Here is a 57,671-nt window from a genome sequence, read left to right as displayed (position 1 = left end):
CGACGACCAGCTCGTGCAGGTGGCACCGCTGTTTGCGGCTGAAACGGTTGCGGAAGGCGACATTGTTCGCAAGGCGACTGATGCGCTCAAGCAGTTGGCGCTTGGCTGGTTGTAAAGGCTAGCTGATTTCCGCTAAAGCTTGCCCGCTGTTTCACCCGGACGATTGAGCGCCATGCCCGAAGCGACCTCCTCCAAGCGCGCGCGCTTCATCACCTTTGAAGGTGGGGAAGGGGTCGGAAAGTCCACCCAGGTCAAGCGCCTGCTGGAGAACCTTGAGAAGCGCAACATCAAGACCGTGCGGACACGCGAGCCGGGTGGCACCTCCAAGGCCGAGGCTATCCGCTCCTTTATTCTACAGGGTCGTTCCGAAAGCTGGGGTCCTGGTGCCGAGGCGGTCCTCTTTGCAGCGGCGCGGCTCGACCATGTGAACGAGTTGATTGCGCCGAATCTGCGCCGTGGCACATGGGTGCTCTCCGACCGCTTTCATGATTCGACGCGCGCTTATCAGGGCCTGACGGGCGGCGTTGATGACAAGCTCATCGGTGCACTGGAGCGCCTGGCTCTCGACGGCCACAATCCCGATCTGACAATCATATTGGACATGGATCCCGAAGCCGCCTTTCAACGAGTCGCGGCGCGCGAGATCGAAGAAGGCCTAAGGCAGACCGGTGACCGGTTCGAGAAGGAAGAACTCGATTGGCATCGGCGGCTGCGGCAGGCCTTTCTCGAGATTGCGCGGGCCAATGCTGATCGGTGCGTGGTAATCTCTGCCGAGCAGCCCGAAGACGCTCTTGAGGCTATGATCTGGGACACGGTGTCGACCCGCTTTTCCGAGTTGAGCAGCGAAGTGTCGTGAGCGATCCTGACGCACTGCCCCATGTTCCCGCGCCCGAAGCGCGCCAGCGTGCGCTCGGGCACGATAAGGCACGCGCCGCCATTAACAGCCAGATCGCGGCCAAGCGCCTGCCGGGCGCCATCCTGCTGCACGGCCCGCAGGGGATAGGCAAGGCAAGTTTCGCGTTCGAGATGGCCGCAGCGATCCTGACCGCAACGGGCGACGAGCCCGCCGGGCGCGTATCCGAACAGGTCGCCGCCCTATCGCACCCGAATCTTTTCGTGCTGCGCCGCCGTCCAAAGGACGCCAAGGGCTTCTATACGGTGATCCGTGTAGAGGATGTGCGCGAGATCAGGGATTCTTTGCACCATACGCGCGGACGCGCCGGGTATCGCGTCGCAATTATTGATCCGATCGATGATTGCAATCCATCGGCGGCCAACGCCTTGCTCAAGACCCTTGAGGAACCGCCGGCGGATACGACGTTCCTGCTGATTTCCCATCGGCCTGGTCGCTTGCTGCCCACCATCAAGTCACGCTGCCACAACCTGGCGCTACGCCCGATTAAAGCCGGCGATGTCCGCACGATTTTGCTGGAGTATGATCCCGCCCTTGCGGCGGAGGATCTTGATCGCGCCGTCGCACTTTCCGGTGGCCGGCCGCGGCGGGCCTTTGAAACCCTGTCACTCGAGGCCGCCTCAGCTTTGGGTGCCCTGCAGGCGTGGCTTCAGAACCCCGTGCAGCATCCCTCGGGCGCTGCGCTGCAGCTCGCTGACGCCTTGGGTGCCAGTACCCAAAGCACGGAATTGTCTTTCGCCCGCGAGATGCTGGACGACTGGATTGCCGATGAAGCGCGCGCGGCGGCGATAAATGGCGAGAACCGGATGCGGCTTGCCTCTGCAAACGAGCTATGGGACAAGGCACACGCGCTTTTTGCCGACGCCGACGACATCAATCTCGACATGAAACAAACTCTTGTCGCCGTGTTCGACGCGATCCGGAAGCACGCCGCCCTGACGATCCAATCGCCCGCCGAGAACCCATGACCAAGCCCTTCTACGTCACAACAGCGATCTCCTATCCTAATGGCGCTCCCCATATCGGCCACGCCTATGAGATGATCGCGACCGACGCCATTGCCCGCTTCAAGCGGCTTGAGGGGCGCGAGGTTTATTTCCTGACCGGTACCGACGAGCACGGCATCAAGATGGTGCAAACGGCGGCCGCACAGGGCGTGAGCCCCCGCGAACTGGCCGATAAGAACTCGGCAGAGTTCCGTCGTCTCGCCGAAGTGCTCAACATCTCCAACGACGACTTTATTCGCACGACCGAAGAGCGCCACCACAAGTCGAGCCAGGCGATCTGGAGCAAGATGGCCGCCAGCAGCAATGGCGACATTTTCCAGTCTACCTACAAGGGCTGGTATTCCGTGCGCGACGAGGCTTATTTCGATGAGGAAGAACTCACCGAAAAGGACGGAAAACGCTTTGCGCCTTCAGGCGCCGAGGTGAACTGGGTGGAAGAGCCGACCTATTTCTTCCGCCTTTCGGCCTACCAGCAGAAGCTCCTCGACCTCTATGAAGCTAATCCCGACTTCATCGCTCCCAAGGAACGCCGCAACGAGATCATCTCGTTTGTGAAAGGCGGGCTGCAGGATCTTTCCATTTCTCGCACCACCTTCGACTGGGGCATACCCGTGCCGGACGCGCCGGGACATGTGATGTATGTGTGGGTCGATGCCTTGACCAACTACATCACGGGTCTGGGTTTCCCCGACGAAGAGAGCGAGCTGTTCCGCAAGTTCTGGCCGGCAGACCTGCATGTCATCGGCAAGGACATCATCCGGTTCCACACCGTATACTGGCCAGCCTTCCTTATGAGCGCGGGCCTGGATGTGCAGCACCGTGTCTTCGCCCACGGCTTCCTGACCGTGGACGGCCACAAGATGAGCAAGTCGCTCGGAAACGTCATCGACCCGTTCGAATTGGTCGAGGAATACGGCGCCGACCCGATCCGCTACTTCTTCCTGCGGGAGGTATCGTTCGGCCAGGACGGCGATTTCAGTCGCGATAAGCTGGCGACACGGGTAAACGCCGATCTGGCCAACAATCTCGGCAATCTCGCGCAACGCTCGCTCTCGATGATCAACAAGAACTGCGAGGGCAGGGTGCCCCAGTTCGGATCGGCAACGGCTGCCGATGAGGCGCTCGAGAATGAAGTGGGCGAAGCCTTGCAAGCAGCGCAGAAGGCCATGGACGAGCAGTTGGTGCACGAAGCCGCTGGCGCCATCATTGCGGCCCTTAGTTCGGCAAACAACTACTTCGCTGCCCAGGAGCCCTGGGCCCTCAAGAAGACTGATCCGGAGCGCATGGCAACGGTGTTGTATCGCACTGCCGACACCGTGCGGCGGCTGGCCATTCCGATGCTGGCTTTTGTCCCTGAATCTGCGGGCAAGCTGCTGGACCAGCTTGGTGTAGCCGAGGAGGATCGCCTCTTGCCTCTCGCAATTACACGCCATCGCCTTGTGCCCGGCACCGAATTGCCTGCGCCTCAGGGCGTGTTTGCACGCATCGAGCGCAAGGCCGAGTAGCATGCTGATCGACAGTCATTGCCACCTCGACTTCCCGGAGCTTGCTGCCGATCTGGACGGTGTCCTTGCGCGCGCCGCAGCGGCGGGGGTGACGGGCATGGTGACGATCTCCACACATGTGGATAAGTTTTCCACATATGCGGCACTGGCGGAACAGCACGCGAACATCTGGTGCTCGGTGGGAACGCATCCCCACCATGCTGATCAGGAATTGCACATCCAGGCCGATGACCTGGTGCGGCTAAGCAAGCACCCCCGTTGCGTTGCGATCGGTGAAGCTGGGCTGGATTACTTCTACGACAACGCGCCACGTGAAGCGCAAGCCACCAGCCTTCGCCGGCATATTGAGGCTGCGCGGATCACAGGTCTTCCACTGGTTATCCACAGCCGCAAGGCCGACGAGGACATGGCCGCGATCCTCAAAGAGGAGTCGGAAAAGGGCGCATTCCCGTTTGTGCTGCACTGTTTTACCGCAGGCATGCCGCTGGCACGGACCGCGCTAGTGCTTGGTGGCTACATTTCGTTTTCCGGCATCATCACCTTCAAGAATGCCCAAGAAATCCGAGACGTAGCGGCCATCGTTCCCGCGGACCGCTATCTGGTGGAAACCGATGCGCCATACCTTGCGCCCATTCCCCATCGCGGCGGCACCAATGAGCCAAGCTTTGTGCGCCACACGGCCGAAAAGCTGGCTGAGGTTCGCGGCGTCAGCCTCGAGCAGCTGGGCGCAGAAACGACGGCGAACTTTGCACGCCTGTTCAGCAAGACCGGGCTTGCTTAAGTCATGGCGCCTGCCCAAAGGATTGTTGCGACCATTCTTGGCTGCGGCTCGTCCGGCGGCGTTCCCCGCATCGGCAATGTCTGGGGCGCCTGCGACCCTGACGAGCCACGCAATCGCCGCCGCCGGTGCGCGCTGCTGATCGAAGGCTGGAGCGGGGAGGGCGGTGAACCCACGCGCGTGCTGATCGACACCGGGCCGGACATCCGCGAACAACTGCTGGATGCGCGCGTCGACCGCGTCGATGCGGTGCTCTACACCCATGCCCATGCCGACCATATCCATGGCATTGATGATTTGCGCGTCTTAGCGCTGCACAATCGCAAGCGCGTCGATGTGTATTTCGACATTGAGACCGGCGCACGGCTGCGGGAGGCTTTTGGCTATTGCTTCACAACACCACCTGGCAGCGACTATCCGCCCATCCTCAACGCGCATGAGATCACGGCGGGCGAGCGGCTCGTTGTCGACGGCCCTGGCGGCAGCATTGACGCTCTCGCATTCGAGCAGGAACACGGCAAAATCAGCTCGCTTGGCTTCCGAGTCGGCAAGTTTGCCTATTCGGTTGACCTTTCAGGTTTTCCCGAAGAGTCCCTATCGGCAATCAGCGGGCTCGATTTTTGGATTCTCGATGCATTGCGCCCAACCCCGCACCCAAGCCATCTAAGCCTGCCGGAAAGCCTGGATTGGATCGATCGCATGGCGCCCCGACAGGTGGTGCTGAGCGATTTGCACATCGATTTGGATTATGGGCAATTGGAGCGGGAAACGCCGGATCATGTGACGCCGGCGTTCGATGGCATGCGGATTGATGTGCTGAACGGGAAGATATTGAACCGATAGAGCCTACCGCTTTATTTCACACGACAGTTGTCGCCTATCGCTGGACCCTCTTGGCCTGTACTCTAGCATAAGAGCAATAGTAAAGAGCCCTCGGGTCGAGCCCGAGGGTGACAGCCGGATGTTGTGTGAAGATCCGGCCGCATTACAAGAAAGCTCCTCTCCCTTGCAGCGTGAGAAATCGACTTACGTTTAGAGCATTCTACCGGAATGCAGGGATTACGTGGCGGCCATAGCCGGCAATGATTTCTTCCTCATCGCCGCTATCGAGATATATGTTGAACTGCGTAACGCCTGCATCCTGTAGTGTGCGGATCTTGGCGATGTGTTCGTCTGGCTCACCAAGCACACAGAAGTTCTCGACTACATCGGGCGTGATGAAGTCGAGGAACGGATTATCCGCCTGTCCATGCCTGGAATAATCGTAGCCTCGGCGCTTTTCGATATAGCTCGTCAGACTCTTGGGGATTTGGTCGTTGTCTGCGCCATACTTTTCGACAATATCGGCGACATGGTTGCCTACCATGGCCGGGAACCACTTGGTCGCCTCGATGGCGCGGGCTTTGTCGCCAAAATACGCAGGCGCGGCCGCCATGGAGCGATAGTTCGACATATCGCGCCCGGCCGCCTTCCCGGCTTCCAAGCACTGGTCGGTGAACCATTTGCAAAGACCGGGATCAGCCAGCTGGAGCACAACGCCGTCGGCATGTTCGCCAGCGGTCTTGAGAGCCAATGGACCATAGGCGGCAATCCAGCTCGGCATGTCGTGGCCTACGGCCCACGGGAATTTCACCGGGGCGGGGATCTCACCATAGGACACCTCTTCGCCGCGCACCATGGCCTTGGTCTTGGCGATGAACTCCGCGACACGAGCGAGTGTCGCAGGCTTCTTGCCCATGACGCGCATGGAGGAGTCGCCCCGGCCAACCGCAAGGTCGAAGCGGCCGCCACTCTGCTTGGAGAGTGAGCCGAAGATGGACGCCGCGACAGACCAATCGCGCACGTCGGGATTGGTGACGAGTGGGCCGAAACGCATCGTGCTGGTATGCTCCATGCACATCGCGATAGCTGCATAGCAGTCCCGCCACAGAATATGGGAGTCATAGAACCAGCAGTAACTGAACCCGGCATACTCAGCGGCACGAACTAGATAGCGGGCGCGCTCCGCCTCGATGAACCCTTTGAAGGTAATGCCGAATTCCATGATGTCCCTCCGCGGTCAATTTTGACCAGTCAGTCAAATTTTTGGGTCAGCCTCTAGGGAATGTCAATCGTAATCAAAGCGGTGAATCGTAGGCGAGGAGCGGGCGACCCGTATGAGGATGTTGGAGCACGCTGGCATCGACCTGATAGACCTGCCTGAGCAGCTCGGGCGTAAGGACAGCTTGGGGCACCCCTTGGGCAAACACTTGCCCTTGCGAAAGAACCACGAGCGAGTCGCAGAACGCCGCAGCCATGTTCAGATCATGGAGCGAGACCAGCACCGTAGCGCCTGCGGCAGCTCGCTTTCGCAGCAGGGCAAGGATGTTCAATTGGGCATGGATGTCCAGATGATTGGTCGGCTCGTCGAGCACCAGCAAACGTGGTTGTTGCGCAACGGCACGCGCGATCTGCAGGCGCTGCTGCTCGCCACCCGAGAGCGTATGATAAAGCCGGCTGCCGAAATCAGCCATACCAACGACGTCGAGCGCTTCAGTCACAGCATGATCGTCATCCGATGAAGGCGATGTCTGCCAAACTGATTGAAACGGTATGCGGCCGAGCATCACGACGTCCCGGCCGGAGAGGTGGGTTTCGGTCGATCCTGATTGCTCGACATATGAGCAGACGCGGGCGCGTTCCCGACGTGGCATGGCGAGCAGGTCCATTCCCTCGAAAATGGCTGTTCCACCAGCCATCGGTTGCAGGCCGAGCACGGCCCGCATCAGGCTCGACTTCCCCGCGCCATTCGGACCAATCAGCCCCGTGACATGCCCCTGCAATGCCGTGAACTGCACATCCTGGACGATCGTCTTGCCACCTGCGACGACGCTTGCCTCCGAAACAACAAGCCCCTTCATGTCATGCGCCTGTAGCGGAGCAGCACCAGGATAAAAACGGGCGCGCCGATCAGGGCGGTAACGATGCCAACCGGCAATTCCCGTGGCGCGAACAGCGCACGTGCGGCTGTGTCAGACCACACCATGACGATCGCACCCAGCAACATCGAAACCGGCAGCAGAACGCGATGCCGTGACCCGCTGGCAAGGCGCGCGACATGCGGCACGATGAGCCCAATAAACCCAATTGCGCCACCAATGGACACCAGCACCCCGGTCAGCAGCGCTGTGGCGCCGAGCAGAGTCCAGCGCAGCCGCCCGACGTCTACGCCAAGGCTGGCTGCGGCATTGTCACCAAACGCAAAGGCATCCAGCGACCGGCCGGACAGAAGGACCGGGAGGCCGACGAACAGGATTGCCGCAAGGACGATCAGCGCTTCACTCCAGAGGGCGCCGCTAAGCGATCCCATCAACCAGCTTAGAATCTCGCGGTAAGAGTCACCGGTGGCAGACCAGAAGATCAGAAATGATGTGGCTGCTGAGGCCAATGCTGATACGGAAATGCCCGCCAAAACAGCGCGGACGGGTGTTGCGCCGCCCAGCGCTTGCGTGACGAACAGCGTAAGTGCCATGGCGATGCCCGAGCCAACAAAGGCTCCGATCGGCATGAGCAGAGCGGCGCCCAAGAGCAGGAACAAGACTGCACCAAGCGAAGCTCCGGCCGATAAGCCTAAAAGGTACGGATCAGCCAGGGGATTGCGCGTGAGCGCCTGCATGACCGAGCCGCAGAGCGCTAGCCCCGCGCCAATGCCGGCAGCCACAAGGACCCGTGGCACACGCAACTCCCAGATAATTGCGTCACGCAGGCGACTTACGGGCGTGTCCTGAACTATTCCCAGGTGGTGAAGAACAACCTGTAACACTTCGCTACCAGCAATGTCAGCCGGTCCAAACGTCACCGCCAAGATCATCGTGGCAAGCAGCAACAAGCCAAGGCTTGAGGCGAGCAGCAGCTTGCCGCTCATTGATAGTATTGGAGTGCAGCCAGTTGAGCCGCCATATCGACCACAGCGCCGACATTGCGCACGCCAGCTTCCGAAGCAGGGAAGGGGACCACAAGGTATCGCTGGTTCACAACGGCATCGAGCTGGCTGGTGATCGGGTTTTCGGCAAGCAACTTCTTTTTCTGCTCGGCAGAATTCCAGGCGGCGTCCACCAACACGATCACATCGGGATTGGCATCGACGACGGCTTCCCAGCTTGCCGAGATCCAGCCGTCATCCTGATCCTCCATGATGTTGCGAAGGCCCAATGCCTCCATGATCATGGCAGGCGCATTGCTGCCGGCGCCGACATAGGGCGCCTTTGTGCCAGACGAGTACCAAACAGCGCTCAAGCCGCGCGTGTCGGGTTCGATAGCTGCGAGTTGCGCTCTTTGCTCCTCGATCAGGTCATCCGCAGCAGCGCTCGTGTCGAAGATCGTGCCGAGCTCAGCGATTTCAGCAAACACGCGTTCGAATGTCAGCTTGGGTGGTTTAACGCTCCGGCACGCTGCCGGCGACACATAGGTCGCGATCCCCAATGCGTGCATCAAGGAGCGCTCGCCAACGCCGTCTGCAGCAAAATTGCTCTCCCAGCCGCCATAAACCAGATCCGGTTCGGTCTCGAGCACGACTTCCTGGGACGGCAGCTTGTCGGACAAGACTGGCAAGTTTGCATTGGTCCATTGCGGGGGCAGGGCGCCATCCTGAAAACCTACGCCAACAATGCGTTGCTCCAAGCCGAGCGCGAGTAACATTTCGATAGCGCTGGACTTGATGGCAACGACGCGCTGCGGTGCGGCGGCCATCTCCACCTGCATCCCGCAATTTTCGATCTTCAGAGGATAGGCTGTTTGCGCCAACGCAGTGCTGCTCGCAAGGCCGGCAAGGAGTATACCGGTAATCCATCCCGAGCCGCGCATGAGCCTCAATCCTGCCGCTGTTTCTGGCGACCGGGCTGAGCGGAACCGGCGCTACGCTGTTCAGCTAGGGCAGCATCGTAGCCGAGGCGGTAGGCTTCCGCTGATCCAAAGCGGAACATGTCGTCATCAACCGAACGCACCAGCGTACGAGCGCCCGGTACGGCGATGTCAGTCACAAGCCGACCGAGCCCGCGAACAACGGCAACGGGAATGTTGGTGGCCTTGCCCTTCACCAGATCAGCAGCGCCAGCGAGTTCATCGGCCAGCACGGTGATGGTGACCTGGAGCGGTCGACCATTGGCGTCCACGCCACCGCGAAGATCATCGGTGACCATGATCCCCGCAGCGCCAATCGCCACATCGGTTTGTCCCACACGCCAGGGACGCCCCAACGTGTCCGTGATGACGATGCCCAGGCGAACGCCAAAGCGTTCCCGCAAGCCTGCACAAAGCTGCCGCGCAGACGCATCAGGATCTTCCGGCAGGCGCAGGGCAATTCCGTCCGGAACATTGGACGTATCTATGCCCGCGGCGGCCATGATGAGCCCATGCCGGGTCTCGACAATCTGTGTTACGCCACCGGGATGAACCCGTTCGGCCACGACGCGCACCGTGTCCTCGGCAATGGCGCGCTCGCGATCGGCCACAGGTACCTGGCGGCCCTCGGCTTTCGAGACGATCTTGCTGGTCACCACGAGAATGTCGCCATCCGCAATGCCGTCGGACGGCTCAAGCAGGGCCTGACGGTGCAAGGCACTGCCGATCAGTTCGACCAGATCGTCGCCGGCGTTGATTTCCGGAATGCCTTCGATGCCCCAAACTGAATAGCGCGGTATGGCCATGATAGTCTCGCTAGGCTTGCCGCTCAGCTGCGATGCGGCGCAGCCGCGGCAGGATGTGTTCCGAATAAAGCGAAAGAAACCGGCTCTGATCGTCGCCCGGCGCATGGAACACGAGGTGATCAAAGCCGTAGTCAATATAGGTCTTGATGGCTGCGACATGCTCGTCGGGATCGCTCGAGACGATCCAACGCTTGGCGATGCGTTCGATCGGCAGCTGAGCAGCGAGGCGCTCCATTTCCTCAGGATCTTGCACCGAGTGTTTCTCCTCGGCACTCAGCGACAGCGCTGCCCAGCCGCGCGTGTCGTTCAGCGCACGATCGTGATCGGTATCGAACGACACCTTGACCTCGATCATCCGCTCGAACGACTTGTCCGGCGCGCCCGATTCCGCCAGCCCGGCAGCGACATTCGGCAGCAATTGGTCGACGTAAAGTTCAGTGCCCTTGCCTGATGTGCAGATGAACCCATCACCAGCACGACCAGCATATTTGGCGTTGAGCGGTCCACCGGCAGCCAGATAAATCGGCACCATTTTGCTCGGCTTGTCATAGATTGTCGCGTTCTGCGTGCGGTAGAACGCGCCTTCGAAGCTCACGCGATCCTCGCTCCACAAACGACGGATCAGCGCAACGGCTTCACGCAGACGCGCAGAGCGCTCTTTGAGCTCAGGCCATTCAATACCGGTGGACGGCACTTCGTTGAGCGACTCCCCAGTGCCAACGCCCAGGATAACCCGGCCCGGAAACATGGCGCCCATCGTCCCGAAAGCATGGGCTACAACAGACGGATGAAGGCGAAAGGTCGGCGTCAGCACCGATGTTCCAACGACGACGCGTTCGGTCTTTGCCAGCAGCGCCGACATCCACGAGAGAGCGAACGGCGCATGACCATCGGTGTGCTTCCAGGGTTGGAAATGGTCGCTGACCCAAACTGAGTCAAAACCTGCCTGTTCCGCCTCGATTCCAAAGCGCAGCAAGGTATTAGGCGCGAACTGCTCCGCTGAAGCCTTGTATCCGAAGCGCACATCACCCTCCCAGACGCTTGCGAAGAGTTTTGACCAGATGGTCAAATTTGTCCAATGGATTCTGGGGGCAGGGTGGACTACTAAAACTACCTAATCTCAACAGACCAACAAACACGAAAGGCCGGTTCATTGGCGAACAACCGTCTTATTCTGGATACCGATGGCGGCGTGGACGACGCGCAGGCCCTGCTGATGCTGATCGCCAATGGCCGCACGCCGGACGCGATCACCACCGTGTTCGGCAATGTCGGCCTTGAAGCTGCAACGCGGAACATCTTGTCGACGCTAGCTGTTGCCGGCGTAAATGTGCCTGTGCACAAAGGCGCCGATCGGCCGCTGACACAAAAGATCGTCGACGCCAAGTACATCCACGGCGAAGACGGATTGGGCGGCGCGCCGCGGCCGCTGGAACATGCAACTCCAGCAAGCGAGGATGCCGTCGGCTTCTTGCGCAAGACCTTCCGCGAAGCAGGTGGTCGCGGCGAAAAGATAGACTTCCTGATGATCGGGCCGCTGACCAATCTGGCGCTCGCCTTGCGACTCGAGCCGTCCATCATCAACGGCATCGGCCAACTCACCATCATGGGCGCCACGGTTTATGGGCGCGGCAACACGACGCCGGCGGCTGAGTTCAATATCTATGCCGATCCGGAAGCTGCATCGGTGGTGTTGTCGGCCGACATCGAAATCGTTGTGGTGCCCTGGGAGCCATGCATGAGCCATTACATGACTGGCGCTGAAATGGATGCGGCGTTCAAGGATCTGCCAGCAGGCCCCGAACAGGCGTTCTCCGAAGCGCTTGCGCATCATGCCCGCCGTACCACGGCCAGTTATGGAGGAGGCGATGTGTTCCGCTTCGTCGATCCATTGGCCGCTGCTGTCGTGATCGATCCGAGCATCGTCACGAAGTCGTTGCAGGCATCCATGGATGTGGCGCTCGCACCGGGTATCACACGCGGTATGACCGTGGTGGATCCATCAGGACGGTTGGGCACACCCATGGTGACCATCGTTGAGGAAGCCAGGCTCGACAAGCTGGTCGAGTTCTACAAGGCTTCGATAGCCTTCATCCCGGCAAAGGTTTGAAACCAGTGCTGAGAAGGATGCACCTAAGCCTCGCTTGAACCGACTAAATCCGCCAGTTCCATAATATATATTATGCGAACGCAACATGTGGGAAGAAGGCGGGCTCCCGGCCCGCCCTCTATCCCCTAATCAGACGAAATCCTGCCGCATTGGCGTGAACACGTCGACCAGCCGTCCAGCCTCGAGCGCAACTACGCCATGTTCGAGGCCGCTCGGCACGATGAAGCTGCCACCCTGTCCGATGATCTCCGTCTTGCCGTCGATCGTCACTTCGAACGAACCTTCGGCGACATAGCTGACCTGGATGTGTGGATGGCTATGCAGCGCACCCACGGCGCCTTTGTCGAAGCCGAACTCCACCTGCATCAATTCAGGCGTATGGATCAGCACCCGACGCCGATTGCCTGGCGCAAGCTCAATCCATTCACTCGCGCCTGGCTGCGCAAAAAACTGTTGTTCGCTCATTTCATCACCTCGCGAGCCAGCCGCCATCCACCGGGATGACGGCACCGTGCATGTAGTTGGAAGCGTTGGACAGCAAAAACACCGCCGCATCGCCGATGTCGGATGGCGCGCCCCAGCGTCCTGCCGGAATGCGCGCGAGAATGGACGCTGAACGATCGGGATCAGCGCGCAACGCTTCCGTGTTGTTGGTTTCGATATAGCCGGGCGCAATGGCATTGACGTTGATCGACCGAACCGCCCATTCGTTCGCCAAAAGCCTGGTGATGCCGAGCACGCCGCTTTTCGACGCCGTGTAGCTGGCAACGCGAATACCGCCCTGGAAGCTCAGCATGGAAGCAATGTTGACGATCTTGGCTGGCCTATCGCTTCCGATGGCTTTGCGACCCAGGGACTGCGCGAGAAAGAACATCGTTTTAAGATTGATGTCCATGACGCTGTCCCAGTCATCTTCGGTGAAGTCGACCGCATCCACGCGCTTGATGATGCCGGCATTGTTGACCAGGCCATCCACCGGACCATGCTCGCTCCAAACAGCTTCGAACATGTTCCTGGCTGCGGCGGTGTCGCCGAGATCCGCTTGAACAGGGATAAAATCGACGCCTTGCTCACGCACCGCAGCGGCGGTCTGATCCATGCTGGAGCGTCCAACGCCAATCACCCGGGCTCCGGCCCGCGCCACGGATAGGGCGATGCCCTGCCCTATGCCCGTATTGGCGCCGGTGATCATGATGGTCTTGCCAGCGAGGCTGAACGCACTCAGATCCATCAGCGCAGATCTTCCATCGCGACCTTGTCGACGTCGGTATAATCGACATTGTCCCCAGCCATGGCCCAGATAAAGGTGTAGGCACCCGTGCCTGCGCCCGAATGGATGGACCAGGGCGGTGAAATCACGGCCTGCTCGTTGCGCACGATCAGGTGGCGTGTTTCCTCGGGCTCGCCCATAAGGTGCACGACAAAAGCATCGGGCTTCAGGTCGAAGTAGAGATAGGCTTCCATCCTGCGATCATGCACATGGGCCGGCATGGTGTTCCAGACCGACCCAGGAGCAAAGCTGGTCAAACCGACTACCAGCTGGCAAGTCTGTACACTTTCGGGATTGACGAACTGGAAGATCGACCGCTCGTTGGCCGTTTCTGCACTGCCAAGATCCAGGCGCTTGGCATCGCTCTGGCGGATCAGCTTGGTGGGATAGCTTGCATGCGCCGGAGCGCTGAGCAGGTAGAACTTGGCCGGCTCGTCGCTCTGCGCAGATGCAAAAGAAACATGCTCACTGCCTTTGCCGACATAAAGCATATCACGCGGCTCCAGCGCATAATCTGCCCCGTCAACGGTGATGGTACCTGCGCCGCCGATATTCACGGCAATCATTTCGCGCCGATCCAGAAAATTGGCTGTGCCGGTGGGCTCGATGCCATCCAGATCCAGTGCCTTGGCGCCAGGCATGGCCCCGCCGACTGCCATGCGGTCATAATGCGTATAGGTCCAGTTCACGCCGCCAAGGGAGAACAGCTCCTCGATAAGGAAGTGCTCGCGCAACTCGTCCGTGTTCATCGTCGCCGCGCTCACCGGATCGATGGCGAAGCGAATTTCATAGTCGGTACTCATGGCGCATCCTGTCTTGTGGAGTGTTCTTGTCGTAGGCGCGCCCGATAGCGCTCCTGGCTAAGGGAAAGGTGCTGGCGCATTGCCTCGCGCGCGCCTGCGGCGTCCTGTGCAGAGATAGCCTGCAGGATGTTGTGGTGCTCGCGTTGCAAGCCCATCTGGTATTCAAAGGTGAGCACGCTTTCAGCGCTCCAAGGCGAGGCCACGTCGCACGGAATCGTGCGGCTCCCCAGACCGTGCAGCACCTCGATGTAGAAGGGATTGTTGGTGGCGGCAGCGACTGCACGATGGAACGCGAAATCTGCCTTGCCGGTCGCCAGGCCCAACTTCAACAAGCGATTGAACTCGTTCCAGGCTTCCTGGATGGCGGCATCCTGGCTGGCGCTGCGGCGCATGGCTGCAAGCCCTGCCGCTTCGATCTCGATGCCCATGCGCACTTCAAGCACATTGAGCGCGACGGAGATTTTGCTCGATTTTTCTAGCCCAATGGCATTGAAGGGACTTGCAGCGTTGGATGCAACAAACACCCCTGCCCCTTGTCGTGCCTGAACCATTCCATCGGCAGCAAGCGCCGCAATAGCCTCACGCACGACCGTCCGGCTGACCCCGAATATAGCGGTCATCTGTGATTCCGTCGGCAGCTTGCCCCCTGCCCTGTACTCACCCGAATTGATCCGCTGGCGCAGCGTGTCGATCACCAGATCGGCCAGCTTTGGGCGACGCGCCACAGTGTTGTCTAGCGCACTCACCGGCTAGCCTCGGAACAGCGCCGGCAGCCAGAGTGATAGCGCCGGGATATAGGTGACGAGGCCAAGCACGATGATGCCGGCGAGATAGAACGGCCACACTGATTTCATCGCTTCCATGACGCTGATCTTGCCCACGGCCGCTGCAACAAATTGCACCGGTCCAAGGGGTGGCGTGTTGAGGCCAATGCCCAGGTTCAGGATCATGATGACGCCGAAATGCACTGGATCGACGCCGAAGGCCTTGACCATGGGCAGGAAGATGGGCGTCGTGATGATGATCAGAGGCCCCATGTCCATGAACGTGCCTAGCAGAAGCAGGACGACGTTGATCATCAGGAGCACAAGCAAAGGGTCGGACGAGATCGTCGCCATGCCGGCAGTCAGGATGGTCGCGACCTTGAGGTAGGCCATGAGCCAGGCAAAGGAGGCAGCGGCGCCGATGATGAAGAGCACCATGGCTGTCGTGCGCACCGCTCCCAAAACCGCATGCACGAACTCGCTCCAGTTGAGCGAACGATAGATCAGCAAGGTCACCAGCAAGGCGTAGATAACGGCTATGCAGGAGCTTTCGGTGGCGGTGAACACGCCTGAGCGAACGCCACCGAAGATGATCGCAATCAGCATCAATCCGGGGATGGATACCAGGAAATAATAGCCAGCTTTGCGGAAACCAGGGAACGGTTCCGTAGGATAGCCGCGCTTCACCGCAACGATCCAGGCGGTCACGCTCAGCGCGGCTGCCAGCAGCAGGCCAGGAATAATGCCGGCGGTGAACAGATCGGCAATGGATATATTGCCGCCGCCTGAGAGCGAATAGATGATCATGTTGTGGCTGGGCGGCAGCAGCAGTGCGATCAGCGCCGCCATGGAGGTGACGTTGACGGCGTAATCGGCACCGTAACCGCGGGCCTTCATCTGCGGGATCATGATCCCGCCCACCGCCGCTGCTTCGGCAACAGCCGACCCGGAAATACCCCCAAACAAGGTTGAGGCTGCCACATTGACTTGCCCCAAGCCGCCGCGGACATGGCCGATCAGCGAACCGGCAAACGAGATGATGCGTGCGGCAATCCCGCCCCGCATCATCAAGTCACCAGCAAAGATAAAGAACGGCACAGCAAGAAGGCTGAAGGCCGACACGCCCGAATTGAGCTGCTGAAACACCACCACAGCTGGACGGCCGAGATAAACGATGGTGGCAAAGCTTGCGATGCCAAGGCAGTAGGCAATCGGCGTTCCGATCACCATCAAGACCGTAAAGACGCCGAACAGGATCCAGTATTCCATGCGCTCAGGCCTCTGTAATTGTGGGGTCGGCAGCGATCTCGTCGATGGGCTCGCCGCTCGCCCGCAGCACAAGGCGCTCCGCCGAGAACAGGCACATCAACACGCCCGAAACGACGATAGGGAAGTAGGTGAAGGAGGTCGGCAGCCCGAGGACTGGAATGCGTGTGGACCAATAGCGAGCCACCAGTTCACCCCCATAGAATACCATGGCGGTGGCGAATGCGAAGACGCACACATCGCTGATGGCACGCAGCCATGGCTTGGCATTGGGCGGCAGAACATAGAGCAGCACATCAAAGCCCATATGGAAGTTCTCGCGTACGCCGACCGCTGCGCCAAGGAAAACGAACCAGGTCATGATCATGATCGAGCCGGCCTCGGTCCACGCGGGAGAGGAATTGATCACGAAGCGCATGAACACCTGGTAGGCAACGATCGCCGTCATGGCCACAAGACCGATACCCGCCAACCAGAGGGCGAGCGTTGAGAGCCGCCCCAGCATGCGGCTGATCAACAGGAGCCTAGATTTCATGGAGTTCTCCGACCTAAGAGGCAGATGAGCCGGCGCAAGGCGCCGGCCCAACATATACTTTAGCCTTCAGTGGCCTGGATGCGGGCTACCAGGTCCTGCAGCGCTGGATCGGTGACATATTTGTCGTAGACAGGCTTCATCGCATCGATGAAGGGCTGCTTGTCGACCGTGTTGATAACGGCGCCCAGCGCTTCAACCGCAGCTTTGGACTCTACTTCCTTGGCAGCCCAAAGCTCACGCTGCTTAGCAACGGACTCCTTGGCCGCTTCGCGGAACAGCGCCTGGTCTTCAGGTGTCAGCCCATCCCACACGATTTTGGAGATGACCAGCACCTCAGGCACCATAAGATGCTCATCGAGCGAGTAGTACTTTGCCACTTCAGCATGACCAGCCGTGTCATAGCTGGGGTAGTTGTTCTCGGCGCCGTCGATGACGCCGGTCTGGATGCCGGAATAAACTTCGCCATAGGGCATGGGTGTTGCGTTACCGCCAAAGGCTGCCACCATATCAACGAAGATATCGGACTGCATGACGCGCATCTTCATGCCGGCCATGTCAGCTGGTGTGTTGATTGGCTTTTCGCTGTTGTAGAATGAGCGCGCGCCACCATCGTAGAACGCGAGGGCAACGACGTCGACCTTCTCGAAGGCTGCAAGGATTTCCTCACCGATCGGGCCATCCAGAACATTGTGGAAGTGATCCGCCGAGCGGAAGATATAAGGCAGCTGTGTTACGGTCGCTTCGGGCACCTGCGTGCCGAAAGCCCCGATGGAAATGCGGTTCATGTCGATGACACCGAACTGTGTCTGCTCGATCGTGTCCTTTTCCTCACCCAGTTGAGCCGAGTGGAACACTTCAACCGAATAGCGGCCATCAGTTTTTTCACTCAGTAATTCGCCGAAATGCTTGACCGCTTCCACCGTGGGATAGCCGTCTGGGTGAGTATCAGAAGAGCGCAACACGGTTTGCGCATTGGCGCTCGTAAGCATAACGGCTGTGGCGACGAGTGCCGTCGCTGCCAGCTTGGGCAGATTAAACATGGTGTCCTCCCTTGGTGTCTGCACCCGCAGTCCTCCACGACAACGGATGCCCCGTGCGCTGATATGAACTCAGCCGGCCGCGCTCGCGGGACAGTAAAGGAAACCTAAAAACACGAACTGCCTAAGTCAACATACAAACTTTACAAGTCGTATGATGAATTTTTGCCGGCATTACTTGCCGTGAGGTGGGGCGTTTTGGAGAAGAGTTGATGACCTATTGCGTGCTACTAAACTGCCAGCGCAGCCGTCGATGGCATCCTGCCCGCAGCCCCTTTAACCATTGCCTTCATTAACTTTTTCCATCGAGAAGTGTCAGCAAATCGTCAGGATATATTGCGCTGAGAAGGTGAAACCATCTCCAGTGCCACTCATTTAGACCCCAAGCAAAAACGTGAGGAGAACACTCATGCTGATGATGGCGATCCTAGGATGCATCCTTGTGGCAAGTCTGGCAACCGCCGGACTGATTGCCAGTGCTCAGAATGCACAGGACCAAGCCGATGAGGCTTTTTCGATCACGCAGACGGAAGTGAACTGACTGACTTGGCGAGGGGCAGGCACAGTGTGACGCAGAGCCCCCCAATCTGTGCGCGCCGGAATTGCATCTGCCCCTGATTGATCTCGAGGATCTCGCCGGCAATTGCGAGTCCCAGTCCCGTTCCAGGCCGCGCCTCATCAAGTCGCCTTCCGCGAATGCCTAGTTCCTCCAACTGGTGCTCAGGAACCCCCGGGCCGTCGTCGCTGATCTCCAGCTGTGCCACCTCCCCCGCCCGCGTCGCTCGTACAATGACCCGCTTCGCGGCCCATTTGGCGGCATTCTCGAGCGTTATGCCCACCAGCTCCATCAGATCCTGCCGGTCCACGTCAACCCAGCAATCGTCCATGAGCTCGGCAACCCAGTGCAACTGCTCGCCACGCCCAGTTTTCTTGAGCACGGTGATTGTGCGAAGCGTGGCACTGTTGAGAGAGGATCGCGCCGGTTGGGCTGCAGTCCGCAACCTCAGCGTAGCCAGTCGGAGTTGGTAGTCTATCTTTTCCGACATCTCGGACGCGATCTCCTGCACGATCGCGGCGTCATTTGCGTTGCCCTGTTCGCGCAGCTCCTCGGCAATGCCATACAAGGCTGCCAGCGGTGTCTTGAGCCCATGCGCTAGGTCTGACGCGCGGCTGCGGGCTCTTTCCATGGTCGCATCACGCGCTCTCAGCAGTTGGTTGACCTCGTCCACAAGTGGATCGAGCTCGGTCGGAAAGCGCCCCTCCAGCTGCTTATGGGTACCGCGACGCACGTTCTCGATGGCTTCACGTACGGCTTTGATTGGCGCAAGGCCATATCGCAGCAGCATCCAGGCCGCACTCAGGATCAAAACGCCCAGCAGCGTCAGAAGCTTGATCGCATCGGCCGTAAAGCTCGCAATCAGCGCTCGAGTGGGATCATAATCCTCACCCACCGTTACCAGGAACGAGCGCGTCGCCTGTGGGCTTTCGATATCCAGCTTTCTTGACAGCATGATGATCTGCCGCCCGTCTGGTATAATCTGGTGGCTGATCTCGCCATCTGCGCCCAAGGCATCGAGCTCCAAATCCCATAGGGAGCGTGACCGGGCGATATCGCCTGTGTCCAAGGCTCGGACCTGCCAATACCTGCCTCCAAGCGGCGTAGCATAGCGCGGGTCTGGCAGAGGCTCGCTCAGGGTAGGCTTGGCGTTTTCCGGCACGATGCTGGCGGCAACACGGGTAAGCGCTGCGTTCAGGTCCTCACGCGTGCTTCGCTCCACATTGATCGTAAAAAGATATTGCAGAACAAAAGCAGCGGCGACCAGCGATAGCACAACCCAGATGGTTGCTAGGCCCATCAATCGCAAGCCGAGGGAGCCGAGGATCAAAGTTCCTCACCCAGCGTATAGCCGAAGCCGCGCCTGGTCTTGATGACATCCTTGCCCAGCCGCTTGCGGACGCGGCCAACCAGTACCTCAACGGCGTTGGAATCCCGCTCATAATCCTGGCTATAGATGTGTTCGGTTATCTCCAGTTGGGACACCACGCGTCCGCGATTGTGCACCAGATAGGCGATAAGCTTGAACTCTTGAGGCGTGAGATCAACCGGCAGGCCATCCGCTGTTACCTGGAGCGTGCGCATGTCGAGCTGGTATTTGCCGAAGACGATCCGCGATGAAGCGTGTCCACCAGCCCTGCGAACAAGAGCGCGAATACGGGCAACAATCTCCAGGACATGAAAGGGCTTGACCACATAATCATCGGCGCCCGCCTCAATTCCATCCACCCGCTCTTCCCACTGCCCGCGTGCAGTGAGGATCAGCACCGGAACGGTGCGCCCGGCACTGCGCCAGCGCTTAAGCACGGTAAGCCCGTCCATTTGTGGCAGGCCCAAATCGAGCACCACGGCATCAAAGCTTTCGCTGTCCCCACGATACCAAGCTGACTCCCCATCCCTTTCACGTTCAACTGAAAAGCCTGCCTTGTTCAGTGACGAAACAAGCGTTGCGGCAATTCTGTCATCATCTTCCGCGATCAGGACGCGCATCACTTGACCTCAACCGGGCGCCCAGTGCGCGCATAGTAATATTTCGTGGCAACCCTGCCATCTGCAGACAGAACCTTCACGGCATAGAGCAGGAAATTCCCAGCTGTCACCAATTGGGCATCGATCATTTCTCCCGCCGCACGCCCCTTTAGATCATTGACGATCGTGGTCAGCGGAACGGCTTGGCCGGCCTGAACCGCACCCAATGCGGTCTCTTCCTGTCCGCCACCGGTGCTGGCAGGCCCTGCAACCGAGGGGTTTACCCCGGGAGCACTTCCCCGGCCGCCGTCATCAGATCGGGGTCCACCACGTCCGACATCACCGTTATTGCCGTTACCGTTTACGGCTCCATTGCTACCGCTATTCCCGGAATCGCCGGGGCCGTTCCCATTCCCGTTTGCACCGGAGTTCCCACTCCCGGCATTACCGCCAGAGTTCCCGTTGCTGTTTCCACCGGCGTTTCCGCTTCCACCTCCGTTGCCGTTTCCATTTCCTCCGCCATTGCCGTTCCCACCGGAATTGCCGTTCCCACCGGAATTGCTGTTCCCGCCGGAATTGCTGTTCCCGCCGGAATTGCCGCTTCCTCCCTCATTTCCATTCCCTCCCCCATTTTCGGACGAGTTCCCATTGCCCTGCGCCAGGGCGGGATGGCTGAAGCTCAGCAGGGCAGCCATGGTGGCGGCAAGCAATACGCGCGAGATCATCCGGCTCTTGTAGTCCCGTCTAGCTGACAGTTCGCTGACAAACCCACTCATGCATCGGTCACCCCTCGCGTGCTAGTCTCGTGTTGTTGGCGTTCAAACTCCCATGCGGATAGCCGTCAGCGCAAGTTGTCCAGCCAGCCGGCATCAACAGCAAACCGCCCCCCGCGTTTCTGATGCCGGCTGGCTGGCGCGTTCCCCTATAGCTGCTAAACTTGCCGGCAGATTCCTCAAGGCCGAGACATCATGCAGCCCTCCCGTGACATATCCCGTCTGATCGAGATCATGGCCGCATTACGGAACCCCGACGGAGGTTGTCCCTGGGACCTCGAACAGGACTTTTCCAGCATCCGCCACTACACGATCGAGGAGGCCTATGAGGTCTCCGATGCCATCGAGCGGCAGGACTGGGCCGATCTGCGCGAGGAACTAGGAGACTTGCTGTTCCAGCCGATCTTTCACGCCCAGATGGCGAGCGAGGCCGGATATTTCGACATCGGGGACGTAATCTATAGCGTGACCGAAAAGCTAATCCGCCGCCACCCCCACGTATTTGGCGAAGAAGCTGCCAACTCTGCCGAGGCCGCTAAAGGCCAATGGGAAGCCATCAAGCTCGACGAGCGCGCTGCCAAAGCCCAGCGCAAGGGAAACACTGAACCGTCCCTGCTTGATGATGTTCCCCAGGTGCTTCCCGCCCTCGCACGCGCTGAAAAGCTGACCAAGCGCGCGGCCAAGATCGGCTTTGACTGGTCCGACTTCGATGCCGTGCTCGCCAAGGTCGAAGAGGAACTGGGGGAAGTCAAGGAGGCGCAGGCGTCAGGCAACAAGGACGCCGTGCACGAGGAAATCGGCGACCTGCTGTTTGCCGTGGCAAATCTGGCGCGGAAAGCCGGTGTAGACGCTGAAGCGGCCTTACGCGACGCCAACCACAAATTCACCCGCCGCTTCCACCATGTGGAGGCGCGCTGCCGCGAGGATAGTGTCGCGCCATCCGAGGCAGGCTTGGACAGGCTCGACGCCTACTGGAACGAGATCAGGGCCGCCGACAAGCTCTAGGCGTCCGGGTTCTCGATCCGTCCATTGAACCGCTCCACAAATGCAGCCCTGTGGCGGGGCTCGACCCGCACAACGAAGCCCGAACCCTGCTCGTTTGGCTCATCGCGCGATATGATTTCGGCGTGGGAGTGGAGCCACCCGATATCGGCGCCGGCCGTGTGGGGCACGTGCACATGATAGGTGCGGCTCTTTTCCCCGAGTGCCGTTTCGATCGCGAGCTTGAGCTCGTCGAGCCCGCGCCCACTTACTGCCGACACTGGAACAACGCTGGCCACCTTACCTGCCGGAGCAATATTGGAAAGCAGATCATCCAAATCGAGATCGCCCTGCCCCAGCAGATCTATCTTGTTCCAGACTTCAATGATTGGAGTTGTTTCAGGTGAAACGCCCAAATCACCCAGAACCTTGAGTACATCCTGCGCTTGCGCCAGATGGTCCGGATTGGCGATGTCACGAGCGTGCAGGATCACATCGGCCTCTAGCACCTCTTCGAGGGTCGCGCGGAACGCTGCCACCAGATCGGTAGGGAGATCAGCGACGAAGCCCACCGTGTCGCTCAACATCACCTCACGGCCATGCGGCAGTTCAAGCTTGCGGATCGTGGTGTCCAGCGTCGCAAACAGGAGATCCTTGGCAAACACATCCGAGCCGGTGAGCGCATTGAACAGCGTGGACTTGCCGGCATTGGTATAACCAACAAGCGCCACCACAGGCATTTCGCTGCGTTGCGAACGCTGTTGCGCGCGCGTCTTCTTGACCTTGTCGAGCCGGTCTTCCAGCAGAACGATCCGGTCTGAAATCTGCCTACGGTCACTTTCGATCTGCGTTTCGCCCGGACCACCCATGAAGCCATAGCCACCGCTGCCGCGCTGGCGCTCGAGGTGCGTCCAGGATCGCACAAGGCGCCCCTTCTGGTAGTTGAGGAGGGCCAGTTCTACCTGCAACACGCCCTCGCGCGTTGCAGCGCGCTCGCCGAAGATTTCTAGGATCAGCCCGGTGCGATCCAAAACCTTGGCGCCCGTTTCTTTTTCCAGATTGCGTTGCTGGATCGCGGTTAGAGCAGCATCCACCAGCAGAAGATCGATTTCTTCCGCCTCTACCCGCTCTGCCAGCGTCTGCACCGTACCGCCACCGACAAAGGTGGCAGGCTTGATCTCACGGACCTTCACGACCTCGGAGAAGACGATCTCGAGCCCAATCGCATCAGCCAACCCGTCGAACTCGGACTTGCGCGCATCAATCCCGTGCTGCGAGGAAAGACCGCGCACGTCCGGCACCACAACGCCCGCGCGCGTTGGCTTCGCGCGGCGGTCTACAAATGCCTGAGGGCCGCCTTTCAGGGCGGCCTCTTCGTCATCAAAATCCGTCATTGAACTGTTCAGTCGCTGTCCTGGTTTTGCTCGGGATCAAACAATTGGATCGGCGCGCCCGGCATGATGGTAGAAATGGCGTGCTTGTAAACAAGTTGCGACTGAGCATCCCGGCGCAACAAAAGACAGAAATTGTCGAACCAGGTGATGACACCTTGCAACTTCACCCCGTTCACAAGAAAGATCGTGACGGGCACCTTTTGTTTGCGAACGTGATTAAGGAAGGAATCCTGCAGGTTCTGCTGCTTTTCGCTGGGCATTTAGGCCTCTTTTTCTGCGGCTTTGATGGTCGCCGTTCTCGCTTCGATGCCTGCTCGTTAGGCAAGACTGCCGCACAGTCCACGAGCACCTGTTTTCATCGTGCGTTAAACACTATGGCACAGTTCATTTTTCGTGCCTACCCGCGCCGGATGCATGGCAAACCACAAATAAATGACAACCTCTCACAAGCCGAGCGACTTGATCTTGCGATGCAAGGCGCTCCGCTCCATTCCCACAAACTCGGCAGTCTTGGAAATGTTGCCGCCAAAGCGTTCGATCTGTGCAAGCAGATATTGCCGCTCGAAGACCTCGCGGGCATCACGCAGTGGTAGGCTCATCAAATGCGCCGAAGCATCGGTGTCACCGACCGTTGGCAGAACTTCGCCGATGTCGGATGGCAGCATAGCTGCGGAAATCACATTTCCTTCCGGCTGCTGATCTTTCATCAGGATCAGGAGGCGCTCGATGGAATTCCTGAGCTGCCGCGCATTGCCGGGCCATTCCTGCGCCTGCAGCACGGCCATGGCATCATCGCCAATCGTCATGCGCTGCAGATTGTGCATACGGCAGATCTGCTCGATGAAGACATTGACCAGCGGTGGCACGTCCTCGCGTCGCTCTTTGAGAGGCGTAAGTGGTAGCGGCACAATGGAGAGCCTGTGGAACAAATCGGAGCGGAACTCACCCGCCTCGATCTGTGCTGCGACATTCTGTGAACTGGCCGCAATAATGCGCACGTCGATCGGTACGGCCTGCGTACCACCTACTCGGTTGAAGCGGTTTTCCACCAACGTGCGCAACAAGGCCGACTGCGTCTGCGGCGGCAATGTCGTCACCTCCGAGAGATAAAGCGTTCCGCCGTGAGCGCGTTCCAGCGCACCAACCTCGACCTTCGGAATGCCCGTCTTTTCACGGCTTTCGCGCCCGAATAATACAATGGGCACTTCTTCGGGCGCATAGAGCGAGGCGTTTATTTCCACGAATGGCGCATCAGCACGCGGGCTACGTTGGTGAATCAGACGGGCCACCAAGCCCTTGCCCGCCCCAGACGGCCCAGAAATAAAGATACGCGAGTTAGTAGGTGCCGATTTCTCGATCGTCGCTTTTACCTGCTGAAGCGCCGGTGAGTTACCGGCCATCTCTACGCTTTTGGACGACGAGCGCTCCTTGAGCTCTGCCACCTCATTGCGCAAGCGCGTTGCTTCCATGGCGCGTTGCGTAATGTGCAGCAGCCGGTCGATTTTGAAGGGCTTTTCGATATAGTCGTACGCGCCGCGACGGATGGCAGACACGGCCGTTTCCACATTGCCGTGCCCCGAAATCATCACCACCGGCATGTCCGGATGCTGGCTCTGGAACACATCCAGCAGTTGCAACCCATCTAACCGCGAACCCTGCATCCAGATATCGAGGAACACCAGACTTGGCCGTCGGCGCGCGATTTCATTGAGGCCACTGTCCGCGTCATGCGCCTGACGGGCCTCATAGCCCTCATCCTCCAGAATGCCAGCGATCAGTTCGCGAATATCGTCTTCGTCATCGATGATGAGGATGTCGAGTGCCATTATTTATGTACTGCCGCTGGGTACAGCGGCTCCTCTTTTGATTCCGTTGGAGCAGCCAGCATGGCTTGCCCTTCTGCCGCCTGCGGCGTCACGCTCGCGTCCAGCGGCAGGGTAAAGGTCACACAGGCGCCAACGCGCCCGGTGGGATCAGGCTCGGCATCCACCAGCTCCACGATGCCGCCGTGCTGTTCGATGATCTTGGCAACGATGGCGAGGCCAAGTCCGGTCCCTTTTTCTCGCGTAGTCATATAGGGCTCAAGCAGCCGCTGCCGGTTTTCCCTAGGCCAGCCCTTGCCATTGTCGGACACGGCCACCCGGGCGTAATTGCCCTCAACCTGTGCCTGCACCTGGATTGTGGGCGTCCAGTCACCCGATTTATCAACACTCTCAAAAGCTTCTACCGCGTTCTTGATAAGGTTTGTCAAAGACTGAGAGATGAGGCGCGTATCGAACCACGCAAAGATCGGCTGCTGCGGGATATCGGTGTGGATCACCACTTCGGGTAGCCGAACGCTTTCCAGGAACACCGCCTGGCGGATCGTATCGGACAGATCGGCCTTCTCTGGCGCAGCCTCGGGCATCCGGGCGAAGGCTGAAAACTCGTCGACCATGCGGCCGATATCCCCGACCTGACGCACGATCGTATTGATGCACTTGTCGAAGACGTCCCGATCGTCCTCGAGCTTCGAGCCATAACGCCGCCGCAGTCGCTCCGCAGAAAGCTGGATAGGTGTCAGCGGGTTCTTGATCTCATGGGCAATACGCCGCGCCACGTCCGCCCAGGCACTAGTACGCTGGGCGGATTCAAGGTCCGTGATGTCGTCAAAGGTCAGCACATAGCCCTTCGATTCGGTGATAGATCCTTCACGTGTTAGCTGCACCTGGTAGATACGGCGGTCGGTCTCGTTGCCAAGATGAATCTGATCACGCACCTGCCCGCGCCGAGCCGACCGCGCCCGCTCGAGGATTGGTGCCAGTTGCGGCATCACATCCTCAATGCGCTCACCCATCAGGGCAATTTCATCGCGTCCCAACATCTCGCAGGCACGAGCATTGACCAGCGTCACCGCCCCAAACGGATCAAGTCCGATAATGCCCGCCGACACCCCCTCAACCACCGCTTCGGTGAACTGCCGGCGCTTCTCGTTCATTTCGTTGGCAGTCAAGAGAGCTTCACGCTGTGATTTAAGCTGTTGCGTCATCCGGTTGAAGCCGTGGGACAAATCGCGCAAATCGCCCCTGCCCTCCTGAACCGGCACCTGAATATCCAGATCGCCGCCTCTCACTCGGTTCGATGCAATCATCAGGTTCCGGATCGGGTCCACGAAACGGTTGGCAAGCGCAATGCCGGTCCAAAGAGCCGCCAGCAGCAGAACAACGGCAAGGCCCACATACATGATGGTGAACGTGATCTGAAACACCAGCCGGTTGGACGCATATTGCCGGTACTCGGTAATGTTCTCGTCCGTCAGTCGCATATATTCCAGCACCTCGGCTTCCATCGGCCGGGCGACAAAGAGATAAGTATCGTCATAGCCGCGCAGCTTGATAACCGAACCGACAAGGTTGATCCGGCCGGGCGCGATCGCTGCCGGGATACCCTCCACCAGGCCCTCAGTGATGCCATCCGGAAGTTTCGGATAGGCACCTTGCACCGCAATCTGCGCACGCATCAGCGTTTCGCCCCTGGCATTCACCAACGACGTAAACGGCAGCGAGCGCGTCACGGCCAGCGCCGTCAAAATGCGCTGAAAGCGGTCTTTATCAGACTCATAGGTGCCACGCGCCTGCTCAAGTTCCGTGGCGACCCAGATCACGTCGTCGCGCAACACCTGTGCGTGCTCCAGCATGTAGGAGCGCGCAACCAGACGAGAGCTTTCCACCATGGAGCGCGTCCGCTCCGAAAACCATTGGTCCAGGCCCTGGTTGAGCGCGATGGTGGCGACCACTGCCACCAAAGCAGCTGGAATCGCAGCCACCAGGGCAAACATGGTCACCATGCGGATCTGCAAGGCGGCGCCTGGCTGTCGCTGAATGCGCGCCTGTATCAGCAACACCGCTTCCGTCACCACAAGGGCAATCATCAGCAACACAAGAATGCCCGTCACGATCCAGATCACGGTCCACATGGTGGTGGACGGCTCGATATTGGTCGTGCCGGAGAGAATCAGGAACGACAGTGACGACATCAGCACCGATGCCGTGACCACAACGAGCCCGAGCACGCGCAACGCCCTGTTGCTGCGCTTCGTCGGGAAAGACGGTCGGATAACCGGGATTATATCGGCCGCTCTTGCGACCTGCGGTTCATTGCCGATGCTGGCTGCTTCGCTCATTAAATGCCCGACGGCACTCCAACTTCATGACGGGAGGCAAAGCCTGACCCAATTCGCCGGACCATTCAAGATAAATGTTGCTAAAATGTGACACCAAAAGTCAGCGTGCTGTACGGAGCGTTGCTACGTTCGACTTATCAGGGTGGAGGGGAACGCAAGCAAGCTACGGTTCGCAGCAATGTGCGTTCCTCGGCCAGACATCCAGCACACTCCGAGCTAGTGCGTCTGGATTGTCGCCGGGAATATCGCAATATGCGTTATTGAACGCGGCTACGATGTACCCCGATGCGCTAACTAATAAACCCGTAGCGACAAAGCGCGAAAAGCTACAAACCCGAGCTTACCGAAAAACGGCTTCCGCTACCCTCTCGACATTACCGGGATATTTGGCAAGCACCGGCGCCCTAGCGCAGATTGTATTGATACGCGTCCAGGAACTCCTTGCTGGGCACAGCTTTGCGCGCAGCTTGTTGCGGCGCAAACAATAGCGCCGTCTCAGCCGTCAGCACCCATGGCTCATCAGTGTCTACGTTTCGCTGGCCAGTGCCACCATAGCGAACCTCCTGACTCGACCAGGCTGTGATCCACTTATAGCCTGTGGGAGGAGCGTAAAGCGGGTCGGGAATGCTCCGCACCTTCACATCGCTTCCCAGATTGACCAACAACAGCCGGTCTTCGTGCTGCTTTTCACCGAAATAGCGCAGCAGGAACGCGTTCTCACTGATTGTTGAGCCATCGACGGTGCGCTGCTGCTGGCTACGCTGGAAGGCAGCCGTGGTCCGCCGCAACTGCAACAGGTTTAGATGCAATTCTACGATGTGCTGGTGCAGCTTGGTCTCGGTCCAATTAAGCTTTGAGCTATTAAAAGTAGATCGCTCGTGGGGAGGTTGCACGTGCCCAAGCGCTTGCTTCTCATCCAGGCTGGGGAACTGACTGACAAAGGCCTTTCGTCCCGCTTCGACCGCGGCGGCTACCTCACCTTGCTGATCCAGGAAGTAGTAGAAGTTAGTGGTGGCGCCAAATTCCTGCCCCTGGAAGAGCATGGGTGATTGGGGCCCCAAGAGCAGGAGAGCGGTAACAGCGCGCAAGAGCGCTGGGCTGGTCAGTTGTGAGATGCGGCGGCTGCCCGGCGTGTTTGCGATCTGGTCATGGTTTTGGATAAAGTGAATGAAGTTGTCGGGCAGCAGATCCAAACCAAAATGGCCACGGTTGGCGTCTTGCCAGTCATAACGCTGTCCCTGAAACAAAAAGCCATATTTCGCAGCTGACACGAACTCCTGGGCACGGCCGAGATGATCGTGAAAATAGGCTTCGCTCCGGCCAGTCAAAGCAACGCGTGCAGAGTGGTGGAAATCATCGTTCCAAAGAGCGTCCAGCCCATAGCCCTTGCCCTTTGCGGACGAGCGCACCTGATAGCTCTGCTGCGGCTCGTTTTCGCTGACAAGAACAATGGAGCGGGAGCCAGCAGCGGCACGAGCCGCCTTGCTCAAGGCTGATATGATGTGCTCTGGACCATCATCCTGAAGTGCCTGCGTTGCGTCGATGCGGAGTCCGTCAAAGTGGAATTCGTCGATCCAGTAGGCCGCATTACTGCAAAAGAACTCCCGGACCGGAGCACTGTTAGGTCCATCAAAGTTCATGCTTTTGCCCCACTCGTTGGCGGGGCGGCCGCTGAAATAATCTGCGGCATAGAGCGGGCAGATCTCACCGGGGCCGAAATGGTTGTAGACCACGTCATGGATGACACCTAAGCCCAATGCATGGGCGCGGTCGATGAACCGCCGGAGATCGTCGGGCGTGCCGTAATTGGGCGTAGGCGCAAAAAGCAGCACCCCGTCATAGCCCCAGCCAAATGAGCCGACGCAGGTGTTGAGCGGCATCAGCTCGATGATGGTTACGCCCACATCCCTCAGCCAGGCGAGCTTTTCGGTGGCTGCGGCTAAGGTTCCCTCTTGGGTGAAGGTGCCGATGTGAAGTTCATAATAAACCGCTTGTCGCCGCGGGCCAGCCCAGTTCGCGTCCGACCACTCGAATGTGGTGGGGTCAACAGCCATGGAGGGGCCGGCGACGCCCTGCGGCTGAAAACGCGAGCATGGGTCCGGCAAAAGCTCGCTACGGCCGCTCAGCCGGAAACGATAGAGCGCCCCTGCCCCAAGCCCCGGAGCGAACAAGCTCCAATAGCCGCTCTCCTCGGGCTCGAACGCGTGCTCCTGGCCATTGTCCAGCACAAGGCTAACGCTTTGGTGGTCGGGCGCCCAGACGCGAAAGGAAACGCCGTCCGCAATGGGTTCGGCACCGATGGGATAGCGTCGATCTTTGCGCATGTTTGGCTCGGCATGGAGAATAGGGCAACAAGTGTTGCCGATGCTATTTGTTCCCTCGGCACAGGACCGCGAATGCTTCATAGGGTTGAAGCTCGGTCTGCGGGCCAATGTGGTCGACAGGATCGTAGTTGTAGCTGATGCACTCGCCTTGAAGCTGTAGCTCATCGGGCAGTTCGAGCATGCCCGGCTTGTTGCTGAAATTGGCCACGACCAGCAGCATCTGGTCATTCAGGGTTCTGGTGTAGACAAAAAACTGCGGATCCTGATCAAGGAAGCTCTGGTAGCGCCCGTAGACGATCACCGGGTGCTGATTGCGCAGCCCGATCAGGTGCCGGTAGTGCGCGAGGATGGACTGGCTGTCGGAGAGACTCGCTTCCACATTGATGTGTCGGTAGTTGGGATTGACCTCGATCCAAGGGCTGCCGGTAGTGAAGCCGCCATGCTCGGCCTGCGTCCACTGCATGGGGGTGCGGGCATTGTCGCGGCCATTGACGTTGGCGCCAGCGATGAACTCATTTGCCGAGAGCCCCGCTTCAAGATGGAGACGGTGCATGTTGAGCGTTTCAACGTCCTTGAACTGCTCGATGGAGGTAAAGCTGACATTGGTCATGCCGATCTCCTCGCCCTGATAAACATAGGGCGTGCCCTTGAGGAGGTGGAGAACGGTTGCGAGCATCTTGGCCGACTGCTTATGATAGCCTGAGACGTCGCCATACTTCGAGACCGCCCGCGGCAAATCGTGATTGCCCCAGAACAGGGAATTCCAGCCATCTTCGGCCAAGGCCAGCTGCCACTTGCCCAAAACCTCTTTAAGCGCCACCAGATCGAAATCCATGGGCTGCCATTTGCCATGAATCGGGTGCCAGGCCTGAGTCACATGCTCGAACTGGAAGATCATCGAGAGTTCGTTGCGGTTGCGGCCGGAATAGAGCAGCGCTGAGTTCGGCGTCGCGCTCCAAGTCTCCCCTACCGTCAGGATATCGCGCCCGCCATAGGTCCTAGCGTGCATCTCCTGCAGATAGGTGTGCAGGTGCGGACCTTCGGCCGTTATGCCGCGGTCCGGTTCCTTGCCGATCAGATCGATTACGTCCATGCGAAAGCCGGCGATTCCCCGATCTAGCCACCAGTTCATCATCCGATAGATGCTCTCGCGCAGTTCGGGATTTTGCCAGTTCAGATCAGGCTGCCGCCGGGTAAACTGGTGAAAGTAGTACTGGCCCGTCGGCTCGTGGAAGCTCCAGGCCGCTCCGCCGAATACGGATGGGATATCGTTCGGCACGCCGCCGCCTGGTGCCGGGTCACGCCAGGTATAGAAGTCGCGGTACTTGCTGTCGCGGCTGCCGCAGGCGTCGATAAACCAGGGATGCTCGTCAGAGGAGTGGTTGACCACAAGATCAAGGATAATGCCGATGCCGCGCGTGTTAGCTTCCGCAACCAAATAATCGAAATCCTCTAGTGTGCCGTATTCTGCAGCGACCTCCTGATAATCGGAGATGTCATAGCCATTGTCGTCCATGGGAGATTTGTAGATGGGCGAGAGCCAGATGGCATTTATGCCCAGATCGGCTAGGTAATCGAGCCGATTGATGATGCCAGGAATGTCGCCGATCCCATCGCCATTACTGTCGGAAAAACTGCGAGGATAAATCTGGTAGATGGTGGCAGTATGCCACCAGGGAGACTTTGCTGCATTCATTGGGTCCACTCCGCACCAGTGCGAGGTGGAAACGCCGTCAGGCGCCAAGCGATGCACAACGTCGTTGCAATCTCCCGATCATTTGCGCTGGCTGACACCTGCAGCGGCAGCTGGTGGGACCTTACTTTTTAAGCTCTGCTGAGCGCACCCAAACACGCAATCAGACGTTTGTTTGTTCCTAGGAGAACGCCAGATGTCCAGATTGCACGAGCCATCCAAACCCGAGGCCAGCCCGACGAGGACTCCCCACAGGGCGCTGAGCCCCACCCTGGCGCGAAACATCGAAGCAATTATTGAACGGCGCCGCGCAAAAGCCGCATCTGCTTCGGCCGAAGAGAAGGCTGCTGCCTCTATCAGCAAGTTTGCTGGCAGCATGATGTTTGTCTACATCCATCTGGCGCTGTTCGGCGGCTGGATCTTGGTCAACATAGGCTTAGTGCCAATTGTGCCTGCTTGGGATCCCTCGCTGGTTGTCCTGGCGATGATCGCCTCTGTGGAAGCGATTTTCCTTTCAACCTTTGTGTTGATCAATCAAAACCGTATGGCAGCCGAGGACGATGCTCGATCTGATCTAGACCTGCAGATCAATCTGCTCAATGAGCACGAAACAACCCGCCTCATTGCCTTGGTTGATGCGATCGCACAGCGTCTGGGCGTCGAAACGTCGGACGCGGGTGAAGTTGAGGAAATGAAAAAGGACGTGGCACCGGAAGCCGTGCTGGACCGCTTGGAAGCCGAAGAAGATTAGATCCGAACGATTAAGCTGGGGCGCTTTCCGGCTTGTCCTCTTTCTGGTAACTCTATGTTGGCCTTGATGACCAGTTTGGAGGCATAGCCGACTAAAGCCAAGCGGTGTCCCACCGCGTGTATGGGTGATTTTAGGTGGTTAGCTGGCTTTGCCTCCTGAAATCGGAGCGTTCCTTTCAAGGCGGACCAGTGTCCCGGCAACAGCAAGGGCCAGTACGCAAAATGCGCTGGCGCATAGAAAAACACTGCCACTACTAACCGCGTAAGCATGGCCTGCAGCGAAGATGAACAGGCTAGCGATGAGCGCCGATGACGCCGCATAGGAGCCGGTCGCGCTTGATAGAGTATGCGGTCGGATATGGCGGCGAAGATAGGCGGCGACGCCAATCTGCGTCATCCCCAGCGTAGCTCCTTGGAGAAGTTGCATAAACAGCGTGGCTAGAAGTTCTGTTGAATAGGCAAATGTGCCCCAGCGCAGAACGCCGGCGATGCAGCCTATGGCGATGATTGTGCCGGGTGAGAGCCGCGCGGTTATCCAGCCTCCGCAAGCAAAGGCAATGATCTCCGCCGCCACCCCAATTGCCCAGAATAGACCGATGTCGAAGGTGGTGTAGCCCGCGTCCAACCAACGAAATGTGCTGTAGGCGTAAAACACACCGTGGCAAGCCTGCGATATAGCTGCACTTCCAACAAGCAGCAGGAAGCTGCGACTTCGCAATGCTATGGTGATCGCTGCCGCCGAACTGGGGCCACCTTCGCCGTCCCGTACCCTGCGCGGGAGAGCCAGGGCAAACCCTGCTTGGATTGCCAGAACCAACGTGAGCAGTATGACTATGACAGCCGGTCCACTCCAGTCGACCAGGTAACCACAGAGCAGCGTTGTCACCACGACCGAGACTGAACCCCAGGCTCGAACCCGGCCAAACTCCAACCGGTAAGCGGCCAAATTGGCGATAAGTATAGACTCGCTGAGAGGAATAAGTGGTGCACTGATGAAACGGCAGACGAGATAGACGAGAGCCACCGCAAGAGGCGTGGGGGCTGCGAATAGAGTGGCAGAAGCAACGCTCGCCAGAATGATCAGACCGATCAGAATGAACTTGCTGCCCCCTGTTCGATCAGCCATCCCGCCAACCAAAGGATTAACGAGGACCGCCAACAGGGAACCAATGGCAAGAAAAATGATGAGCTTTAGAAGACCCTACTCACCAGCAGCACACAACCTCGCGCCGCAGGTTTCCGTTGAGGTGCAGGCGCTTAGTTCACCAATCAACCGCTGGCACGCGAGATGCATAGAAGTTCGCGCAACAGGAAACAGTGCATGTCAAAAGCTGCAGAGATCGATATTGCTTCGGTTTCCAAGATCTACGGTAAAACCATTGCCGTTGACTCCATCAGCATAAAAATTCCAGCTGGGAGCTACTGCTGCCTGCTTGGACCTTCGGGCTGCGGAAAGACTCCCACCCTTCGCATGATCGCTGGGCACGAAAGCGTCTCCAACGGCGATATTGTCCTGGGTAAGGAGGTGGTGACAAACCTGCCGCCGGCAAAGCGCGGCACGGCGATGATGTTCCAGTCCTATGCGCTTTTTCCTCACCTTGACCTGATCGACAATGTTGCCTTCAGCCTCAAGATGGCCGGTGTCGATAAAGAGACGCGGCGCGCCAAGGCCCTCGACATGCTCAAGCTGATGCAGTTGGACGGCTATGCGAACCGCCGTCCCGCACAGCTTTCCGGTGGCCAGCAGCAACGCGTGGCTTTGGCGCGGGCCCTGATCACCGACCCCGAAGCACTGCTGCTTGATGAGCCGCTATCGGCGCTCGATCCCTTTCTCAAGATCCGCATGCGGGCCGAACTCAAGAAGCTCCATAAGCAGCTCGGCATCACCTTCGTACACGTGACCCATAGCCAGGAAGAGGCAATGGCGCTCGCCGATATGGTCGTGGTGATGAGCGACGGGCGGATCGAACAGGCTGCGAGCCCTCGCGAAGTCTTTGAACGCCCAGCTACGGCCTTCGTCGCCCGCTTCATGGGCGACCATAATGTGATTTCCGGAAAAGTGGTCGGTTCTGCCGAGAACATTGTGACCTTCGACGTCGTCGGGGGCGGAACCTTCACTGCATCTGGAGAGCCCAGGCCCGTGGGCGCTGATGTAGACGCTGCCATCCGGACCGACCACGTGCGGATCGGCGAAAGTCCGAACAAGGGCTTCGGGTTCACGGGCATCGTCACCAATCTCGAATATCGCGGCCCCAGCGTGAAGCTCACCATCGAAGGCGCCGGCATCTCTGAATTCACCGCCATCGTCACCGACAAGGCCTTCTACGCGACACCGGTCGCGGTGGGCGATGCGGTGCCACTCCATTGGGACGCAGAGGACGCCATCATCCTGGGCGCACCCTAACCGTAGTCAAACGCCAGCAACAGGGACAAACGATCATGACAGGGACGACCAGGACTTCCGGCATCTCACGCCGCAATGTGCTCAAGGGCGGTGTTGCCGCCGCTGCGGGCGCAGCCATCGGCTCGGGCGCTATCACCGGCTTCCCCACCATCTGGGCGCAAAACCCCATCACGCTGCGCCAGTTCGGGACGGGTGTGTCCAACCTCAACGCCATTGCCGAAAAGTGCAAGGAAGACCTTGGCATCACCTTGGAGATGACGGCGACCGACTCCGACGCCGCCGCCCAGCGCGCCGTGACCCAGCCCGACAGCTACGACATTGCCGACGTCGAGTACTGGATTCTCAAGAAGGTGTTCCCGGCCGGCGTGATCCAGCCCATGGATATCTCGCGGCTCAAATATTACGACCAGATCGTGCCCCTGTTCAAAACCGGCAAGCTGCTACCCGACAGCGTCATTGCCCAGGGCACAGCTCCCCACACCGTCGGCTTTGTGGAGGGCCCGAACAGCCGGGAGTTCGCAACCGGTGAAACGGGCTGGTTCACCATGGTCCCGACCATCTACAACGCCGATACATTGGGCATCCGCCCCGACCTCGTCGGCCGGGAAATCACCTCCTGGGCCGATATCATGGCGCCCGAGTTCAAGGGCAAGACGGCCATTATCAACGTGCCATCCATCGGCATCATGGATGCGGCAATGATCCTGGAAGCCATGGGCGCGGTGACCTATGGCGACAAGGGCAACATGACCCAAGAGGAAATCGACAAAACCATCGATTTCCTGATTAAGGCCAAGCAGGATGGCCAGTTCCGCGCCTTCTGGAAGAGCTTCGACGAGAGCGTGAACCTGATGAGTTCGGGTGAAGTCGTGATCCAGTCCATGTGGTCGCCCGCCGTCGCGGCCGTCCGCTCCAAGGGTATCGAGTGCAAATACCAGCCGCTCAAGGAAGGCTATCGCTCCTGGGGCGGCGGCATGGGTCTTGCCGCACACCTTTCAGGCGCCCAGCTTGATGCCGCCTATGAATACATCAACTGGTACACATCCGGCTGGGTTGGAGGTTACCTCAACCGGCAGGGCTACTACTCGGCCAACATGGAAACGGCCAAGCAGCACATGTCGGAAGACGAATGGGGCTTCTGGATCGAGGGCAAGCCCGCTCAGAGCGACATCCTGGCGCCCGACGGCACCGTCATGGAAAAGGCAGGCGCCGTACGCGATGGCGGCTCGTTCGAAGAACGCATGGGCAAGGTCGCCTGCTGGAACTCCGTCATGGACGAAGACCGCTACATGGTCCGCCGCTGGAACGAGTTCATCGCGGCCTAACGGGTAGGCAGGCGTGGCCAATTCCAGCCACGAGCACTGAACGTCACCTCCCCCTCGACGGGAGAGGTTGGGAGGGGGGCGCCACGATCTACACTGTGGTCAACCGCCCCCACCCTTGATCCCTCCCCACAAGGGGGAGGGTGTCGACTGCGAATGGGGGAGAAGCATCCAATGAACAACCTGATCACGCGCGCCACGCCGTATCTCCAGGCAACGCCGCTGCTTGCTCTCCTTGGCTTTTTCCTGGCCGTCCCCATCCTGCTGCTGCTGATCGTCAGCTTCTGGGACTATGACTTCGCGGGCATGTACCCCGCCTTTGTCACCTTCAACTATGCCGAAACCCTGGGGTCCTGGGTCACCTGGAAAACCTATGGCAATACGCTGAAATTTGCCGCCATCGTCTGGGCCATCACGGCTTTCCTGGGCTTTTGGGTAGCCTACTTTCTCGCCTTCCATGTGCGTACCGCAACCATGCAGATGGTGCTGTTTCTGGTGTGCACCGTCCCATTCCTCACGTCCAACATCATCCGCATGATTTCCTGGATCCCGGTGCTGGGCCGCAACGGCCTTGTCAATTCCGGCCTCGTGGGAGCGGGCATCATCGACCAGCCCCTTGAATGGCTGCTTTATTCCGACTTCGCGGTGATCCTGGCCATGGTGCACCTTTATACGCTGTTCATGGTGACCCCGATCTTCAACAACATGATGCGCATCGACAAATCGCTCGTGGAAGCTGCCCGCGATGCCGGCGCCAAGGACTGGCAGATCATCTGGAACGTCATCCTGCCCCTGGCCAAGCCAGGCATCGCCATCGGCACCATCTTCGTCGTCACCCTGGTCATGGCTGATTTTTCGACCGTCCAGGTGATGAGCGGTGGGCAGTCGGCTTCGGTGGCGCTGATGATGCGTAACCAGATGTCCCTGCTGCAATATCCCGCGGCCGCAGCCAATGCCGTCGTGCTGCTGGTGCTGGTTCTCCTGATGGTCGCAGGCATCCTTCGCATCGTTGACATTCGAAAGGAACTTTAGCGTGGAGCGCGACAAGAGAAGCCCAGGATATTACTGGCTCGCAGCGTTCTTCGCGTTGTTCGTGCTGTTCCTTTATGGGCCGCTTTCAGCCGTTTTCATTCTCAGCTTCCAAGGGCCACAGGGGGGGCTGACCTTTCCGCTCAATGGCGTTTCGCTGCGCTGGTTTCAGAACCTGTTCGAACGCCAGGCGGTCGGCGATTTTGGGGCAAGCTTTGGTCGCTCGCTCCTGCTGGGCCTCATGGTCATGGGCACCACCGTGTTGGTGTCCCTGCTGGCGGGGCTGGCGTTTCGTCGCCGTTTCCTAGGCGCATCGCCGCTCTTTTATCTGACCGTGGCCAGCCTTGTTGTTCCGTCCATCATCGTATCGCTGGGCATCGGCGTCCTGTTTCAACAGTTGGGCTGGCGAGCGTCCTGGTTCAGCTCGGGATTTGGCGCCCACCTCACCTGGACCCTGCCCTTTGGCGTGCTGATCATGTTTGCCGTGTTTAATCGTTTTTCGCCTAGCTACGAAGAGGCGGCGCGAGACCTTGGCGCCAGTTCCTGGCAGACCTTCTACCATGTCGTGCTCCCCATGATTGCACCGAGCCTGATCGGGGTGGGGTTGTTCGGCTTCTCGTTGAGCTATGACGAATTCGCCCGCACCCTGATGACCTCCGGCAGCTCCAATACCTTGCCGCTCGAAATCTATGGCATGACCACCAATGTCACGACGCCCGTGCTCTATGCACTGGGCACGGTGACAACGCTGTTCTCGTTCATCGTCATCCTGGCCACCCTGGGCATTATCCTGCTGATCGGCCGCAGGCGGGCTCGCGCATGATCCGCATCGCTGTCATCAACCCCAACACTACCGCCAGCATGACAGCAACCATTGCGGGTGCAGCGCAGATGGTGGCCGCAGCTGGGACCGAGATCGTGCCGATCACCTCCAGCATGGGGCCGGCGTCCATTGAAGGCTATTATGATGAAGCCTTTGCCCTGCCCGGCTTGCTCAAGGAAATCGGCCAGGCAGAACGAAACGGTGCCGCTGCCGCGTTGATCGCCTGTTTCGACGACACAGGGCTCGACGCTGCGCGAGCCATGGTTCGCATGCCGGTGATCGGAATTTGCGAAGCGGCCATGGCAACCGCGGCTTTCATCGCAAAGCGCTTCACCGTGGTCACCACCATGGAACGTTCACGTGTGCCAATCGAGGAGCTTGCTCAGCGCTACGGCATGGCTGGGCGCGCACGCATCCGCGCAGCAAACATTCCGGTGCTCTCACTGGAGGATCCGAATTCTGGCGCCCGTGAGCGACTGCGCAACGAAATTGCGCGTGCAATCGCCGAAGACAATGCCGAGGCGATCGTTCTTGGCTGCGCTGGAATGGCCGATCTCACGCATACATTGAGTGCCGAATTCGACCTGCCGGTGATCGACGGCGTGGGTGCGGCCGTGAAACAGGCGGAAGCGCTGGTGGCACTGCGTCTGAGCACCAGCAAGCGCGGTGCCTATGCCACACCAACAGCCAAGCCCTATGCGGGCACACTTGCGGAGTTCGCTCCCGCATGAGCCGGAGCATCCGCAGCCTTGAACTACGCGAGGTCGAGGAACTGCTTTGCTGGGCTGCTGCCGAGGGTTGGAACCCTGGGCTCCATGACGCGCGAGCCTTTTATGCTGCAGATCCGAACGGCTTTTTCGGCGCCTTTGTCGATGGGGCGATGGTCGCAGCGATCGCCGCAATCGCCTATGACGACGCATTTGGCTTTATCGGTCTTTACATTTGCCACGCGGACTGGCGGGGGCATGGGCATGGCAAAGCCGTCTGGGACGCGGGAATGGCCTATCTCGGGGATCGCACCATTGGACTTGATGCGGTGCCAATGCAGCGGGACAACTATGCTAGTATGGGCTTCAAAGCGGCTTACGACACCATCCATATGATTGGAATGGTCGGGGCTGTGCCTGCTCCTATCGAACGCAGATCTCCCACGCAGCCCAAGGACATTGCCGGACTGGACCGCCAGTGCTTCCCTGCTGATCGCCACGCCTTCCTGCACCATTGGCTTGCTCCGCCGCACGAGACGTTCGTTTATCGCGCTGATGATTGGATCGCCGCCTATGGAGTTCTGCGACCCTGCACGGACGGCGCCAAGCTCGGCCCACTTTTTGCAAGCAATGTCGACGGCGCCATCGCGCTCCTTACCGCTCGATCAGGACTGATCCATATTGATGTGCCCTGCTCCCAGACAGAATTTCTCTTGACCCTGTCTGCGCTCGGCTTCTCTCCCGGTTTTCAAACCACCCGCATGTATCGTGGCCCTGCACCAGCCGTCCGGCTTCCCTTTGTCTTCGGGGTGACCAGCCTTGAGCTGGGATAATCAGGCAATCAACTACACTTAGCCTTGGTCCAGCATTTGGAACAGCGCCGAATGATCCATGTCGCCGAGACCTTCGGCGAGAGCCTTGTTCATCATTTGCTGCAGACTTGCGGTATGCGGCAAGGAGAGCTCAAGTGACGTGGCAGCATTCACCGCTAAACCGATGTCCTTGCGGTGCAAACGCACGCGAAAACCAGGGTCGAACGTCCCATTGATCATGCGCTCACCATGCACTTCGAGAATACGTGACGCTGCAAAACCGCCCATTAGCGCTTGCCGGACCTTGGCAGGATCGGCCCCGGCCGCTTTGGCAAAGGCAAGGCCTTCTGCCACGGCCTCGATGGTAAGTCCGACGATGATCTGGTTGGCGACCTTGGCTGTCTGCCCTGCCCCGACTTCCCCAACAAGGGTGATGTTTTTGCCCATCAGCTCAAACAGCGGCCGCGCCCGCTCGAAATCGGAGGGATTGGCGCCTACCATGATGGTGAGGGATGCGGCCTTGGCGCCGACTTCGCCACCCGACACGGGGGCGTCCACATAGGCCGCGCCAAGCTCACCAATGCGGGAGGCGAACGCCTTGGTCGCTACGGGTGAAATAGAGCTCATGTCGATGACGAGCTTGCCCGCTGACAGGCCTTGGGCCACACCAACTTCGCCAAACAAAACGGCTTCCACATCGGGCGTATCGGGGAGCATGAGGATAACGATTTCCGACGCCTCAGCCACTTGCCGGGCGGTCTCGAGCGGCTTGCCGCCTGCCTCGGCCAAGTGCTGCGATGCCTCCTTGACACGATTGAGATAGACCTCATGTCCAGCCGCGATCAAATGACCAGCCATTGGCCGTCCCATGACGCCCAGTCCGATGAACCCGATCTTCATGCGCGATTGCTCCAGTCCTTGAACCACCCCAAACCAGCGCTTGTGCCTGCCTGCGGCTTGTATTCGGCACCAACCCAACCGGAGTAGCCGGCCTCGTCCAGTGCCTTGAAAATGTTAGTGTAGTTGATCTCACCCGTACCTGGCTCGTGGCGACCCGGATTGTCGGCAATTTGCACGTGGGCGATGCGGTTCTGTAGTCGGCGGAAGGTGGGAAGTAGATCCCCCTGCACGATCTGCATGTGATAGAAATCGTACTGAAGATACAGATTGTCGTGACCTGTTGCTCCGGCGATCCGCTCAAAGTCATCGGTGGAATTGATCAGAAAGCCGGGAATGTCGCGCGTATTGATCGGCTCAAGCAGGAGCTTGATCCCGGCGTCCGCAAGGCGCGGTGCCGCATAGGCGAGATTGTCGATCAACACCTGCTCAAGCGAGTGCCGATCCTGCGCTTCCGGCGCTATCCCGGCTAAGCAATTGATCATTTCGCAATCGCTGGCCTTCGCATATGCGATTGCCGTATCGACGCCGCTCCGAAACTCGGGAATGCGATCGGGATGACAGCTAATGCCGCGCTCTCCCGCCGCCCAATCACCCGCAGGAAGATTGAAAAGCGCCTGGGTTAGCCCGTGTTGCCGCAGTAGATCGGCCAGCGCGCCCGCGTCCTGATCGTAAGCGCCGACATATTCAACCGCCGTAAAACCGTCCGCTGCCGCCGCGCCGAAGCGGTCGATGAAGGGCAGATCGGTGTACAGCATGGAAAGATTGGCAGAAAAACGTGGCATAGATCAGGCTCCCTTCAATGGGCCTGGATAGGCGATGAAATCGCCGCCACGGCACGACTTGAGATAGTTAAGGGCGTGGACTTGGCCCACCATCTCGAGTTCCTCGCGGTAAACCGGATCGTGCCAGCCCTCGATGTCGATAGCCCCAGTATAGCCGGCAAGCCGCAGTTCGGAGATGACATCGGCCCAGTTGGTGTCACCAAAGCCAGGCGTGCGCATCCACACGGCCTTTTCCTTGCCACCAAAGCCATGGCGCTTGATGACGTCCCAGCGGATGGTGGCGTCCTTGCCGTGGACGTGGAAGAACTTGTGGCCCCATTCGCGAATTTGGGGAATGGGATCGATGAGGTAAGCCATCTGGTGGCAAGGCTCCCATTCAAGTCCCAGATTGTCCTCGGGAAGCTCGTTGAACATCATGGACCAGGCATCTGGATTGTGTGCGATGTTCCAGTCGCCAGTCTGCCAGTTGCCCCCACTCATGGCGCAGTTCTCGAAGGCTATCTTGACGCCCTTGTCGGCTGCGCGCTTGGAGAGTTCGCTCCAGACCTTCTTGAACTGGGGCAGGCTTTCTTCGATCGGCCGACCACGGATGCGGCCGGTGAAGCCGGCGATGCAGGTGGCACCGAAGTGATGGGCGTTGTCGATCAGCGCTTCCCAACCGCGCAGGGTCTCGACGTCCTTCTCTCGAACTTCCAGCGGGTTGCCGAACATGCCTAAAGTGGAGATGGCGACATCCCGGTCGCCGATGACGTCCTTGAGCCGCTTGGCAAGCTCGGGCAAATCCTTGTTCACGGTTTGCCAGAAATACGGCTCGATGCTTTCAAAGCCGTGCGGCAGGATCTTCTCGAGATAGCCGACCGGATCGGGCTCGTGCCCGCGGATCATGGTGCCGATGCGAATGGCTTTTGGGTCTATCGCCATGAAAATGTCTCCTAGATTGCGATCTCGACGCGACGGCCCTGGCCGACGCTATCGATGGCGCCCAGCACCATGGCCAGGCTCCTGATGTTTTCCCGTCCCACTGTTTCGGGGACGGGGCCGCCGCGGACGGCGCTGATGAAATCGGTGATTACGCCCAGGTGCCCCCCGACCCAATCGGCTGGATTAAGCGCAGGTACTTCAATGGCTTGTGTGCCGGGGAGTAGCGTGCCCGCTTGGTGGGGCAAGGCAACTTCGGCGCGGATGTCGGCGGCGCCGTCCCACAGGATCGAGCCCTTGGTGCCGGTTATGCGCCAGACGCTTTCCCAGCTGGTTCGGAAACCGGGAGCGCACCAGGAGCCGCGATACGTGAAGACCGCGCCATTTTGGAAGCGAAAGCTTGCAAATGCCGAAGAATCCTTGGCGTACCAGCTGTTTTTGGGGTTCCATTCTTCGGCGTAGACCGAAACGGCGGCATCGTCGGCGACGAAGCGGGCAGCGTCGAACGTGTGGACGGCCATATCGAGCAGCAGCACGTGAGCCATGGTTTCCCGGAAGCCGCCGAAATGCGGATCGAGGAAGAAATCGCAATGGATTCCAGTGACTTCGCCGATGGCACCAGAAGCAATCAGGCGCCGGATACGGCGGAGTTGTTCGAGGTAGCGGCGGTTCTGGACGACGACGTGAAGGCGGTTGGCGGCTTCGGCGCGGCGGACGAGGTCGCGTGCCTGGTCGAGCGTTTCGGCCATGGGCTTTTCGGAGAGGACGTGGGCGCCGGCGGCCAAGGCGGTGGAGACGATTTCGTGGCGGGCGGCGGGGATGGCGACGTCGAGGACGATATCGGGATTGTGCTTTGCCAGCATGGACTTAAGGTCCGTGCCGATGTCGGGATTGATGCCCTGTTCGGCGGCGCGCTTTTCGGCGTTGGCGGGAAACAGGTCGACAATGCCGACGATTTCGACCCCACCAATGGTCTTTATGCAGTCGAGCCATTTGCGGCTCATGGCACCTGCGCCGGCGAGAACGGCGGTAACATTCGAGGTCATTTGGTTAGCAGACTGTTATCGTTGAGAACCGCCGAGAAGCGGGTTCGGTGAAGCATGCGCTTGTTGCGGGGGTCGGGGTTGGGGACGGCCGAAATCAGCGAGCGGGTGTAGGCCTCTTCGGGTGCCGTGCAGATCTTCTCGGCAGGCCCCACTTCGACCAACTTTCCGCGATGCATCACCGCAACCCGGTCGCAGAAATAGCGAACAACGGAGATATCGTGGGAGATGAAGATGAAGCTGAGATCCAGCCTTTGCTGAATATCGAGCAGAAGGTCGAGGATCTGGCTGCGGATTGAAACGTCGAGGGCGGAGGTTGCTTCATCGGCGATGATAATGCGCGGATCGAGCGCCAGCGCGCGGGCGATGCCGATGCGTTGCCGCTGACCACCGGAGAACGCGTGCGGGTAGCGCTCCATCAGATCGGGCGAAAGGCCGACAAGGCGCAGGAGCTCGGCTACCTTCTCCTCGATCTGTCTGGGCTTGAGCTTGCCTTCGACTACGAGCGGGTCGCCTACGATCTGCCGGATGGTCATGCGCGGGTTGAGTGACGCAAAAGGGTCCTGGAAGATGAGACGGACATCGGCGTGGAATTTACGCAGACCTCCTTTGGAGAGCCCAGTGACGTCGATCTCGCTGCCATCTCGGTTGCGGTAGAGAACACGGCCGGCGCTTGGTTCGACCACACGCAGGATCAATCGCCCGAGCGTTGTTTTGCCAGATCCGCTCTCGCCGACAATGCCGAGGTTCTCGCCGGCATGAAGGGTGAGGCTCACATCATCGACCGCCTTTACGGCAAACTTTGTCCCACCCATGAAGCCGCGGGCGCTGCCATAGGTCTTGCTGAGGTTCTCGATGGAAAGGATCGGCTGAGGCTGGGGGCGGATGCCTGCCCGCACTTCGGCGGGTTGCTCAAGCTTGACGGTGGAAGCCAGGAGCCGCTGCGTATAGGGATGCTGGGCGGCGTGGAAAATCTGGTCCACCGGCGCGGTCTCGACAATCCGGCCAAAACGCATGACCGCCACGTCATCGGCGACCTCGGCAACGACCCCCATGTCATGGGTGATCAGCAGCATGGCCATACCGCGCTCAGTCTGCAGGCGCTTGATGAGATCAAGGATCTCGGCCTGCGTCGTGACGTCCAGGGCCGTGGTCGGCTCGTCGGCAATGAGGATGTCGGGATTGCAGGCGAGTGCCATGGCGATCATGGCGCGCTGGCGCATGCCGCCGGAGAACTCGAAGGTATAGCGATTGGCCATTTCGGCCGGGTTGGGGATTTCAACCTGGCCGAGGAGCTCGACGGTGCGATCGCGCGCGGCCCGCTTGTCGAGACCGACATGGAGACGAACCATTTCGTCGATCTGGCTGCCAATGGTGTGGACCGGGGACAGCGAACTCATCGGCTCCTGAAAGATGAGACCGATGCGAGCGCCGCGCACGGCACGCACTTCGCGGCTATCGGCAGACAGCTGGGCAAGGTCAGTTTCCTGCCCCTGCGTACGCAGGATGATCCGACCGCCCACCATCTGCCCGGGCTTGTCGACGATGCGCATCAGCGCACGGGCAGTGACGGACTTACCTGAGCCGCTTTCGCCCACGAGGGCAAGGGTGCGGCCACGATGGAGCTCGAAGCTCACGTCGCGCACGGCATGAAGGATATGGGTGCGCAGGTGAAAATCGAGGGAGAGATTTTCGACGCTCAGAACGGGCTTTTCCATTTTCTCCACCTCAGCTTTCGTATGGGTCGGCTGCATCACGCAGGCCATCGCCGAAGAAGTTGAACGACAGGACGGCGATCACCACAGCCAGGCTCGGCCAGATCAGCAGCCAAGGCGCAGTCGAGATCGAACGGATGTTCTGCGCGTCCTGCAGCAGCACGCCCCAGCTGACGACCGGCGCCTTGAGCCCGACGCCCAGAAACGACAGCGAGGTTTCAGCTATGATCATGGAAGGTACGGCGAGCGTGACGACGGCCAGGATATGGCTGGTGAGCGAGGGGAGAATGTGCCGGAAGATCACCCGGCGCTCGCCCGACCCATCGAGCTTGGCAGCGGTGACAAAATCCTCGTTACGCAGGGCAAAGAAGCGTCCGCGCACCTCGCGCGCCAGCCCGGTCCAGCCCAGCAGGGACACAATGATGGTGATAACGAAATAAACGTTGATGGGCGACCAGGTGAGTGGGATCGCCGCTGCGAGGCCAAGCCAGAGGGGAATGGTGGGCATAGCGCTCACCACCTCGATGATGCGCTGGATGACGGTGTCGACCCAGCCGCCGAAATAGCCAGAAATAGAGCCCAGAACGACGCCGAGCACCAGCGACAGGCACACGCCGATCAGGCCGATCGACATGGAAATGCGCGTGCCATAGATCAGCCGGCTCAAGAGATCGCGGCCAAGCCGGTCGGCGCCCAGCAGATACATGGTCTGGTTGGGATCGAGCGGTCCCACAAGGTGGCGGTTGCTTTCGAACAGGCCCCAGAACTTGTACGCCGGCCCTTCAACAAAAAAGCCGATCGGAACGATGACGTTGTCGTCGACTACAAAGGTCCGGCGCAGGGCCGCCTGATCGATCGCGATGGTGTAGCCCTTCACATGAGGCTGGAATTGCCCGTCGGAGGTGAAAAACCCGATGCTCTGGGGCGGCGCGTAGGTGTACTGCGCCCGGCTGGTATCCGGCAGGCCGGGTGCCAGGAATTCGGCGAAGGCACCGATCAGGTAAAGCACCAGGATCACTGCGCCGCAAAAGAGCGCGACCTTTTGCTTGAGGAACTTGCGCCAAATCAGGGTCCATTGACCCGCGGCTGCGTCGGAGATCGGGTCCATGCCGGGCTTGAGGCCGCTGATGGCGGGGCCTTCTTCGGCAAGTTTGGCGTCGAGGCTGGGAGACGTGGTCATGCCATCACCTCAATTGTACCGGATGCGCGGATCGAGCAGCGCAAGCAGGATGTCGGAAATCAGCATGCCGACTAGGGTCAGCACGCTCAGCAGAAGAATGAAACTGCCGGCCAGGTACATGTCCTGTGCGACCAGCGCCCGCAGCAGCAGCGGACCGGCGGTGGGCAGGTTGAGCACGATGGCGGTGATGGTGACACCGGAAACCAGCTCGGGCAGCACCCAGCCGATTGCCGAAACAAAGGGGTTGAGCGCGATGCGCACCGGATATTTCACGATGACCTTGTATTCGGGCAGGCCCTTGGCGCGAGCCGTGGTCACGTAAGGCTTGGAGAGCTCATCGGTGAGGTTGGCGCGCAGGATGCGGATCATCGCTGCGGTGCCGGACATGCCGATGACGATGATGGGAATCCACAAGTGGAGAACCAAATCCCACAGCTTGCCCCAGCTCCAGGGCGCATCCACATATTCGGGCGAGAACAGCCCGCCCACCGACTGGCCGAAGACGCGGAATGAGACATACATCAGCGTCAGCGCGAGGATGAAGTTGGGGACAGCAAGGCCGATAAAGCCGAAGAAGGTGAAGACGTGGTCGCCGACCGAATTGCGACGCACGGCTGAATAGATCCCGATAGGCAGCGACACGGCCCAGACAAAGACCAGCGCTGCAAAGGAGATGGCCAGGGTCGAGCCCATGCGTGACCAGATGACCTCGGACACCGGCTGGTTCCACTCAAAGGAGAAGCCGAAATCCCCACGCGTCAGGATGCCCGTCATCCACTTGCCGTATTGCACCCAGACCGGCTGGTCGAGCCCGTATTGAGCGCGCAGGCGTTCCACCGTCGCCGGATCGATCGGCGCCCCGCCATCAGCCAGAGTCGACATGAGCGAGGTCAGGTAATCGCCCGGAGGCAGCTGGATGATGGCGAAGGAGATGATCGACATGCCGATCAGGGTCGGGATCATGTAGACCAATCGCTTCAGGATGTAGTTCAGCATTGCCGCTCCTCTTTTCGGCTTTGCGGGTGGTCCGGCGGGCTGCCGTCGGGCCGGTTGTTCTGGGTCGCCTTATCGGGGTTCGTTGCCCCCACCTAACCTCCCCCTGGGAGGGGAGGGACTGGCCGGTGAGGGAGCTATCCCCCCCTATGCCCAGGCCAGATGCACCACTTCCAGGGTCTCGATGTCGGCGATGTCGACCGTTGCACTTCCATCCAGGATTCGGAACGGTACGTCCTTGCCACTGACCAGCAGACGGGCCGACTTCACGGTTTTCCCCTGGGGTATTTCCAATTTCACGGTCAGCGGACCCACGGGCCATGTATCGCGAAGGGGGCCCTTCATCATCATGGGATTTGTCAGGTTGAGCAGGCACACTGCCCTGCCCTCATCGTTGCCATGCAGTCCCACGTCGAAGACGCCCTTGCCCTCGACTTCAACCTCGGCGCGCTTGCCAAGTGCCCAACGAACGGCGTTGCTGATCAGCCGGCCCTGATCGGGCGCCATGTAGGTCCAGAAGACCTCCCCGATATTCCAGGGCACATAGACGACGCGTCCGCCGGCCGCAGTGGTGCGCGCTACCACGCCCGCACCCTGGGGCGGCAAGCGCGGATAAACCTCCTCCATGGGCAGGTCGGGGAAATCCGGAATGGCGAGGAATGGCAGTTCCACATCCGTGGTCGGCTCGACGGCGACAAGTTCGGTGCCGCCAATGATGCGCTGGGCACCTTCATAGCCCCGGTTGATCGGGTGATCGCCATTAATAGCAACGTAGGAGTTACGCACATTGCCGCGTGGTGCAGCCGTCATGGTGACGCCGAATACATCGGCGAGGCCGAAGTCGGTACGGGGAGCACCCTTTTCATCAAAGAGGGAGGTCTGATGCGCCGCAACGATGCTGCCTCCGGCCGCCACGAACGCACGCAGCGCCTCGCATTGTGCGTCGGAAAGGTATGTGGCGTTGGCCAGGATGACGACCTTGTAGCGGCTCAGTGCTTCCACCGTCATGATCTGATCGGAGAGGAACTCGAAGGGCAGCCGCGCCTCCACCAAGGCATGGTAGAACCCGAGGTCATTGAGCTCGGCCAGGTGCCGCTTGTCGGGGTCCCAATGGCGCAGCGTGGTGGCAGGATCGATGATGGCGATTTCGGCCGTCGGCATCATGGAGCCTAGAACCGGCTCTACATCCGCATGAAGGTTGAAGGCCTGTGCGACCGGCTCAACCCAGCGGTCATCCGGAATGCAGGCATTGAACTTGGTGAACCAGGGGAAGAGGCCCTGGGTAATGCCGGCATGAATCCATTGCTCGATTTCCGGGCCGGTCTGAACCGAGTCCTTCCAGCGCGGGATTTCCTCGGGCCCGATGGAGGTGATGAGACCCACCGGGCGGTCGCGGAAGGTGGCGCGGATGCGCTTGCCGTTGCGCCCGGCCGACCAGGCTGGCTCGACATTGCGGCGGCCCTGGTGATCGACGAACAGGATCGGGCAGTGCTTCTTGATGACGGAAAGGTCGAACTCCATCAAGGAGGAGCCGCTCATATTGGGGATGAAGCTGGCATGGGGACGCACAGCTTTCACGGCATCGTCCCAATGAGCCACGAGCCGGGTCAGCGTGGTGCGGCGCCAAGCGGCCCAGGCCTGCCAGATGGGATCGGAAGCGGAGCTGGTCTGCGGCAGGTCAAAGCCGCTAGCGGCACGGAAATTGTCCTCGCACGCCTTACAGTAGCAGACGCCGTGGCCCTGCCAGCGATTACCAAACAGCGCGTCGATATCGTATTTGGTGGCGATCTCGACAATGACGTCGGTCATGAAATCGAAATTGTAGCTGGAATAGGCGCAGGTGACATAAATGCCGGGCATGGCCCAGTGTTCGCGCGGCTGCCGATCAGCGGTAAGCGAAACCCATTCTGGATGGGCTTGAGCCGCATCGGCATGGATGGCGTGCGGATCAACGCGGGCCATGACATGCATGTCGAGCTTGCGCGCTTCGGCCACCAGCGTGCCGAAAGGGTCGGTGTCGCCAATGAATTTTGAAACGTGGTGCAGCGGGATTTCGCTGGGGTAATAGGCGATATAGCCGCCTGCAGAGAGGCAGATGGCATTGGACTTGGTGCGCTTGAACACGTCAACCCAGAACGCCGGATCATAACGCTGCGGATCATCCTCGACGAAGGTGAGCTGGGTCCAGCGCGTGGCGCTCTTGTACCAGTCGGGGGAGCGCTGAGGGCTAGCCACAGAGGGGCGGTCGTCGAGCTTGAGCATCGGAGAAACGTCCGGGAGATGAAGTGAAGGGGCACACCGGCGGCAGAGAGCCGCCGGTGCGAAGCTGAGCGTGGGAGGTGGCTCAGCTGATGAAGTATTGTTCCGGGTTGGTAGGCGCCGGGGTCGGATAGCCCCAGGAGTTCGGCATGGTTTCGCGCAAATTCTTGATGCGGTTGGAAACCACGCCATAGCCATTGAGCGGCAAGGTTACGCCGAACACATAGAACTGGTCGGCCGCGATCTGGATGATCTCCTTCATCAGTTCCTGCTGACGCGCTTGGTCGCCGGTTTGCCGAACTTCGTTGTAGAGCTCGAACTGGCGCTTGGTCGCCTCGGGGGGCTCCACGGCGTCGGGAGAGGCCGGGTCGTTGTACCAGATCTGCCAACCCTTGGCGTAGAAGGCCTCGGTGGTGTTGGGGAAGAAATAGCGCGGATCAAGGATTGCCGAGATGCCGCTATTGCCGCCAAATTTATGGACGGTCGCGTCGTATTCACCGCCCTGGCGCACGCGCACTTCCCAGAGTGAGCGGTCCATGGTGCGCATCTGGGCGTCGATGCCGACGGCGCGCAGCATGGGCAGCACAAGCTGAAAGCTGTCCACGAACACCTGGCGGACCTGGTCGATCTCGAAGATCATGGTCAGGCGCTGGCCGTTCTCCATCAGGCGATAACCCTCGCCATCCTTCTCGGGGATGATGCCATCGAGGATTTCGTTGGCCTTGGCCACGTCGAACTCGACATACTGGGTGGCCAACTGTTCGTTGTACAGCGGGTCCTCGGGGCGGATGGAGGGCTGGGCCGGAGCACCCTGCCCAATCAGCACCGTATCGATGATGGCCTGCCGGTCGATGGCGTGGCTCATCGCGATGCGGAAATCCTTGTTCTGGAACAGGGCGCGCTTGGTCTGGTCGGGATGGGTGAGGTTGAGCTGGAACACCATCTCGTTAGGTTCGGTCGAGGTGGTGGTGTAGAAACCGTAATTGCCCGCTTCCTGACCGTCATAGAGCACGGCACGGTTTGCCGGTGTCGCGATCCATTGGTCGATCACGTCGATCTCGCCCTGCAGCGCCTTGAGCAGAAGCACCTCGTTGTCGGCCACCACGGCATAGGTCACCCGGTCGATATAGGGGAGCTGATTGCCCTGGGTGTCCACCTTGAAATAGTAGGGGTTGCGGTCGGAGATGGCGTATTCGGCGGACTCGCCCAGGGGCTGCATGACCTTCCAGCCGTAAAGGGTCGGCATGTCCTTGTTCTTGAAGATCTCGCCGTCAACCGAAATGCCGCTCTTGATCTGGAACAGCTGTACCCAGCCGGTCAGGCCCTGATCCTTGGCGATCTGGTCCGCATCGGGATTGTACTTGATGTGGAACTGCTCAAGGTAGTGGCGCGGCGTGCGCGTGGTGCGATCATCATTGGCCCAGGCGAGGCGCAGCGGCAACAGGCCATTGGGTTGTGAGAAGACGATGCGGAAGGTCGTTTCATCGATCTTTTCGAACACCGCCTGATCGCCATTGGGCGAGCGTAGATGGCCCTGTGGCGCGGGGGTGAGCTCGGCGTTCATCATCACGTCCTCGTAGAAGAACATGATGTCGTCGGTGGTGAAGGGTTGGCCGTCGGACCATTTGTGGCCTTCGCGCAGCTTGAAGGTATAGGCCGAGGCGTCCTCGTTGGCCTCATAGCTCTCTGCGACATTGGGGATGACGCCGGTGAAATCGGGGGTGTAGCGCACCAGCGGCTCATAGCCCTGGTAGCGGTGCATCATGTTGAGCGAGCCGCCGCCAACAAGGGCGGTCCGCAGATCGCCGCCATATTGGCCGACGCTCTGGTAGGGTTCCACAACCATGGGGTTGCGCGGCAAGCGCTCGTTCACGGGCGGCAGCGCGCCACTGGCAACGGCCTCGACAAGTGCCGGAGCTTCCTTGGGTGCCGCCTGGGCAAAGGCGGGAATGGCAGGGAGCAGAATCGCCGCACCGGTGGCGGCAAGAAAAGTCCGGCGTGAAATGCTGGTCATGGGGGTCCTCCAAAGCTCGGCGCGCTGAACGACGCTCTATAAGCTAACACCAGCCTCTCAGCACCAAATTGTTAGGTCAACATGTTTTTCAATCTGTGCAGAGCATATCAGAAGAGCGCAGCATAAACAGGAGATTACCGCAACAAACGGGAGCAACTTGTCCCAAACAGCACTCTTGATGTAACCTAACAAAAACGGAGACACGCCATTGAAGAAAGTCACCCTGCAGGACATCGCCGATCATTTGGGGGTTTCCAAGTTCGCCGTGTCCCGTGCATTGGCGGGAAAGGATGGTGTCAGCGAGGAAACGCGGGAGCGAATCACGGCCAAGGCGGCTGAAATGGGCTATCTGCGCGCCGTTGAAATTGCTCCGCCACAGCGGATCATCCAGATTCTGTTTGCCAACCACGATCCAGTAAACAGCGAATTGTGGATGCAGATGCAAAGCGGCATCCAAACCGAAGCGGCGGCGGCAGGGTTTCAGGTGCAGAGCCATTGGTCACCCGACGCCGAGCGAGCCGCTGCGCTTGCGGCCACAAGCATGGGCGTGGTGCTGGTTGGTCAGCACGACGGGGCCATAGTTTCCGCGCTGGAACAAACGGGACGAACCATTGTGCGGCTGGGCTGGGTGCTGCCGCTCGAACAAACCGACCAAGTCACGGGTGCCGACCACGAGGCAGGCAACGCCGTAGGGCAGTATCTTTTGGCCCGGGGACATCGGCGCATAGACTTTGTGCATGGCAGCCGGGTACTGCGAGGCCGCATGGAGCGTTTATTCGGGTTACGCGAGGCCAGCCTTGCATATGAGGACGCCCAGATCGGCGAAATCCAGTTCAGCCCGTCCAAGACTTTTGCCCAAGCGTTTTCAGATCTGCGCGAGCGGGGCGAAATGCCCACGGCCCTCTTCTGCTCCCATGACAGCCTGGGTGTATTCGTTGTTTCCGAACTGCACCGACTGGGCCTGCGTGTGCCTGAAGATGTATCGGTAATTGGCTACGGCGACTTCGCCGCCGCGACCCAGATTTCCCCGATGCTGACAACTCTTCGCCTGCCAGGCGCCGAAATGGGCATTGCCGCCTTCCGCACCCTGATGGAACGCCTGGACACCCATCGGCGTCAGCTGCCCGCGCAAAGGCTGATGCTGGTGCCAACATTGATCGAGCGCGATTCAGTTGCCGATCTTAGCGTGCGTTGACCGGCGAAGCGTCCCGATAATCCGGGCGTAAGGATTAAAGCGTTTTCTTGAGCGACGGGGACTGCGTCAGGGTCGGAGTCGGTCCTGGCCTTCAGGAGCCCCGGGCCGCGCCCAAAGCCGCTTTGCGAAAACGACCTCCCTGGCGATCTTACCCCCGCCGGCTGTGCTTGATGATCTCGATGCTGTGCGTGCGGATCTTCTTGCGGAGCGTATTGCGGTTCAGCCCCAGCAGATCAGCCGCCTTGATCTGGTTGCCACCGCAGGCATTGAGCGCCATCGCGATCAAAGGTGCCTCAACCTTGTCGATTACGCGCTGGTAGAGCCCTGCCGGCGGCAGGTTGGGTTCATATTCGCGCAGTACGTGTCCAACATGGGTTTCCACGGCCATGGACACGTCCATCGGGCCCGTCGCCGCGCTCGTGGTCTGGCGGTCAACGATGTTGAGCTCATTCTGCACGATTTCGGCAGAGATCGACTCATCGGCATAGAGCGCCGAGAGCCGACGGACGAGGTTCTCCAGCTCGCGCACATTGCCCGGCCAGGAATAGTTCTGCATCAGCCTTATGGCTTCGGGTGAGATCGTCTTGACGGGCTCGCCTTCACGCTGCGCAGACTTGAGGAAGTGCATGGCAAGGTCGCCTACGTCATCGACACGCTCACGCAGCGGCGGCAGGCGGATCGGCACGACATTGAGGCGGTAGTAAAGGTCTTCGCGGAACAAGCCTTGGCGGATCATCTGGCTCAAATCGCGGTGCGTTGCCGCAACAATCCGCACATTGGTCTTGATCGATGATCGACCACCGACCATCGTGTACTCGCCTTCCTGGAGCACACGCAGCAACCGCGTCTGTGCATCCATCGGCATATCCCCGATTTCGTCGAGGAAGAGCGTACCACCCTCTGCCTGTTCGAACCGTCCCGATGAGCGCGTATTGGCGCCGGTGAAGGCACCCTTCTCATGCCCGAACAATTCCGCCTCGATCAGATCGCGCGGAATGGCCGCCATGTTGATGGCAACGAATGGTCCATTACGCCGCTTGCCGAAATCATGCAGTGCCCGCGCCACAAGCTCCTTGCCCGTGCCGCTCTCGCCAGTGATCATCACGGTGAGGTCAGTCTGCATCAGCCGCGCCAAGGCGCGATAGATGTCCTGCATGGCGGTGGAGCGCCCGACCAGCGGCATCGTCTCGCCCGGCTCCTCCGCCTTGCGCTCGGCAGCCGTAGGCTTCTTGGCGTCGGCCAGAGCCCGCGCTACGACCGAGAGCACTTCGGTAATGTCGAAGGGCTTGGGCAGGTACTCGTAAGCGCCCACTTCCGACGCCCGGATCGCCGTCATGAAGGTATTCTGTGCCGACATCACGATCATCGGCAGATCAGGCCGCAATTTCTTGATCTTGGGCATCACCTCAAAGGCATTGCCGTCCGGCATGGCCACGTCGGTGATCAGGATATCGCCCTCGCCGCGGCTAACCCAATTCCACATGGTGGAAATGTTCCCGGTGGGGCGCACCTCGTAGCCGGCACGGGTCAGCGCCTGGTTGAGCACCATGCGGATGGCTGCATCGTCATCGGCGAGCAGGACAACATGGCTCATTTTGCCATTTCCTCTTCAATCGGCATTTGGAAGGCCCCGCTCGCAACGGGAAGCAATATCCGGAACTTGGTTCGACCCGGTCGGCTATCGCAATCTATGACGCCGCCGTGATCCCCCACGATCTTGGCAACAAGCGCCAGGCCCAGGCCGGAGCCATTGGTCTTGGTGGTCACAAACGGATCAAACAAAAAGGGCATGATGTCAGGGGGCACGCCGGGCCCATTGTCTTCGATGACAATCTCGAGCGGCAGCGAGATGCGCTCGGACACTCCCGTCACACTGATGCGAATGCCGGGGCGGAATGCAGTAGAAAACCGGATCTCGGGTTTCTGCGTACGCTCAAGGGCTTCGGAGGCGTTCTTCACAAGGTTCAGGAACACCTGGATCAGCTGGTCGCGATTGCCGTAAACCGGCGGCAGCGAAGGATCATACTCTTCCGAGAAAGCTATGCCCCGCGCGACGCCGTTGCGCGCAAGGAGCTTCACCCGGTCGAGCACCACGTGAATGTTGATGGGCTCGCGCTCCATCGGACGCTCGTCACCAAACACTTCCACACGGTCGATCAGGTGCACGATGCGATCGGTTTCTTCGCGGATCAGGCGCGCCAGCGGAATTTCATCGCTGCTCACCGTCTGCTCCAGTAATTGCGCGGCGCCGCGAATGCCCGAAAGCGGGTTCTTGATCTCATGGGCCAGCATGGACGCCAGCCCCGTCACCGATCGCGCCGCGCCACGCGACACCATCTGGCGGTCGATCTTGTCGGCCATGGTGCGCTCCTGGATCAGCAGCGCAATACGGCCATCACTGTCCGACAGCGGGCTGGCAAACACATCGGCAATCCGCTCGTCCCCAAACCGGGACGATCCCACTCGCACCCGATATTCAGTCATAGGCGCACGCCGCAGCGCCACCGTCTCGACCAGCGTTATGATCGGCGATCCGAATGCAATCAGATCATCGAGCTTTTGCCGCGTCAGCATGCTCAGCGACGCACCAAAGAACGCCTCGGCGGCATAATTGACGAACACGATCTGCCGGTCTTCGGCACAAACGATGATGGGCTGCGGCAGTGCCTGCAGCACGGCCGTGGAAGGCGTTGCGTCCTCTGGAGCACTCATGCCGCAGCCTTCCAATCGCCACTAAACACGGTTTCAATCATCGCAATCACCTCGGCAGGCGTTTCGTTGTTGAGCAGCGCCGTGCGCGTGGGCTTGTCGAGGTTCAGGCCTGCCGCTTCGGCATACCAGTCCAGATGCTTGCGGGCCGCCCTGAGGCCGACCGCTACCCCGTAATCGCTCAACATCTGCTCGTATTGCTCAACAATGATCGCCACCAGGTGAGCGCCTTCCGGCGCTTCGGGGATCGATTCGCCATTGAGCTCTGCGCCGATCTGCCCGACGGCCCAGGGGCGCCCTTGCGCCCCGCGCCCCAGCATCACCGCGGAGGCACCCGAGAGCTCCAGCGCCTCGCGGGCACTCGCCAGGTCGACAATATCGCCATTGACCACCACCGGCACATCCACGGCATCCACAACCGCCCGCACCAGTTCCCACCTGGCCTGCCCCTTGTAGAACTGCTGCCGTGTGCGGCCATGCACCGTGATCATCTTGACGCCGGCATCCACAGCCCGGCGCGCCATCTCGGGCGCGTTGAGGCTTTCATCATCCCAGCCCAGCCGCATCTTGACCGTGACCGGCAGCGGCGTCGCCCCAACCACAGCATCGATCAGCGTCATGGCATGATCAGGCACACGCATCAGCGCCGACCCCGCAAAGCCATTGGTCACTCGTTTGGACGGACAGCCAAAATTGATGTCGATGATGTCAGCGCCCGCGTCATGCGCAATACGGGCGCCCTTGGCCATCCACTCAGCCTCGCATCCCGCCAACTGCACCATATGTGGCAGGCTGCCGGGCTTGCCTAACCGGCGCACCATGTCCTGATTGCCGGCATTCAGGGCCGAACTGGCGATCATCTCGGAAACAACCATCCCCGCGCCAAACCGCTCGGCGATGCGCCGGAACGGACGGTCAGTGATTCCGGCCATGGGGGCGAGGAAAGCATTGTTGCGGACCGGATGGTTGCCGATGCTCAACTTACAGGCACTAGCCGCCACGAACTGCCCCAGAAATGATCAACTGCATAATGTTGCCTGCACAATAGTCAAAAACCGGCATGGTGCAACTGGCTAAATCAACCTGGCCAGCGTTCGGCAGCCCTGCACTTGCCGCATAGGAGAGCGGGCGCTAGACCACGAAGCTGTGACGGTTTCAAGTCGTGAGTGTTAGCAAGTCCAATGCGTGAAAAGTCGATCGCCGTCATCATCGTTGCTGCCGGCAAGGGCGAGCGCGTCAACGCCGATGGAACAGGCGAGCCCAAGCAATACCGGACGCTTGCGGGCCTTCCTGTGCTCACCCGAACGGTGCGCGCTTTTCTTTATCACCCCGCGCAGATGCAGGTCGTTGTGGCGATCCACGCCGATCACGCAGACAGATATGCTGCCCTGAACCTTTCTCACCCTCGTCTGCTCTCGCCAGTGATCGGCGCCGAAACGCGGCAAGCTTCCGTGCTTGAGGGCCTCAAGGCTCTGGCCCCTTCCCGCCCCGATCTGGTGCTGATCCAGGATGCTGCCCGCCCCTTCGCCAATCCACAAATCATTTCGGCCGTTCTGGATGCTCTGGCAGACAACGACGGCGCTATCCCCGCCCTGCCCGTAACGGACACCATCAAGCGCGTGCGTGACGGCAACCAGATCGCCACCACGGAAGATCGCACCCAGCTCGCCGCGGCCCAGACTCCCCAGGGCTTCCGCTTCGGGCAAATCTTTTCGGCGCATATGCGTGCTTCGACCATTCCGCGCCAGTTTACGGACGATGCAGAGATCGCCGAATGGGCAGGGCTACGCGTAGCGCTCGTGCCGGGCGATCGCGACAACATCAAGATCACCCACCCCGACGATTTCGCTCGCGCCGAGCGGATCATTCACGGAGACACAGCTTTGGAAACCCGCATCGGCACTGGTTTTGATGTGCATCAGTTCGAACCGGGCGATGCCGTTTGGCTCTGTGGCGTGCGCATCCCGCACCATGCCAAGCTCAAGGGCCATTCCGATGCTGACGTCGCCCTTCATGCCCTCACCGATGCCATCCTCGGCGCCATCGGGGAAGGCGATATTGGCGTTCACTTTCCACCGTCGGACATGCGCTGGAAAGGCGCGGCTTCCGTCGTGTTCCTCAAGCATGCAGGGGATCTTGTTGCAAAAGCCGGTGGACGGATCATCAATCTCGACGTGACAATGATCTGCGAAGCGCCGAAGATCGTACCCCATGTCCCGGCCATGCGCGACGTGATTGCCCAAACGCTCGGAATTGCGGTTTCACGCATTGCGATCAAGGCGACCACCAACGAGCAACTCGGGTTCATTGGGCGGGAGGAAGGAATGGTCGCCATGGCGAGCGCCAGCATCGAAATGCCAAGGGTGGATTGATGGCCACCACAAAACCCAGCACGGGCGAGCAGATCATCACCATTCTAGGCGAAGGCGGGAAAACCATCGTCACGGCCGAAAGCTGTACCGGGGGCATGATCGCGGCGGCGCTCACCGACATTCCCGGCTCATCGGCTGCCTTTTATGGTGGCTACGTCACCTATGCCAACACAGCCAAGTCGCGCATGATCCACGTTCAGGCGCGCCTCATCCGTGATTAT

General features: G+C 59.8%; 55 protein-coding genes (2 of these 55 cut by a window edge). 20 read left to right on the top strand and 35 right to left on the bottom strand.

The features are described from left to right. The 6 genes in view from DDE77_RS10400 to DDE77_RS10375 are tightly spaced (at most 57 nt apart) and all read left to right on the top strand, a layout consistent with a single transcriptional unit that may run on beyond the window. A protein-coding gene (locus tag DDE77_RS10400; protein ID WP_108397402.1) for a D-alanyl-D-alanine carboxypeptidase family protein crosses the window boundary here: on the top strand, positions 1-115 show its final stretch. 1,031 nt of this gene lie to the left of the window's left edge; the window shows 115 of its 1,146 coding nt (coding positions 1,032-1,146); its start codon lies off the left edge, out of view; its stop codon occupies positions 113-115. 57 nt (positions 116-172) lie between these two features. Beyond that, on the top strand, positions 173-856 hold the full coding sequence (gene tmk / locus DDE77_RS10395; protein WP_108397401.1) for a dTMP kinase: 684 nt from the start codon (positions 173-175) through the stop codon (positions 854-856). Further along, positions 853-1,881: an AAA family ATPase gene (locus tag DDE77_RS10390; RefSeq protein ID WP_157959765.1), complete on the top strand. Its 1,029-nt coding sequence runs from the start codon at positions 853-855 to the stop codon at positions 1,879-1,881. Before tmk ends, DDE77_RS10390 begins: the two co-directional genes overlap by 4 nt. Continuing rightward, positions 1,878-3,425, top strand: a complete 1,548-nt coding sequence (gene metG / locus DDE77_RS10385) for a methionine--tRNA ligase (RefSeq protein WP_108397399.1) — start codon at positions 1,878-1,880, stop codon at positions 3,423-3,425. The genes DDE77_RS10390 and metG overlap by 4 nt, the downstream gene beginning before the upstream one ends. 1 nt (position 3,426) lies before the next feature. Next, a complete protein-coding gene (locus DDE77_RS10380; RefSeq protein WP_108397398.1) occupies positions 3,427-4,206 on the top strand; it encodes a TatD family hydrolase in 780 nt (259 codons plus the stop codon). A 3-nt stretch (positions 4,207-4,209) separates the two neighbouring features. Beyond that, positions 4,210-5,046, top strand: coding sequence for an MBL fold metallo-hydrolase (locus DDE77_RS10375; protein ID WP_108397397.1), 837 nt, complete (start codon positions 4,210-4,212; stop codon positions 5,044-5,046). A 199-nt stretch (positions 5,047-5,245) separates the two neighbouring features. Here the strand turns inward: DDE77_RS10375 and DDE77_RS10370 are convergent, their stop codons facing one another. The 6 genes from DDE77_RS10370 to fgd all read right to left on the bottom strand — a co-directional run bounded on the left by DDE77_RS10370 (position 5,246) and on the right by fgd (position 10,911). Continuing rightward, positions 5,246-6,247, bottom strand: a complete 1,002-nt coding sequence (locus tag DDE77_RS10370; RefSeq protein WP_108397396.1) for a TIGR03842 family LLM class F420-dependent oxidoreductase — start codon at positions 6,245-6,247, stop codon at positions 5,246-5,248. 73 nt (positions 6,248-6,320) lie between these two features. Continuing rightward, on the bottom strand, positions 6,321-7,103 hold the full coding sequence (locus tag DDE77_RS10365) for an ABC transporter ATP-binding protein (protein WP_108397395.1): 783 nt from the start codon (positions 7,101-7,103) through the stop codon (positions 6,321-6,323). Continuing rightward, positions 7,100-8,107, bottom strand: a complete 1,008-nt coding sequence (locus DDE77_RS10360) for a putative F420-0 ABC transporter permease subunit (protein ID WP_108397394.1) — start codon at positions 8,105-8,107, stop codon at positions 7,100-7,102. The genes DDE77_RS10365 and DDE77_RS10360 overlap by 4 nt, the downstream gene beginning before the upstream one ends. Further along, entirely contained in the window at positions 8,104-9,045 is a 942-nt protein-coding gene (locus DDE77_RS10355) for a putative F420-0 ABC transporter substrate-binding protein (RefSeq protein ID WP_108397393.1), read from the bottom strand. Before DDE77_RS10355 ends, DDE77_RS10360 begins: the two co-directional genes overlap by 4 nt. A 5-nt stretch (positions 9,046-9,050) precedes the next feature. Beyond that, positions 9,051-9,887 (bottom strand): coenzyme F420-0:L-glutamate ligase, encoded by an 837-nt coding sequence (gene cofE / locus DDE77_RS10350; RefSeq protein ID WP_108397392.1) that lies wholly within the window; start codon positions 9,885-9,887, stop codon positions 9,051-9,053. 10 nt (positions 9,888-9,897) lie between these two features. Continuing rightward, positions 9,898-10,911, bottom strand: coding sequence for a glucose-6-phosphate dehydrogenase (coenzyme-F420) (gene fgd / locus DDE77_RS10345; protein WP_108397549.1), 1,014 nt, complete (start codon positions 10,909-10,911; stop codon positions 9,898-9,900). A gap of 129 nt (positions 10,912-11,040) precedes the next feature. Here fgd and DDE77_RS10340 point away from each other — a divergent pair, with 129 nt between their 5' ends. Then, entirely contained in the window at positions 11,041-11,997 is a 957-nt protein-coding gene (locus DDE77_RS10340) for a nucleoside hydrolase (RefSeq protein WP_108397391.1), read from the top strand. 129 nt (positions 11,998-12,126) lie between these two features. On the opposite strand, the gene DDE77_RS10335 is transcribed toward DDE77_RS10340, so the two are convergent. From DDE77_RS10335 to DDE77_RS10305, 7 genes are read right to left on the bottom strand one after another with little or no spacing between them, the layout of a single operon-like run. Continuing rightward, positions 12,127-12,462: a cupin domain-containing protein gene (locus DDE77_RS10335; protein ID WP_108397548.1), complete on the bottom strand. Its 336-nt coding sequence runs from the start codon at positions 12,460-12,462 to the stop codon at positions 12,127-12,129. A gap of 4 nt (positions 12,463-12,466) precedes the next feature. Next, entirely contained in the window at positions 12,467-13,228 is a 762-nt protein-coding gene (kduD, locus tag DDE77_RS10330; protein WP_108397390.1) for a 2-dehydro-3-deoxy-D-gluconate 5-dehydrogenase KduD, read from the bottom strand. Next, positions 13,228-14,070, bottom strand: a complete 843-nt coding sequence (gene kduI / locus DDE77_RS10325) for a 5-dehydro-4-deoxy-D-glucuronate isomerase (RefSeq protein WP_108397389.1) — start codon at positions 14,068-14,070, stop codon at positions 13,228-13,230. The genes kduD and kduI overlap by 1 nt, the downstream gene beginning before the upstream one ends. Beyond that, the gene (locus DDE77_RS10320; RefSeq protein WP_108397388.1) at positions 14,067-14,816 is read right to left on the bottom strand and encodes a FadR/GntR family transcriptional regulator; all 750 of its coding nucleotides are present in this window, start codon (positions 14,814-14,816) and stop codon (positions 14,067-14,069) included. The genes kduI and DDE77_RS10320 overlap by 4 nt, the downstream gene beginning before the upstream one ends. A gap of 3 nt (positions 14,817-14,819) precedes the next feature. Continuing rightward, the gene (locus tag DDE77_RS10315; RefSeq protein WP_108397387.1) at positions 14,820-16,103 is read right to left on the bottom strand and encodes a TRAP transporter large permease; all 1,284 of its coding nucleotides are present in this window, start codon (positions 16,101-16,103) and stop codon (positions 14,820-14,822) included. Positions 16,104-16,107: 4 nt separating this feature from the next. Further along, on the bottom strand, positions 16,108-16,635 hold the full coding sequence (locus DDE77_RS10310) for a TRAP transporter small permease (RefSeq protein WP_108397386.1): 528 nt from the start codon (positions 16,633-16,635) through the stop codon (positions 16,108-16,110). Between the two features lie 59 nt (positions 16,636-16,694). After that, positions 16,695-17,675 (bottom strand): TRAP transporter substrate-binding protein, encoded by a 981-nt coding sequence (locus tag DDE77_RS10305; RefSeq protein WP_108397385.1) that lies wholly within the window; start codon positions 17,673-17,675, stop codon positions 16,695-16,697. A gap of 406 nt (positions 17,676-18,081) precedes the next feature. Between DDE77_RS10305 and DDE77_RS20070 the strand changes: the two genes are divergently transcribed. Further along, on the top strand, positions 18,082-18,213 hold the full coding sequence (locus DDE77_RS20070; protein WP_281261299.1) for a hypothetical protein: 132 nt from the start codon (positions 18,082-18,084) through the stop codon (positions 18,211-18,213). Here DDE77_RS20070 and DDE77_RS10300 read toward each other — a convergent pair. From DDE77_RS10300 to DDE77_RS10290, 3 genes are read right to left on the bottom strand one after another with little or no spacing between them, the layout of a single operon-like run. Next, on the bottom strand, positions 18,191-19,528 hold the full coding sequence (locus DDE77_RS10300) for an ATP-binding protein (protein ID WP_108397384.1): 1,338 nt from the start codon (positions 19,526-19,528) through the stop codon (positions 18,191-18,193). The genes DDE77_RS20070 and DDE77_RS10300 overlap by 23 nt on opposite strands. A 26-nt stretch (positions 19,529-19,554) precedes the next feature. After that, positions 19,555-20,217 carry a response regulator transcription factor gene (locus DDE77_RS10295; protein WP_108397383.1) on the bottom strand — a complete coding sequence of 221 codons (663 nt, stop codon included), beginning with the start codon at positions 20,215-20,217 and terminating at the stop codon, positions 19,555-19,557. Then, entirely contained in the window at positions 20,217-20,423 is a 207-nt protein-coding gene (locus tag DDE77_RS10290) for a PepSY domain-containing protein (RefSeq protein ID WP_108397382.1), read from the bottom strand. The genes DDE77_RS10295 and DDE77_RS10290 overlap by 1 nt, the downstream gene beginning before the upstream one ends. Here DDE77_RS10290 and DDE77_RS19440 point away from each other — a divergent pair. Next, positions 20,400-20,948 carry a hypothetical protein gene (locus DDE77_RS19440; RefSeq protein WP_157959764.1) on the top strand — a complete coding sequence of 183 codons (549 nt, stop codon included), beginning with the start codon at positions 20,400-20,402 and terminating at the stop codon, positions 20,946-20,948. The genes DDE77_RS10290 and DDE77_RS19440 overlap by 24 nt on opposite strands. A 216-nt stretch (positions 20,949-21,164) precedes the next feature. After that, positions 21,165-21,974, top strand: coding sequence for a nucleoside triphosphate pyrophosphohydrolase (gene mazG, locus DDE77_RS10280; RefSeq protein ID WP_108397380.1), 810 nt, complete (start codon positions 21,165-21,167; stop codon positions 21,972-21,974). Here mazG and hflX read toward each other — a convergent pair. The 6 genes from hflX to DDE77_RS10250 form a co-directional block, all read right to left on the bottom strand. Then, positions 21,971-23,344, bottom strand: coding sequence for a GTPase HflX (gene hflX, locus DDE77_RS10275; RefSeq protein WP_108397379.1), 1,374 nt, complete (start codon positions 23,342-23,344; stop codon positions 21,971-21,973). The genes mazG and hflX overlap by 4 nt on opposite strands. Positions 23,345-23,352: 8 nt before the next feature. Beyond that, positions 23,353-23,604, bottom strand: coding sequence for an RNA chaperone Hfq (gene hfq / locus DDE77_RS10270; RefSeq protein ID WP_046138466.1), 252 nt, complete (start codon positions 23,602-23,604; stop codon positions 23,353-23,355). A gap of 183 nt (positions 23,605-23,787) precedes the next feature. After that, positions 23,788-25,170, bottom strand: a complete 1,383-nt coding sequence (gene ntrX / locus DDE77_RS10265) for a nitrogen assimilation response regulator NtrX (protein WP_108397378.1) — start codon at positions 25,168-25,170, stop codon at positions 23,788-23,790. Next, positions 25,170-27,506: a sensor histidine kinase NtrY-like gene (locus DDE77_RS10260; protein ID WP_108397377.1), complete on the bottom strand. Its 2,337-nt coding sequence runs from the start codon at positions 27,504-27,506 to the stop codon at positions 25,170-25,172. The genes ntrX and DDE77_RS10260 overlap by 1 nt, the downstream gene beginning before the upstream one ends. Positions 27,507-27,910: 404 nt before the next feature. After that, positions 27,911-29,830, bottom strand: coding sequence for an alpha-amylase family glycosyl hydrolase (locus DDE77_RS10255; RefSeq protein ID WP_108397376.1), 1,920 nt, complete (start codon positions 29,828-29,830; stop codon positions 27,911-27,913). Between the two features lie 43 nt (positions 29,831-29,873). Further along, entirely contained in the window at positions 29,874-31,526 is a 1,653-nt protein-coding gene (locus tag DDE77_RS10250) for a glycoside hydrolase family 13 protein (protein WP_108397375.1), read from the bottom strand. Between the two features lie 193 nt (positions 31,527-31,719). Between DDE77_RS10250 and DDE77_RS10245 the strand changes: the two genes are divergently transcribed. Beyond that, positions 31,720-32,274, top strand: a complete 555-nt coding sequence (locus DDE77_RS10245; protein ID WP_108397374.1) for a DUF1003 domain-containing protein — start codon at positions 31,720-31,722, stop codon at positions 32,272-32,274. Positions 32,275-32,412: 138 nt separating this feature from the next. Here DDE77_RS10245 and DDE77_RS10240 read toward each other — a convergent pair whose 3' ends face one another. Continuing rightward, positions 32,413-33,444, bottom strand: coding sequence for an MFS transporter (locus DDE77_RS10240; protein ID WP_281261301.1), 1,032 nt, complete (start codon positions 33,442-33,444; stop codon positions 32,413-32,415). A 150-nt stretch (positions 33,445-33,594) separates the two neighbouring features. On the opposite strand from DDE77_RS10240, the gene DDE77_RS10235 reads away from it, so the two are divergent. The 6 genes from DDE77_RS10235 (at position 33,595) to DDE77_RS10210 (ending at position 39,391) form a co-directional block, all read left to right on the top strand. Continuing rightward, the gene (locus tag DDE77_RS10235; protein WP_108397372.1) at positions 33,595-34,677 is read left to right on the top strand and encodes an ABC transporter ATP-binding protein; all 1,083 of its coding nucleotides are present in this window, start codon (positions 33,595-33,597) and stop codon (positions 34,675-34,677) included. 35 nt (positions 34,678-34,712) lie between these two features. After that, complete coding sequence (locus DDE77_RS10230) at positions 34,713-36,002, top strand: ABC transporter substrate-binding protein (RefSeq protein WP_108397371.1); 1,290 nt, start codon at positions 34,713-34,715, stop codon at positions 36,000-36,002. 171 nt (positions 36,003-36,173) lie between these two features. Further along, positions 36,174-37,031, top strand: coding sequence for an ABC transporter permease (locus DDE77_RS10225; RefSeq protein WP_245895159.1), 858 nt, complete (start codon positions 36,174-36,176; stop codon positions 37,029-37,031). A 1-nt stretch (position 37,032) separates the two neighbouring features. Beyond that, positions 37,033-37,851 carry an ABC transporter permease gene (locus DDE77_RS10220; protein ID WP_108397369.1) on the top strand — a complete coding sequence of 273 codons (819 nt, stop codon included), beginning with the start codon at positions 37,033-37,035 and terminating at the stop codon, positions 37,849-37,851. After that, entirely contained in the window at positions 37,851-38,582 is a 732-nt protein-coding gene (locus tag DDE77_RS10215; RefSeq protein ID WP_210204378.1) for an aspartate/glutamate racemase family protein, read from the top strand. Before DDE77_RS10220 ends, DDE77_RS10215 begins: the two co-directional genes overlap by 1 nt. Then, the gene (locus DDE77_RS10210; RefSeq protein WP_108397367.1) at positions 38,579-39,391 is read left to right on the top strand and encodes a GNAT family N-acetyltransferase; all 813 of its coding nucleotides are present in this window, start codon (positions 38,579-38,581) and stop codon (positions 39,389-39,391) included. Before DDE77_RS10215 ends, DDE77_RS10210 begins: the two co-directional genes overlap by 4 nt. Before the next feature lie 18 nt (positions 39,392-39,409). Here DDE77_RS10210 and DDE77_RS10205 read toward each other — a convergent pair whose 3' ends face one another. The 9 genes from DDE77_RS10205 to DDE77_RS10165 form a co-directional block, all read right to left on the bottom strand. After that, entirely contained in the window at positions 39,410-40,270 is an 861-nt protein-coding gene (locus tag DDE77_RS10205) for a 2-hydroxy-3-oxopropionate reductase (protein ID WP_245895158.1), read from the bottom strand. After that, positions 40,267-41,052, bottom strand: a complete 786-nt coding sequence (gene hyi, locus DDE77_RS10200) for a hydroxypyruvate isomerase (RefSeq protein ID WP_108397366.1) — start codon at positions 41,050-41,052, stop codon at positions 40,267-40,269. Before hyi ends, DDE77_RS10205 begins: the two co-directional genes overlap by 4 nt. Positions 41,053-41,055: 3 nt before the next feature. Next, positions 41,056-41,973 (bottom strand): sugar phosphate isomerase/epimerase family protein, encoded by a 918-nt coding sequence (locus DDE77_RS10195; RefSeq protein WP_108397365.1) that lies wholly within the window; start codon positions 41,971-41,973, stop codon positions 41,056-41,058. Positions 41,974-41,984: 11 nt separating this feature from the next. After that, positions 41,985-43,016 carry a Gfo/Idh/MocA family protein gene (locus DDE77_RS10190; RefSeq protein WP_108397364.1) on the bottom strand — a complete coding sequence of 344 codons (1,032 nt, stop codon included), beginning with the start codon at positions 43,014-43,016 and terminating at the stop codon, positions 41,985-41,987. After that, positions 43,013-44,731 carry an ABC transporter ATP-binding protein gene (locus DDE77_RS10185; RefSeq protein ID WP_108397546.1) on the bottom strand — a complete coding sequence of 573 codons (1,719 nt, stop codon included), beginning with the start codon at positions 44,729-44,731 and terminating at the stop codon, positions 43,013-43,015. Before DDE77_RS10185 ends, DDE77_RS10190 begins: the two co-directional genes overlap by 4 nt. A 10-nt stretch (positions 44,732-44,741) precedes the next feature. Continuing rightward, on the bottom strand, positions 44,742-45,908 hold the full coding sequence (locus tag DDE77_RS10180) for an ABC transporter permease (protein ID WP_108397363.1): 1,167 nt from the start codon (positions 45,906-45,908) through the stop codon (positions 44,742-44,744). A 9-nt stretch (positions 45,909-45,917) separates the two neighbouring features. Next, complete coding sequence (locus DDE77_RS10175) at positions 45,918-46,904, bottom strand: ABC transporter permease (protein ID WP_108397362.1); 987 nt, start codon at positions 46,902-46,904, stop codon at positions 45,918-45,920. Between the two features lie 144 nt (positions 46,905-47,048). Then, entirely contained in the window at positions 47,049-49,163 is a 2,115-nt protein-coding gene (locus DDE77_RS10170; protein ID WP_108397361.1) for a ThuA domain-containing protein, read from the bottom strand. 82 nt (positions 49,164-49,245) lie between these two features. Then, positions 49,246-51,174, bottom strand: a complete 1,929-nt coding sequence (locus DDE77_RS10165) for an ABC transporter substrate-binding protein (RefSeq protein ID WP_108397360.1) — start codon at positions 51,172-51,174, stop codon at positions 49,246-49,248. 208 nt (positions 51,175-51,382) lie between these two features. Here DDE77_RS10165 and DDE77_RS10160 point away from each other — a divergent pair, with 208 nt between their 5' ends. Continuing rightward, the gene (locus tag DDE77_RS10160) at positions 51,383-52,369 is read left to right on the top strand and encodes a LacI family DNA-binding transcriptional regulator (protein ID WP_108397359.1); all 987 of its coding nucleotides are present in this window, start codon (positions 51,383-51,385) and stop codon (positions 52,367-52,369) included. A 148-nt stretch (positions 52,370-52,517) separates the two neighbouring features. Here the strand turns inward: DDE77_RS10160 and ntrC are convergent, their stop codons facing one another. The 3 genes from ntrC to dusB are packed head-to-tail and all read right to left on the bottom strand — an operon-like array spanning position 52,518 to position 56,058. After that, positions 52,518-53,963, bottom strand: coding sequence for a nitrogen regulation protein NR(I) (gene ntrC / locus DDE77_RS10155; RefSeq protein WP_108397358.1), 1,446 nt, complete (start codon positions 53,961-53,963; stop codon positions 52,518-52,520). Then, the gene (locus DDE77_RS10150) at positions 53,960-55,081 is read right to left on the bottom strand and encodes a two-component system sensor histidine kinase NtrB (RefSeq protein WP_108397357.1); all 1,122 of its coding nucleotides are present in this window, start codon (positions 55,079-55,081) and stop codon (positions 53,960-53,962) included. The genes ntrC and DDE77_RS10150 overlap by 4 nt, the downstream gene beginning before the upstream one ends. Continuing rightward, the gene (dusB, locus tag DDE77_RS10145; protein ID WP_108397356.1) at positions 55,078-56,058 is read right to left on the bottom strand and encodes a tRNA dihydrouridine synthase DusB; all 981 of its coding nucleotides are present in this window, start codon (positions 56,056-56,058) and stop codon (positions 55,078-55,080) included. Before dusB ends, DDE77_RS10150 begins: the two co-directional genes overlap by 4 nt. Before the next feature lie 201 nt (positions 56,059-56,259). Between dusB and DDE77_RS10140 the strand changes: the two genes are divergently transcribed. Next, entirely contained in the window at positions 56,260-57,450 is a 1,191-nt protein-coding gene (locus tag DDE77_RS10140; protein ID WP_108397355.1) for a bifunctional 2-C-methyl-D-erythritol 4-phosphate cytidylyltransferase/2-C-methyl-D-erythritol 2,4-cyclodiphosphate synthase, read from the top strand. Next, a protein-coding gene (locus tag DDE77_RS10135; RefSeq protein WP_108397354.1) for a CinA family protein crosses the window boundary here: on the top strand, positions 57,450-57,671 show its 5' end (the start). It continues 276 nt past the right edge of the window; 222 of the gene's 498 nt are visible here — the first part of the coding sequence; it begins with the start codon at positions 57,450-57,452; the stop codon falls past the right edge of the window. Before DDE77_RS10140 ends, DDE77_RS10135 begins: the two co-directional genes overlap by 1 nt.

The organism is Devosia submarina (assembly GCF_003056345.1).
In the GTDB taxonomy this organism is placed as follows: Bacteria; Pseudomonadota; Alphaproteobacteria; order Rhizobiales; family Devosiaceae; genus Devosia; species Devosia submarina.
Note: the sequence above shows the minus strand (reverse complement) of the source record. Positions and strands in the feature narration are given on the sequence as shown.

Coding starts and splice junctions, on each gene's coding strand:
- ntrX (WP_108397378.1), bottom strand. CDS start 25,170: ATGGCACTCGACATCCTCATCATCGATGACGAAGACGATATTCGCGAA.
- tmk (WP_108397401.1), top strand. CDS start 173: ATGCCCGAAGCGACCTCCTCCAAGCGCGCGCGCTTCATCACCTTTGAA.
- DDE77_RS10300 (WP_108397384.1), bottom strand. CDS start 19,528: ATGGGCCTAGCAACCATCTGGGTTGTGCTATCGCTGGTCGCCGCTGCT.
- mazG (WP_108397380.1), top strand. CDS start 21,165: ATGCAGCCCTCCCGTGACATATCCCGTCTGATCGAGATCATGGCCGCA.
- DDE77_RS10185 (WP_108397546.1), bottom strand. CDS start 44,731: ATGGAAAAGCCCGTTCTGAGCGTCGAAAATCTCTCCCTCGATTTTCAC.
- hyi (WP_108397366.1), bottom strand. CDS start 41,052: ATGCCACGTTTTTCTGCCAATCTTTCCATGCTGTACACCGATCTGCCC.
- DDE77_RS10190 (WP_108397364.1), bottom strand. CDS start 43,016: ATGACCTCGAATGTTACCGCCGTTCTCGCCGGCGCAGGTGCCATGAGC.
- metG (WP_108397399.1), top strand. CDS start 1,878: ATGACCAAGCCCTTCTACGTCACAACAGCGATCTCCTATCCTAATGGC.
- DDE77_RS10140 (WP_108397355.1), top strand. CDS start 56,260: ATGCGTGAAAAGTCGATCGCCGTCATCATCGTTGCTGCCGGCAAGGGC.
- kduD (WP_108397390.1), bottom strand. CDS start 13,228: ATGGATCTGAGTGCGTTCAGCCTCGCTGGCAAGACCATCATGATCACC.
- DDE77_RS10355 (WP_108397393.1), bottom strand. CDS start 9,045: ATGCGCGGCTCGGGATGGATTACCGGTATACTCCTTGCCGGCCTTGCG.
- DDE77_RS10315 (WP_108397387.1), bottom strand. CDS start 16,103: ATGGAATACTGGATCCTGTTCGGCGTCTTTACGGTCTTGATGGTGATC.
- DDE77_RS10175 (WP_108397362.1), bottom strand. CDS start 46,904: ATGCTGAACTACATCCTGAAGCGATTGGTCTACATGATCCCGACCCTG.
- DDE77_RS10210 (WP_108397367.1), top strand. CDS start 38,579: ATGAGCCGGAGCATCCGCAGCCTTGAACTACGCGAGGTCGAGGAACTG.
- DDE77_RS10230 (WP_108397371.1), top strand. CDS start 34,713: ATGACAGGGACGACCAGGACTTCCGGCATCTCACGCCGCAATGTGCTC.
- DDE77_RS10370 (WP_108397396.1), bottom strand. CDS start 6,247: ATGGAATTCGGCATTACCTTCAAAGGGTTCATCGAGGCGGAGCGCGCC.
- cofE (WP_108397392.1), bottom strand. CDS start 9,887: ATGGCCATACCGCGCTATTCAGTTTGGGGCATCGAAGGCATTCCGGAA.
- DDE77_RS10380 (WP_108397398.1), top strand. CDS start 3,427: ATGCTGATCGACAGTCATTGCCACCTCGACTTCCCGGAGCTTGCTGCC.
- DDE77_RS10260 (WP_108397377.1), bottom strand. CDS start 27,506: ATGAGCGAAGCAGCCAGCATCGGCAATGAACCGCAGGTCGCAAGAGCG.
- DDE77_RS10360 (WP_108397394.1), bottom strand. CDS start 8,107: ATGAGCGGCAAGCTGCTGCTCGCCTCAAGCCTTGGCTTGTTGCTGCTT.
- DDE77_RS10295 (WP_108397383.1), bottom strand. CDS start 20,217: ATGCGCGTCCTGATCGCGGAAGATGATGACAGAATTGCCGCAACGCTT.
- DDE77_RS10310 (WP_108397386.1), bottom strand. CDS start 16,635: ATGAAATCTAGGCTCCTGTTGATCAGCCGCATGCTGGGGCGGCTCTCA.
- kduI (WP_108397389.1), bottom strand. CDS start 14,070: ATGAGTACCGACTATGAAATTCGCTTCGCCATCGATCCGGTGAGCGCG.
- ntrC (WP_108397358.1), bottom strand. CDS start 53,963: ATGAGCCATGTTGTCCTGCTCGCCGATGACGATGCAGCCATCCGCATG.
- hfq (WP_046138466.1), bottom strand. CDS start 23,604: ATGCCCAGCGAAAAGCAGCAGAACCTGCAGGATTCCTTCCTTAATCAC.
- DDE77_RS10205 (WP_245895158.1), bottom strand. CDS start 40,270: ATGAAGATCGGGTTCATCGGACTGGGCGTCATGGGACGGCCAATGGCT.
- DDE77_RS10255 (WP_108397376.1), bottom strand. CDS start 29,830: ATGCGCAAAGATCGACGCTATCCCATCGGTGCCGAACCCATTGCGGAC.
- DDE77_RS10245 (WP_108397374.1), top strand. CDS start 31,720: ATGTCCAGATTGCACGAGCCATCCAAACCCGAGGCCAGCCCGACGAGG.
- DDE77_RS10250 (WP_108397375.1), bottom strand. CDS start 31,526: ATGAATGCAGCAAAGTCTCCCTGGTGGCATACTGCCACCATCTACCAG.
- DDE77_RS10195 (WP_108397365.1), bottom strand. CDS start 41,973: ATGGCGATAGACCCAAAAGCCATTCGCATCGGCACCATGATCCGCGGG.
- DDE77_RS10305 (WP_108397385.1), bottom strand. CDS start 17,675: ATGTTTAATCTGCCCAAGCTGGCAGCGACGGCACTCGTCGCCACAGCC.
- DDE77_RS10375 (WP_108397397.1), top strand. CDS start 4,210: ATGGCGCCTGCCCAAAGGATTGTTGCGACCATTCTTGGCTGCGGCTCG.
- DDE77_RS10365 (WP_108397395.1), bottom strand. CDS start 7,103: ATGAAGGGGCTTGTTGTTTCGGAGGCAAGCGTCGTCGCAGGTGGCAAG.
- DDE77_RS10170 (WP_108397361.1), bottom strand. CDS start 49,163: ATGCTCAAGCTCGACGACCGCCCCTCTGTGGCTAGCCCTCAGCGCTCC.
- DDE77_RS10180 (WP_108397363.1), bottom strand. CDS start 45,908: ATGACCACGTCTCCCAGCCTCGACGCCAAACTTGCCGAAGAAGGCCCC.
- DDE77_RS10335 (WP_108397548.1), bottom strand. CDS start 12,462: ATGAGCGAACAACAGTTTTTTGCGCAGCCAGGCGCGAGTGAATGGATT.
- DDE77_RS10150 (WP_108397357.1), bottom strand. CDS start 55,081: ATGAGTGCTCCAGAGGACGCAACGCCTTCCACGGCCGTGCTGCAGGCA.
- DDE77_RS10225 (WP_245895159.1), top strand. CDS start 36,174: ATGAACAACCTGATCACGCGCGCCACGCCGTATCTCCAGGCAACGCCG.
- DDE77_RS10235 (WP_108397372.1), top strand. CDS start 33,595: ATGTCAAAAGCTGCAGAGATCGATATTGCTTCGGTTTCCAAGATCTAC.
- hflX (WP_108397379.1), bottom strand. CDS start 23,344: ATGACGGATTTTGATGACGAAGAGGCCGCCCTGAAAGGCGGCCCTCAG.
- DDE77_RS20070 (WP_281261299.1), top strand. CDS start 18,082: ATGCTGATGATGGCGATCCTAGGATGCATCCTTGTGGCAAGTCTGGCA.
- DDE77_RS10165 (WP_108397360.1), bottom strand. CDS start 51,174: ATGACCAGCATTTCACGCCGGACTTTTCTTGCCGCCACCGGTGCGGCG.